Raw genomic sequence first — 56889 nt, forward strand, 5'->3', positions numbered from 1 at the left:
GGCGGCGGACCGCGGTGTCGAGGTGGGCGAGCAGTTCGGCTCGCTGCTCGGCGGCGGTGAGCCCGGCCTTCGACGGCCAGTCCCGGCCCGCGACGGTGGCCAGCCACATGCCCCGCAGCTCGGGGTGGCGGCGTCGGCCGTGGCCCGCGGCGACCGCGTCCCCCGCCGTCAGTCCGGCCACTGCGAGAGCGGCTCCGACCGTGAACGCGCGGCGTGAGATACGTCCCATGGATCCCCCCGATTTCCCGTGTCACTGTGAGCCCTGGATGAACAGGCGTTAACCCGGACTCCATACCTCTCATGTCTACGGGGTAACGTGCAGATCCGGAAGCCCCTGGAAGGGTTTCCAGACCCCTGATCCGGTGGCCCCGAACCCACGGGCGGCCGAGCAGACGAACACCGAAAGGCACGAGGTGACGGACGCCTTGACTGACATCACACGCGTCGGAGTGGTGGGCTGTGGCCAGATGGGCGCCGGCATCGCGGAGGTGTGCGCCCGCAGCGGACTCGACGTGAAGGTCGCCGAGACCACCGGTGAGGCCCTGGAGATCGGCCGCACCCGGCTGCTCAACTCCCTCGCGAAGGCGGCGTCCCGCGGCAAGATCAGCGAGGAGGAGCTGGCGGCCACGCAGGCCCGCCTCACCTTCACCACGGACCTGGGCGAGTTCGCCGACCGTGACCTCACGATCGAGGCGGTCGTGGAGAACGAGCAGGTCAAGACGGAGATCTTCCAGATCCTCGACCAGGTCGTGACCCGCCCGGACGCGATCTTGGCCTCCAACACCTCGTCCATCCCGCTGGTGAAGCTGGCCGTGGCGACGTCGCGCCCCGACCACGTCATCGGTATCCACTTCTTCAACCCGGCCCCGGTGCAGAAGCTCGTCGAGCTGATCCCGGCCCTGACCACGTCCGAGGGCACGATCAGCCGCGCCCAGGCGCTGGTCGAGAAGATCCTCGGCAAGCACGCGATCCGCGCCCAGGACCGCTCGGGCTTCGTGGTCAACGCGCTGCTCGTGCCGTACCTGCTCTCCTCCATCCGGATGTTCGAGTCGGGCATCGCCAGCCGCGAGGACATCGACAACGGCATGGAGCTGGGCTGCGCCCACCCGATGGGCCCGCTCAAGCTCTCCGACCTGATCGGCCTGGACACGATCGCGTCGATCGCGGACTCGATGTACGCCGAGTACAAGGAGCCGCTGTACGCCGCTCCTCCGCTGCTCCAGCGGATGGTCGACGCGGGCCGCCTCGGCCGCAAGTCGGGGTCGGGCTTCTACACCTACGCCTGATCACACTCCGTACTCGCAAACGGGCCCGCTGTCCGAAGACACCGTCTTCGGAACACCGGGCCCGTTCTTTTCGCACGGGGTGCGCGCGACTGACTCGCATATGCCCATCGCACACGCTCCCGCCGCGTCCACCAGGCGAGTTGACTTCCGGTGCGCACAACAGGGATGTGCCGACTACGGAAAGGAGCCGACTCGTGACCACCGACCCGGAGCATCCCGTGGTCCCAGAAGAACTCGCAGAGTTACGCCGTGTCTTCGAGGTCGGACTGACCCGGATCGACGGTGAACTGGCCCTGCTCGCTCATCGCGACGACCAGACCGTCAAGGATCACGATGAACTGAACGCGCGGATCACCGCCTTGGAGCACACCCGCTGGCCCTTGCCCACGGTCGCCGCGCTGGCCGCGGTGGGAGCCGTCGCCGTCGCGGTCTGGCAGGCGCTCGGGCGCTGAGGCGCCCACGGCTCAGCGGGAGTTCAGCCGAGCCTGAGATGGTGCAGGAGCAAGAGCGCGGCCGCCATGTTGGCGGCCGGGACCTCTCCGCGGGCGAGCATGTCGGGGACGAGTTTGAGCGGGACCCATTCCCTGCGGTCCGACTCGAAATCGTCCTGGGGGTGGCCGATGTACGTTGCCTCGTCGGTCCAGTAGATGTGGTGCCGGGCGTCCGTCAGACCGTTGGACGGTTCGACGGTCATCAGGTGCCGCAGCGGTCCCGGCCGCCAGCCGGTCTCCTCCTCCAGTTCTCGGGCGGCCGCGTACGCGATGTCCTCGCCGTCCTCGACCACTCCCGCGGCGAGCTCCCAGCCCCAGCTGTCGGTGATGAAGCGGTGCCGCCACAGCAGGAGCACCTCGTCCGCGTCGTTGACCACCGTCGCGACCGCGACGGGGCGAAGCCGTATGAGGAAGTGGTCGAGGTGCCGGCCGTCCGGGAGTTCGACGTCTGCCAGGTTGACGCTGAACCACCGGTTTTCATACACAGTTTGTTCGTTCTGTTTCGTCCACTGCACGGTTCTGCCACCTTCCGTCGAGTTGATGGCAATATCGCAGCAGTGGGGTGAACGAGCGCCCACCGAAAAGGGCTCAGAGCGGTACGCGCAGTGCCCCGTCGATGAGTTCGGCGGCTTCGGCCGTACCGGCGCAGCCGCTGCGCACCAGGTGCTCGCGTACCGCCCGGAGTCTGTCGCGCAACCGCTGGGACTCCATCCCCCGCGCGGCCTCGGCCATCTGGACCGCGGTCTCGACGGCCTGGTCCGCGTTGCCCTGCCGGAGCTGGATCTGGCTGAGAACCGCGAGCCGGTGCACACGGCCGCGGTCGTGGGCCGGGGTGTGCACGGCCTCGGTGGCGTGCTCCTTGGCGCCGACGTAGTCGCCGAGGCTCAACAGGGCCTCCGCGACCTGGACGTTGACGAATCCGGGCTGCACGTACCCGGTCTCGTCCGGCTCGTGTCCGCGCCGGATCCGGTCGGCGGCGGACTCGGCACGCCGGATGCACTCCAGCGCGCTGGTGCCGTCACCGAGGTGTGCGTACGCCTTGGCCTGCATCGCGTACAGATCGGAGGCGAGTGCGGGCGTGATGTGCCGCCCTGCGGCGCGCAGCGCGGCCTCCGCGAAGGCGACGGCCTGCCGGTACTCGCGCATGTGCAGCGACTGGTTGACCAGCAGCGCTATGACGTACGCGCCGAGGCCCCGGTCCCCGCTGGCCTTCGCGAGTCTCAGTGCCTGGTGGAAGTAGCGCTGGGCGAGGCCGTGCGCGTCCGAGTCGTAGGCGCAGATCCCCGCGATGGCCACCAACCCGCCGGTGGCGCGGTGGAGTTGGCGTCCCGTCTCGTCGGTGTAGCTGCCGCGCAGCAGGGGCGCCGCCTCGCTGTTGAGGAAGCCGACGATCCGGATCCGGGTCGCGATGCCGCCCGCCTTGCGGTACATCTGCTCGTAGTGCGTGCGGGCCGAACGCATCATCTCCAGGTCGGCGAGGCTGACCTGGTGGCGTCCGCCGCGGGAGACGTCGGTGTCCTCCGGCGGGTTCTCCCACTCCCACACCGGCATCACGGCCGGGGTGCCGGTGACCGCGGGCGCGTCCAGGATGTGCCGGCGCTGCTGCTGGTCCGAACGCCACAGCGCGGTGGCCCGCTCCACGAACCCGGACAGCGTCCCGTTGTGCGGGACCGCCGGCTCCCCCGGGATGCCGAGGCCGATGTCGTCGAGCGTGACGTGCCGCTGGAGCCGGGCGGCGAGCACCTCGCAGATCAGGTCGGGCACCTGCCCTCGCGGACGCTGCCCCTTCAACCACCGCGCCACGGCGGTGTGTTCGTACCTCAGGGAGAGTCCGCGGGCCTTGCCCGCCTGGTTCACATGGGCGGCGAGACCCGCATGGGAGATCCCGGCCTCGTCGAGAATCGCGTCGAGCAGGGTGTTGGGCTGCATGGATGCCCTCCGTTGGCTCGGTGTCGCCAGGGTAGTCCAGGCCACTTCACACGGGGTGTGATCGGAATACCCAACTCCGGCCTCTATGCGCACTGTTGTGGCCGGTTTCGACCCGCTTGACTGAACTGCCTCGCAAGAGGCCGGCCGGGCCGCCGGCTCCCCCTCGTACAGTGCGGCGGCCCGCACCCGCGCCGTCCGCCCGCTCGCCTGCCCGACACTCCGCGGCGGGCGGACGGCGCGCCCCCGGGAGGCGGTGCGATGTCAGGGAACCTTGTGCACGGTGCGCCCCAAGGGCCCGCCGTGCTGGACCGGGACGCGTCTGCGGTCGTTGCGGAGCACGAGCATGGCCGCGTCGTCGCTGATCCGCCCGCCGATATGGCCGAGCAGCCGGCCGTACACGGCGTGGATGACAGCCGCCGGCACGACGGCCCTGCGCCGCACGGCGTCGGTGAGGGCGGCCTGGAACGGAAAGAACCGGCCATGCGCGTCCCGGGCGTCCTCGATGCCGTCGGTGTGCAGCAGGAGGCCCTCGCCCGGCAGGATCCGCCCGCACCGCACGGGCACGAGCTCCGGTGGCAGCGGGAACGGGCCGAGCGGCGGCATCGGATCACCGGTCATCGGCTCGACGCACCGCACGGCGCCCGGACGCAGCAGGTACGGCCACGGGTGACCGCAGTTGAGCGCGTGCACGACGCCGTCCTGCCGGATCTCCAGGAGCAGCACGGTCACGAACTCCTCGGCGAGCGGACTCTCGGGCTCCCCGCGCCCGGCGGCCGGGTGCTCGTCGCGCGAGCGCTGTCGCAGGTGCCGGGCGTGCGCCCGCTCCAGCCGTCGCAGCACACCGCCGAGGTCCGGCTCGTCGTGGGCGGCCTCGCGAAAACTGCCGAGCACGGCGCCGACGGTGGCCAGCGCGGCGAGCCCATGGCCGCGTACGTCCCCCATGACGACCCGGACGCCGTGATCGGTGGCCACGACGTCGTACAGATCGCCGCCGACGCTGGCACCCGGGTCGGCGGAGAGCTGTCCCGCGGCGAGCGCGAGGCCGTCGAGGCGCGGCGGAAGCGGCCGCAGGAGCACCGACTGCGCGGCGCCCGCGACCGCCCTGGCCTCCTTCAGCTCACGCATCAGCCCGTGCCGGACGTGGAGTATCAGCCCGGTGCCCACCACGAAGAAGACGGCACTGGTGACGATCCGCGCACCCAGGCCGTTCTGCTGCGCGAGCGGGCAGGCGAGCTTGTACGAGATGGCGACCGCGCCCCAGACGGTGGGCAGGCCCAGCATCAGCGCCCGGCGGAGGCGCAGGGGGTCGGTGCGGGCGGCTTCGAGGAGCCGCGAGCGGAGGGTGGGGAGGGTGATGGGGAAGACTCGGGTGGGCGCCCTGGTCTTGGAACGAATCATGCCGACGGCCCCCTAGGCCCTGTTCAGCGGGCGCACCGGTCGGCCCGGCGGCCGCCTTGATTCTTGCGACAGGGTGGCCCGGTCGGACCAGATCGCCGAGATTCCTCACCCGAACGAGTGAGGGGCGCACCCGGTGTCCCGGGTGCGCCCCTCAACTGCGTCCTACCTGCGCCGTTATGCGCCGCGCAGGACCGCGCCCGTGCGCTCGGCGGCCAGGGCCACCGCGGCGTCGCGGGCCGCGGACGCCTCGTCGACGGTCAGCGTGCGGTCGGCGGCGCGGAAGCGCAGCGCGTACGCGAGCGACTTCTTGCCGTCGCCGAGCTGCTCGGCGTTCTCGTAGACGTCGAACAGGCGGAGGGACTCCAGGAGTTCACCGGCGCCCTCGCGCAGCACCTTCTCGACCTCGGCGGCCGGGACGGTCCGGTCGACGACGAGTGCGACGTCCTGCGTGGCGACGGGGAACGTGGAGATCCGCGGCGCCTGCACCGCGCCCGTGGACGCCTGCTCGACGAGGTCGAGCTCGATCTCCATGGCGCAGGTGCGCTCGGGCAGGTGCATCGCCTTGACGACGCGCGGGTGCAGCTCACCGGCGTGGCCGACCAGCTGCTCGCCCACGTACAGGGCGGCGCAGCGGCCCGGGTGCCACGGCTCGTGCTGGTCGGCGCGGACGGTCAGCTCGACACCGGCCTCCGCGGCGACGGCGCGGGCCGCCTCGATGGCGTCCGCCCAGGTCGCCGGGGTGCCCTTGCCCCACCAGCCGGCCTGCTCGCGGGCGCCCGCGAGGACGACGGCGACGCGGCGCGGCTGGCGCGGCAGCGCGGTGGTGAGCTCGGCGATCTCCTCGTCGGTGGGCCTGCGGTCCACCGGGAGGCGCACGGCCTTGTGCTCGTTCCCGGTCGGCCGGAAGACGAGGCCCGTCTCGAAGAGCGCCAGGTCGTGGCTGCCGCGTCCGTCGTTGCGGCGCAGCGCGCCGAGCAGGCCCGGCAGCAGCGTCGTACGGAGCGAGGGCTCCTCGTCGGAGAGCGGGTTGACCAGGTCGACGGTGACGCGGCGCGGGTCGTCCTGCTCCAGGCCCAGCTGGTCGAGGACGGCCTGCCCGATGAACGGGTAGTTCAGGGCCTCGACGTAACCGGCACCGGCGAGGGCGCGGCCCACACGGCGGTGCAGCCGCTGGCGATCGGTCAGGCCACGGCCGGCCGGGGGCTTCGGCAGCGTGGAGGGCAGGTTCTCGTAGCCCTCAAGACGGATGACCTCTTCGGCCAGGTCGTTCGGGTCGGTCATGTCGGGCCGCCAGGACGGCACGGTGACGACCAGCTCGTCCTGGCCGTAGACGTCACAGCCGACTTCCTGGAGACGGCGCACGACGGTCTCACGGCCGTACGCGACGCCCGCGACCTTGTCCGGGTGGTCGGCCGGGATGGTGATGGTGCGCGGGGCACCCGGCGCGATGACCTCGGTGACGCCCTCGTCCGCGGTACCGCCGGCGAGCAGCACCAGCAGGTCGGCGACGCGCTGGGCGGCGGCCGACGTGGCCTGCGGGTCGACACCGCGCTCGTAGCGCTTGGACGCCTCGGAGGACAGCTTGTGGCGGCGGGCGGTGCGGGCGATGGTGATCGCGTCGAAGTGCGCGGCCTCGATGACGACGTCGGTCGTGCCCGCGTCGGCCTCGTGGTCGGCGATCTCCGTGTTGGCACCGCCCATGACGCCGGCGAGGCCGATCGGCCCGTTGTCGTCGACGATGACCAGGTCCTCGGCGTCCAGCGTGCGCTTGACGCCGTCGAGGGTGGTGATCTCCTCGCCCTGCTGCGCCCGGCGCACGCCGATCGCGCCCTGGACGAGCGAACGGTCGTACGTGTGCAGGGGCTGGCCCAGCTCCAGCATCACGTAGTTGGCGACGTCGACCGCGAGCGAGATCGGACGCATGCCGGCCTTCTGCAGGCGGCGCTGCAGCCAGATCGGCGAGCGGGCCTCGGGGCTCAGACCGGTGACGGTGCGCGCGGTGAAGCGGTCGCAGCCGATCGGGTCGGAGACCTTGACCGGGAACCCGTTCGCGTTCGGCGCCGGGACGTCGAGGAGCGCCGGGTCGCGCAGCGGAAGGCCGTACGCGATGGCGGTCTCGCGGGCGATGCCGCGCATCGACAGGCAGTAGCCGCGGTCGGGCGTGACGGCGATGTCGAGCACCTCGTCCACGAGCTCCAGGAGCTCGATGGCGTCGGTGCCGGCCTCGTGCTCCGGCGGCAGCACGATGATGCCGTGCGTGCCGTCGTCGCCCATGCCGAGCTCGTCGGTGGAGCAGATCATGCCGTGCGAGGTCTTGCCGTACGTCTTGCGCGCGGCGATCGCGAAGCCGCCGGGCAGCTCGGCGCCGGGCAGCACGACGACGACCTTGTCGCCGACCTGGAAGTTCCGGGCGCCACAGACGATCTCCTGCGGCTCACCCGTGCCGTTGGCCTGGCCGACGTCGACCGTGCAGAAGCGGATCGGCTTCTTGAAGCCTTCGAGCTCCTCGATGGTCAGCACCTGGCCGACGACGAGGGGGCCCTTGAGGTCGGCGCCGAGCTGCTCGACGGTCTCGACCTCAAGGCCGACGCCGACGAGCTTGGCCTGCACGTCGCGGCCGGTCTCAGTGGCGGGGAGGTCGACGTACTCCCGCAGCCAGGAAAGCGGGACCCGCATCAGATCTCCATCCCGAACGGCCGGGTGAACCGGACGTCACCCTCGACCATGTCTCGCATGTCTTCGACGTTGTGGCGGAACATCAGCATCCGCTCGATGCCGAACCCGAAGGCGAATCCGCTGTACTTCTCGGGGTCGACGCCGCAGGCCGTCAGGACCCGCGGGTTGACCATGCCGCAGCCGCCCAGCTCGATCCAGCCCTCGCTGCCGCAGGTGCGGCACGGACGGTCCGGGTTGCCGACGGACTCGCCGCGGCAGACGTAGCAGACCATGTCCATCTCGGCGGACGGCTCGGTGAACGGGAAGTAGTTCGGCCGCAGGCGCGTCTTCATGTCGTCGCCGAAGAGCGCCTTGACCATGTGGTCGAGGGTGCCCTTCAGGTCGGCCATGGTCAGGCCCTCGTCGACGGCCAGCAGCTCGATCTGGTGGAAGACCGGGGTGTGCGTGGCGTCGAGCTCGTCGGTGCGGAAGACGCGGCCGGGGCAGACGATGTAGACGGGCGGCTCACGGTCGAGCAGCGCGCGGGCCTGCACCGGGGACGTGTGCGTGCGCAGCACGACGCCGGACTCGTCGCCGACCGTCTTCTCGCGGCCCTCGGGCCCGGCGACGAAGAACGTGTCCTGCATCTGCCGCGCCGGGTGGTCCGGCGTGAAGTTCAGGGCGTCGAAGTTGAACCACTCGGCCTCGACCTCGGGGCCCTCGGCGATCTCGTATCCCATGGACACGAAGACGTCGGCGACGCGCTCCATCATCGTCGTCAGCGGGTGGCGGGCACCGGCGGGCGTGCGGTCGTAGGGCAGCGTGACGTCCACGGCCTCCTCGACCAGGACGCGCGCGTCGCGCTCGGCCTCCAGCTCGACCTGGCGGGCGGCGAGGCCCCGGCCCACGGCGGCGCGGGCCTGGCCGACGAGCTTGCCGGCCGCGGCCTTGGCCTGCGGGGGCAGCGCGCCGATCTCGCGGTTGGCGAGCGACAGCGGCGAGGTGCCGCCGGTGTGCGCGACCTTCGCCTCCTGAAGCGCGTCGAGCGAGTCCGCGGCGGCGAAGGCGGCGAGCGCCTCGTCCCGGACGCGCTCGATCTCTTCCGGTTTCAGTGCCTCGACCTCGACAGGGTCGTACGACTTGTTCGGTGCCGACATCTCTTCCCGTGCTTCCGATTGGCTGGCTGATGGGTCCCGCAGACGCGTTCGACGGCTGTCTCGTGGCAGGGACGCAAACGTGCCAAAGGACGAGTCTAACGGGGGTGAGGTGTGCGAATGCGCCCGTGGGGGCCCTGCGCTCAGCTGGTGAGATACGCGGGTGCCCCGACGGGCAGCATAAATCGGAACTCGGCGCCGCCACCGGGCGCCCGGCCGACGGTGATGCTCCCGCCGTGGGCCTCGACGATGCCCTTGACGATGTAGAGGCCGAGGCCGGTGCCACCGCGCTTGCTGCCCCGCCAGAAGCGGGTGAAGACGCGGTTCATGGACTCCTCCGGGATGCCGGGGCCTTCGTCGCTCACGGTGACCGACGTGCCGGACGGTTCTGTGGGTGCGGCGGGTTCGATGGCAATCGTGACGGATCCTTCGCCGTGCCGCACGGCGTTTTCCAGCAGATTGCTGAGTACCTGGTCGACCTTGTCGGGGTCGGCCCACAGATCGGGCAGCGGCTGCTCGACGCGGAGCAGAAAACGGTCGGCGGCCTGCCCCGAAGCCACATGGGCCTGGATGTGGCGGGAGACGGCGGCGGCGATGTCGACGGGCTGGCGGCGCACTTCGAGGCGACCGGAATCGATCCGCGAGATGTCGAGCAGCTCGGCGATCAGCCGGGTCACGCGGTTGGCGTCGGCGTCGACGGTCTCCAGCATCAGCCGCTTCTGCTCGTCCGTGAACCGCTCCCACTTGGCGAGCAGTGTCGCGGTGAACCCCTTGACCGAGGTCAGCGGCGAGCGCAGTTCGTGCGCGACCGTCGCGATCAGCTCGGCGTGACTGCGCTCGGTGCGGCGCCTGGCCTCGGTGTCCCGGATCGAGACGACGACCCGGCGCACCGGTCCGGTCGGCCTGCCGCGCACATAGCGCGCGGTGACCAGGACCTCCCGCCCGCCCGGCAGCAGCAGATTGCGCTCGGGCTGGCCGACGCGGGTGGCGAGCCCCCCGTACGGATCCGTCAGCTGCCACCAGCGACGGCCTTCGAGATCCTCCAAGGGCAGGGCGCGCTCCAGCGGTGAGCCGAGGGCGCGCTCGCGCGGGACGGCGGTGATCCGCTCGGCGGCGGCGTTGAAGCAGACGACGTGCCCGCTCTCGTCGGCGACGACGAGTCCGTCGGGCAGATCGTCGGGCTGGACGCCGAGGCCGCCGAGATCGCCGAGATCGTCGAGGCCGCACCGGGGTGAGCCAGGGCCTGCGTGCCCCTGCGCTCCGCGTGTGCTGCTCGTGCCGACGACGCTCATCTCCCCGTGTCCCACCTCTTGGCCTGTGGCTCCGAGGAGGTCACCCTACTAGCTGTCCGTGACGGAACGGCACCCTCCGGGGGCGCGCTGTGCACGAGCGGAGGCGTACAGGCACACCGCGGCCGCCGTCGCGAGGTTGAGGCTCTCGGCCTTGCCGTGGATGGGGACGCGCACGACGGCGTCCGCGAGCGCGCGGGTCTCCTCGGGCAGGCCCCACGCCTCGTTGCCGAAGATCCAGGCGGTCGGGGTGCCCATGGTGCCCTTGTCGAGCTCGTCGTCGAGGTCGTCGTCGCCCGCGCCGTCGGCGGCGAGGAGGCGCACGCCCGCGTCCTTGAGCCCGGCGACGGCCTGCTCGACGGGGACGCCCACGGCGACCGGCAGATGGAAGAGGGAGCCGACCGACGCCCGTACGGCCTTCGGGTTGTACAGGTCCACCGAGGCGTCAGTGAGGATCACGGCCTCGGCGCCCGCGGCGTCGGCGCAGCGCAGCACGGTCCCGGCGTTCCCGGGGTCCCGTACGTGGGCGAGGACGGCGACGAGCTTGGGCCGCGCCGCGAGAACGTCCTCGAACGGCACGTCCAGGAACCGGCAGACCCCGACGACGCCCTGCGGGGTCACGGTCGTCGAGATGTCGGCGATGACGGCCTCGTCGGCGAGGTGCACGCGGGCGCCGGCGGTGCGGGCCTCCCCCACGATGTCGGCGTACCGCTCCGCGGCCTCGACGGTCGCGAACATCTCCACGAGTCCCCCGTGCGCGGCGGCCTCCCGCACGGCCTGCGGCCCCTCGGCGAGAAACAGCCGCTCCTTGCCCCGGAAGTTCCGCTTGCCGAGCCGCCGGGCGGCGGAGACACGAGGGGACTTGGGAGAGATCAGCTCGGGGGCAGCAACCATGAAACTCACCTGGGAAGACGTGCCCCCTCAGGGGCGCGGGGAACTGCGCGACCAGCCACAACCGGCCCGCGCACGGCACACAACAAACGATGGCAGACGCAACGCCCAACGCACTCGGACCCGCAAGCGGCAAGCTTGCGGGTCCGACATCACATCCGGCTCAGCGGAGCGATCAGGCGGCAGCCTTCGGCGCGTTGACGTCAGCCGGAAGCGCCTTCTGCGCAACCTCGACCAGCGCGGCGAACGCGTTGGAGTCGTTGACGGCCAGCTCCGCGAGGATCTTGCGGTCCACCTCGATGTTGGCGGCCTTCAGACCCTGGATGAGGCGGTTGTACGTCATGCCGTTCTGGCGGGCAGCGGCGTTGATGCGCTGGATCCACAGCTGACGGAAGTCGCCCTTGCGCTTCTTGCGGTCGTTGTAGTTGTAGACCAGGGAGTGGGTGACCTGCTCCTTGGCCTTGCGGTACAGACGCGAACGCTGACCGCGGTAGCCGCTGGCCTGCTCGAGGATCGCCCGACGCTTCTTGTGCGCGTTTACCGCGCGCTTGACGCGTGCCACTTGTTAACTCCTTGTAGCGGGGCCGGGGTTGATGTCACCCGACCCAAGTTCGAATAGTCCCGGTCTAGCTGCGTACGGCGCCGTGGCGCCGCCGCCTCACTTGCCGAGAAGCTTCTTGATCTTCGCGGCGTCGCCCGGGGCCATCTCGGCGTTGCCGGTGAGGCGACGCGTCACACGGGACGACTTGTGCTCGAGCAGGTGGCGCTTGCCGGCACGCTCACGGAGCACCTTGCCGGAGCCGGTGATCTTGAAGCGCTTGCTGGCACCGCTGTGCGACTTGTTCTTCGGCATAGCGCCGTTCTCTCCTCGTCAGTGGCGTTCCCGGCCGGTCCGTGCCAGAGGCGCGAACCGGCCGCGAGGGAACGTCAGTTGTGTCAGTTGGTATCCGTGGCACACAGGCTGTGTGCCACCGGATCATGCCTCGGCAGGAGCCTCGGCGGGGGTCTCGACCTCGGCCTCGACCTCGGCGTCCGCCTCGGCCTCGGCCGCGTTCTGCGACTTGCCGGGGTTGGCCTTCGCGTCGGCCTTGCGGGCGGCCTGCGCCTCGCGGGCCTCGGCCATGGCCTCGGTCTTCTTCTTGTGCGGACCCAGAACCATGATCATGTTCCGGCCGTCCTGCTTCGGGTTCGACTCGACGAAACCGAGGTCCTCGACGTCGTTCGCAAGGCGCTGCAGCAGTCGGTAGCCGAGCTCCGGCCGGGACTGCTCGCGACCACGGAACATGATCGTGATCTTGACCTTGTCGCCCTGCTTGAGGAACCGGACGACGTGACCCTTCTTGGTGTCATAGTCGTGCGGGTCGATCTTCGGCCGGAGCTTCATCTCCTTGATGACCGTGTGCGCCTGGTTCTTGCGCGCCTCACGGGCCTTCATGGCCGACTCGTACTTGAACTTCCCGTAGTCCATGAGCTTGCAGACGGGAGGACGGGCGTTCGCCGCCACCTCGACCAGGTCGAGGTCGTACTCCTGAGCGAGCTCAAGGGCCTTGGCAAGCGGAACAATCCCGACCTGCTCGCCGCTGGGACCGACAAGTCGCACTTCGGGAACGCGAATCCGGTCGTTGATGCGGGGCTCGGCGCTGATGGATCCTCCTCGGTAGCACCACACGACGGCCTGGCGGACCGCCGCGTTACGTCTGTTACGTAAGTACCAACCGCGCCGACACACAAAAAATGCCCCGGACGGTACACATGAGGGGGCTCCTGGAACTACCGGAGCACCGCCACGGTGTAGCCGCGGGGCGCACTATCGGACGGTTCCGTCGTCCGTACGGAACGACGGGGACCGTCTGACCGGTGACCCGCCGCCCTGCTGGGCGGCCAGGTGGGAGATCGGAGCCTCCACTTGTGGGCCGGAGCACGCAGGTGTCCGGCCGGTCGTTACACAAGGTTAGCAGCACTTGGGGGATGCGCCCAACCGAGTGGGCTGTCGGCGGTCGGGCTTATCGTGGGGCGCATGAGTGACGCCACCACCGCAACCGACACCACCGACTCTCCCGACTACGACGCGCTCACCCGCGACATCGCCGAGGTGCCCGCCGTCGAGGTCATCGTGACGGTCGCGGTCAACCTGATGAGCGCCGCCGCGGTGAAGCTCGGCCTCACCGAGGAGGGCGACGCCCACAAGGACCTCGACGAGGCCCGGAAGCTGATCCACGCGCTGGCCGGCCTGCTGGACGGCAGCGCCACGGAGATCAGCTCCTTCCACGCGGCGCCGCTGCGCGACGGTCTGAAGTCGCTGCAGCTCGCCTTCCGCGAGGCCTCGATCGTGCCGGACGAGCCGGGCCAGGGCCCCGGTGAGAAGTACACCGGGCCCATCTACGGCTGATCCCGCTCGACCACGCATCAACCACGTACGTACAAGGGCTCGCCCGGCAGGGTGGCCTCGGCCGGCAGCAGTGCCAGGTCGAGGCCGCGCGCCAGGCGGGCCCTCAGTGTTTCGTCGGCCGCGATGCGCCGGGCCACGGCCCCCGCGGCCGCCTGCACGTCGGCGCCCCCATCCACCACCAGCGCGAGCGTGCCGTCCGCCTGGCCCGGACCGAGGTACGCGCGGGCCACCGCCGGTTCCGCCGCGACGGCTGCGCGGACCGCTTCCCTCACCGCCGGGTCCCGGAGCGGGTCCGCGCTCGTGCGGCCCTCGGCGAGGGCGTACAGGGCGGGGCCCGTGAGCTCGTACGGGACCGGGCCCGCGAGGTCGAGGACGACCGTGTCGGCCTTCTCGTGGGCGGCGGCCTGGAGCGCCTGGTGCAGCGGGACGGCGACCGGGCGGGCCTCCGGGTCCCACAAGGCCAGTGACGCGGTGGACGTGAAGGCCGGGAGCGCGATGCGGGAGCCAGCCCTCAGGGTCGGCACGGCCATGTCGGAGGTCTTCTCGCGGCGCAGGCCGCCCGCCCGTCTCCCACCACCACCCTTGTGTCGAGCTTCGCCCTCCTCCTCGTCGGCCTCCTCGACCTCGCCGAGCACGGCGACCACCGGGACCAGCAGCCGGGCGCCCTTCAGCGCCTCCAGGACCGGGCCGTGGGCCGTGCGGTCGGCCGACCAGGCGGCCAGGGCCTCGGCGAGACGCGGGTCCGCGGAGCCGTCGTCGTCGGAGAAGCCGGAGTCGGGAATGTTCTTGTTCGCCACGATCACCGACCCTACCGAGCGTGCGGCCACACGTTCTCAGCGGACCCTGAGCTGCGACTCATGGTCGTCACAGGAGTGCGCCCGAGCATCGGGGGCATGTCCTCCGGTTCCCGTCGTCGACGCACGCGTGAAGCCCGTCGGCGGCCTCTCTTGTACGCGGCCGTCGCCTCCACGGTGCTGGTCGCCGGCACCGCGGCCACTACGGTCTACGTCAAGGCGCAGGCGCACGACGCGACTGCCCTGGTGTCGCAGGTGTCCACCTCGGGAGGCTCGTCCGTGTCGTCGTCCGCGTCAGCGTCGCCCTCGCCGTCCCCCACCGTCGACCGGGACGCCCTCCTCGCCGAGGCCCTGTCCGGCCAGGGCGGGCACTTCTCCGTCGCCGTGCTCGACGTCGAGAACGGCACGAGCGCGGCCTACGCGTCGGGCTCGGCCGGTGCCACGTACGACACCGCCAGCATCGTGAAGGTCGACATCCTGGCCACGCTGCTGCTGCAGGCGCAGGACGACGGCCGCTCGCTCACCGCGCAGGAGAAGACCTACGCCACCGCGATGATCGAGAACAGCGACAACGCGTCGACGACCGCGCTGTGGGACATCATCGGCAGGGCCGACGGGCTCGACGCCGCGAACGAGCGGCTCGGGCTGACCGGCACCACCGGCGGCGGCGGGCCGCTGTGGGGGCTCACGCAGACCACCGCCACCGATCAACTCGCCCTGCTGCAGCAGGTGTTCGCGGCCGATGACGACGCCGATGCCGTCCTGGACGCCGACGCGCGGACGTACGTCCAGGGGCTGATGGGGAACGTCGAGGCCGATCAGCAGTGGGGCATATCCGCGGCCGGTGACGACGGGCTCGCGATCAAGAACGGGTGGCTGCGGCGGAGCACCACCGGGCTGTGGGACATCAACAGCGTCGGGCGGGTGACCGTCGAAGGGAAGCAGTACCTGGTGGCCGTGGTCTCCGACGGGAGCGCCACCCAGCAGGACGGGATCGATCTCGTGGAGGCCGTGGCGAAGGCCGCCGTGCCGGTGCTCAGCGCCGACGCGTGAGGCGGTGGCCGCGCCACAGGTAGACCGCGGCGCCGAGCAGCGCGACGCCGAAGCCGCCCGCCACCAGGCCCACCCAGGTCGCCTGGCCCGTGGAGTCCGGGTCGTCGGGTCCCGGGCCGAAGTACTTCTCGCCGTACGCGGTCGAGGTCAGGCCCTGCGGCTTCAGCTTCTTCGCCGCGGTGATCGCCGCCGCCGGGTCGATCATGCCGAATCCGCGTGAGTCGTCGCGGCCGCCCGAGGGCGGGTCCTGCGCGGTGTCCTCGACGAGCTTCTTGATCTGGGCCGGGCTCAGGCCCGGGTGCGCGGCGCGGATCAGCGCGACCGCGCCGGAGACGAACGCGGAGGCCGCGCTGGTGCCCCACGCCGAGTAGTACCTGCGGTCCGGGTCGGCGGTGACGATGCCGCGGCCCGGGGCGGCGACGGTGGCGTACCAGCGGCGGGTGGAGAACGAGGCGCGGGTGCCCGTCGAGTCGACGGCGGTGGCGGTGATGACGCCCGGGTAGGCCGCCGGGTAGGAGATGTGGTCGCCCTTCTCGCCGCCGTTGCCCGCCGAGGCGACGACCGAGACGCCCTTCTTCAGCGCGTACTGGATGGCGTCGTCCTCGCTCGCCTCCGCGTGGGCGGTGGACGAGTCGTCGCCGAGCGAGAGGTTGATGACGTCGGCGCCGTGGTCGGCGGCCCAGCGGATGCCGTCGGAGAGGGCGTCGCCGCGGGTCTCGCGGGCCTTGGTGCGGGCCGGGTCGCCGTCCTCCAGGATCACGCGGACGGGCAGGATCGTGGCTTCGGGGGCCACGCCCATCACGCCGTCGCCGCCGTCCTTGCCGTGGCCGTGGCCGGCGATGACGCTGGCGATGGCGGTGCCGTGGCGGGCCCACGGGCGGTCGCCGCGCTCGGCGCCGAAGCCGATGAAGTCCTTGCCGGTGGTGACATTGCCCTTGAGGTCGGGGTGCTGGTCGTCGACGCCGGTGTCCAGGACGGCGACGGTGATGCCCTTGCCCTTGGTGGTGCGCCACGCCTCCTGGGTGTGCAGGGCGGTGAGGCCCCACTGCTGGGCGCGGACCGCGTCGGCGTGCGCCGCGGTGGACGGGAGCACGGCGAGGGCCGCGGCCGTGGCGAGGACGGCGATGCGCTGCCGGTGGTTCATGACGGCTGCTCCGAGGACTGCTTCTGGACCGCTTTGCGCAGGCCGCGTTCGATCCGGTCGGCGATGCCCTGGGCCTCGTGGCCGAGGCCGGCCTGGGCGGGGGCCGTGGTGGCGCCCGACTTCATGGCGTCGGCGGCGGGCTGCGGGTCGGAGACGCCGCGGCCGTCGGCGAAGCCGGAGACGGCGTAGACCACGACCGGGGCGTCGGTGAGGACGTTGATGCTCCACGACGCGCGCTGGGCGTCGCCGAAGCCGGCGGCGGCGGTGCCCTTGGCGGCGTACGGGCGCGGCATGAGGTCGGTGCGCCGGTCCAGGCCCTGGTCGGTGAAGCGGGTGCGCAGCGCCTTGGTCGCCTCCAGGTCGGCCTTGGTGAACAGCAGGCCGACGGTGGTGACGTTGCTCTGGGTGGCGTCCGCGTACGTGGCGCGCAGCAGGCGCAGACAGCCGACGGAGCGCAGCGCCTTGTGCAGCAGCGGGTCGAAGGCGTCGGCGCAGCCGGAGTCGGGGGCGACGGCGATCCGGGTCCAGGTGCGGTCGGCGCCGCCGGGGCCCGCGCCCTCGCCCTTCAGGGTGCGCGGGAAGAGCCGGTCGACGGGGATGCCGTGCCAGAGCTCGCCCGCCTCGTTGTAGGCGCTCTGCGCGGAGACGGTGCCGCTGCCGTCGTCGCCGGTGAGCAGCGAGCCGGTGGCGGCGCCGCCGATCAGGCCGAGGCCCAGCACGAGGCAGGCCGCGGCGGCCGCGGCGCGCGGGGCGAGCCGGGCGCCGACGGGGCGCAGCCGGGTCGTGCTGTCGTCGTAGTGCTCGGGCCGTGCGAACCGCACGAAGGGCCGCCCCGCGGTGCCGGGGACGGGCGTGAGGTCGACGGTGCCGACCGGCCTGCGCGGCGGCGGTGTCGAAGGCGCGGCCGGAACGGGACGCAGCCGGGTGGTGGTCTCCGTGGGGCGGGGCGCCGGGACCTCGGAGGGCAGCGGGCCGGGGTGCGCGGGAGCAGCGCCGCGGGCTGCGGCTGCGTTGCTGCCGGCCGTGCCCGTGGCAGCGCGCGCCCCGGACGGCGACGCGTCGGGCACCCGCGTCGACGCGACCGGCGCCGGAGGCTGCGGCGTGGTCAGGGCGGGCGGCCGGGTGGGCGCGGGGGCCGGGGTGTCGCGGGCGGCCGGCGTGGACGGTGCCGCGGCCGGCGGCGGTGGCGTGGGCTGACGCCCGGGCTCCGGCGGGACGCGGATCGCGCCCGTCGCCGGGGCCGCGTCCGGGAAGCGCGCCGAGGCGGCCGGCGGCGGCGGTGTCGTCGGCAACGGCGGTGCGGTCTCCGGGAGTTCGGCCTCGGGCTGCTGCGCCGCCGGGGGCGGGCCTGCGGGACGCGGGGGCACCGAGGGGCGCGGGGGGACACGTCGGGCGTCCGTGCTCATGCCTCCCCGTTTCCTCAGCCTGCGTGCGCGTCACTCTAACGGGCGTGGCGAGGTCCGGCGGGTTCCGGTCCACGGGCTCGGCCGATCTGCCCGTATCGTCCCCCTACCCTGCGGTAATCGTGTCTGGCAGGCTTCGGCCATGACACCGCGTGCAGCCGATCGCGCCCGTTTCGACCGGGCCACCGCTCACCTCGACGCCCCTCTGGCCGTCGTCGACCTGGACGCCTTCGACGCCAATGCCGACGATCTCGTCCGGCGCGCCGCCGGGAAGCCGATCCGGGTGGCCAGCAAGTCCGTACGCTGCCGGGCCCTGCTGGAGCGGGTGCTGGCCCGCCCCGGGTTCGCGGGGATCATGTCGTTCACGCTGGCCGAGTCGGTCTGGCTGGCACGCTCGGGGTTCGAGGACGTCCTGCTGGCGTATCCGTCGGCGGACCGCGCCGGGTTCGCGGAGCTGGCGCACGACCCGAAGCTGGCCGCCGCGGTGACGGTGATGGTCGACGACCCGGCCCAGCTGCGGCTGATCGACGACGCCAGGGACGGCGGCCGGGAGGAGATCCGGGTCTGCCTGGAGCTGGACACGTCGCTGCGGATGCTCGGCGGGCGGGTGCGGATCGGCGCCCTGCGCTCCCCGCTGCGCACGCCCGGCCAACTCGCCGATCTGGCCCGGGTGGTGGCGCAGCGGCCCGGGTTCCGGCTGGTGGGCATCATGGCGTACGAGGGTCATGTGGCCGGGGTCGGGGACGCGGTGGCGGGGCGGCCCGTGCGGTCGCGGGCGATCCGGCTGATGCAGGCGACGGCGCGCCGGGAGCTCGCGGCGCGGCGCGGCGAGGTGGTGCGGGCCGTGCGCGCGGTGGCCCCCGACCTGGAGTTCGTGAACGGCGGCGGCACGGGCAGTGTGCAGCACACGGCCGCGGAGGCGGCGGTCACCGAGATCGCGGCCGGTTCGGGGCTCTATGTGCCGCGGCTCTTCGACAACTACACGTCGTTCAGCGGGCGTCCGGCGGCCCTGTTCGCGCAGCCGGTCGTGCGCAGGCCGGGGGTGGGGGTCGTCACGGTGCTCGGCGGCGGCTACCCGGCGTCCGGCGCCGCGGGTCCCGACCGGCTGCCGGTGCCGTATCTGCCGGAGGGGCTGCGCTACGACGCGCAGGAGGGCCCCGGCGAGGTGCAGACCCCGCTGCTCGGCGCGGCCGCCGACGATCTGCTGATCGGCGACAAGGTGTGGTTCCGGCACGCGAAGGCGGGTGAGCTGTGCGAGCGGTTCGAGGTGCTGCACCTGGTGTCGGGCGACGCGGTGACGGCGACGGTGCCGACGTACCGGGGCGAGGGCTACACCTTCCTGTGACCCCTCGCCGAGGGTCAGTCGGTGGGGCCGATGCTGCTGCCCACTCCCCCACCGCCCTCGCCCGCCGAGCGGATCCCCTTGACGATCGTGTCGAGGTCGGTGAGCGGGGGCGCCTTGTCGCCCGCGTCGAGCGTGCCGGTGACGGCGACCAGCGACTCTGACCCGGCGCTGGAGGGGAACACCACGGACTGGATGTAGCCGCCGGGCCCGACGGTCGTACGGACCTTCCAGCGCACGAGGTAGCCGACGCGTCCGGCGACCGCCAACTGCCGTGCGGCGACGACCCGGTGCCCGGTGATCCCGCCGAACGGCCGGCGGCCCACGGCGTCGGTGTCGTAGACGCGGTCGGCGGCGTCGGAGGCGTCCTGCGCGGCGAGCGCCTTGAGGTCCGGTCCGTCGGCGTTGGTGACGGTGTGCGTGGCGACGGTGCCGCGGCGGCAGATCCCGTCGTCGTAGGGGCAGGTGTAGGTGCCCTTCGTGGTGAGGAGGACGTCGTCGTCGGCGACGTTCTGCGCCTTCTGCCAGCCGTCGACGACCGGCAGCGTGATCCCGTTGAGCTGGTCGGTGACGTGGTCGGCGTCCTCGGTCGGTGAGGGGGCGGGCGCGGTGGTCGACGGCGCCGAGGACTGCGCCGGTTCGGACGGTGCGGTCCGCGGCCGACCGGCCCTGTCGTCGCCGGAGCCGCCGTTCAGGACGAGTACGGCGCCGGTGACGAGGGCCGCGACCAGCGCGGTGCCCGCCACGACCAGGGCCACCGTCCGGCCGCGCCCGCCGCCGAAGTCGCCCGGGGCGGCGGGCGCCGCGCCGGGCTGTCTGCGGTGATCGGTCCAGGAGACCCCGTCCCACCAGCGTTCGGTGGACGGGGCCTTCGGGTCCGGGTACCAGCCGGGCGGAGGTGCCGAGGGACTGCTCATCCCGGCACTGTAGGCCGGGCCGCGGACGTCAGGACACCGGGTCAGAAGATGGTGTCGGCCTGGTCGGGCACGACCGAACCGTCGTCGCGCAGAAGCGGTCCGAATCCGCCTTCCGGCTTGTTGTGGGCGGCCGTCGAGCAGGGATACGTACCGGTCTTGCGCGGCAGCGGCTCGATGAACATCGGGTTGGCGACCCAGCGTCCGTCGGCGTTGTCGTAGGCCCGGCACATGATCTCGTTCTTGTTCCGGTTGAGGACGAGGTGGGCGCCGGTCGCGTCGCCGACGAACGTGACGTCGGTGTCGGCGTCACCGCCGCCGAGCGCGATGCGCTTGTCCCGGCGCTGCTTGTCCCAGGCCGCCTTCCCCTTGATGTGGAAGATGTCCTGGTTGATCCAGCAGCGTTTGCCGTCGATGTACGGGATGGCCTCGCCCTGGGTGCGGCCGGTGCCGCCGCAGCCTTCGTTGTACGTGGTGATGCGGCCCTCGGCGTCGAGGACCGAACGGATGGCGATGGTGTGCCTGCGGTCGATGCCGACGCCTCCTGAACCGGCAGCCCACACCTCCGTCACCGGCTCGGACCCGGCGGACACGATGTAGACGTCGAAGCCGGCCTTCTGCAACGTACGGATGAGGTCGCGCTGTTGCTCGTAGTAGCGGACGTAGCCGGGGATGGTGTGCGTGCCGAGCGTCTGGGTGGCGCCGACGGGTGCGGCGAGGGCCTCCTTGCGGGCGGCGGCCGCGTACGACTCGAGCTCGGGGACCGTGTGCCCGGCGAACAGCTGCGGGACCCAGGCGTACTGGGGCACGGTCCGGCGGTGGTTCCATTCGCCGGCGAAGGCGGCGGCGCCGCTCATGGTCCTGCCGGACTCGCGGATGTTGAAGATCTCGTCCGTGCAGTCGGTGTCGGTGGAGGTGGGCAGCGAGGAGCCGACGGGGACGGCGGTGCCGCAGGCGGCGGTGAGCGCCTTGTCGGCGTCGTCCGTCATCCACTTGCTGGTCTTCTTCCAGCTCGCGGGGCGCAGGATCTTGTCGTGCTTGAGGGCCCAGGCGATGGTGGCGTCGGTGACGTCGTTCTTGGAGACGGTGTTGTCCCAGTCGAACGCGGCGACGGGGCGGGCCCCGTGGTGACCGTGACAGGTCCCGCGTTCGTCGATCATTTTCTGGAGCCTGGCCCGGTTGTCCCCGTACCACGGCAGCTTCTCGGAGAGCTGCGGGCAGGACGCGCGGTCGGCGGTGGTCGCGGACGTGGCGGCGGCCGCAGGAGAGACGAGAGCCGTGGCCACCAAAGCGGTGACCACGGCCGAAGTCCACGCGGCAACATCTCTGTTACGCATGTTCCGGGACCGTACACCTACATGGCGCGTCCCCTACAGAGGCGTGACGTAGGCGCCCGAGATCCCGCCGTCGACGAGGAAGTCGGTGGCGTTGACGAACGCGGCGTCGTCGCTGGCCAGGAAGGCGACGGCGGCGGCGATCTCGTCGGCCTCGGCGAACCGGCCGACCGGAATGTGGACCAGGCGGCGGGCGGCGCGCTCCGGGTCCTTCGCGAACAGCTCCCGCAGGAGTGGGGTGTTGACCGGCCCCGGGCACAGCGCGTTGACACGGATGCCCTCGCGCGCGAACTGCACGCCCAGCTCGCGGGACATGGCGAGGACGCCGCCCTTGGACGCGGTGTACGAGATCTGCGAGGTCGCGGCGCCCATCCGGGCCACGAACGACGCGGTGTTGATGATGGAGCCCTTGCCTTGGCGCCGCATGTACGGCAGCGCGGCCTTGCAGCACAGGTACACGGAGGTGAGGTTGACCTCCTGGACGCGCTTCCACGCCTCGAGGCCGGTGTCGAGGATGGAGTCGTCGTCGGGCGGCGAGATGCCCGCGTTGTTGAAGGCGATGTCGACCGAGCCGTAGGTGTCGAAGGCCGTCCTGAAGAGGGCCTCGACCTGGTCGGCGTCCGTCACGTCGACCTGCACGAAGGTGCCGCCGACCTCCTCGGCCGCCTTCTTGCCCGCGGTCTCGTCGATGTCGCCGCAGACCACGTGCGCGCCTTCGGAGGCGAGCCGCCGTGCGGTGGCGAGGCCGATGCCGCTGCCGGCGCCGGTGATGACGGCGGTGCGGCCGACGAGGCGCCGGCAGATGATGTCTTCGGTCATGGGTCTTTCAAGCCTCCGTGCTGATGAAGACGTTCTTGGTTTCGGTGAAGGCGGTCAGGGCGTCGGGGCCCAGTTCGCGGCCGAGGCCGGACTGCTGATAGCCGCCGAACGGGGTCCAATAGCGCACGCTGGAGTGCGAGTTGACGGACAGGTTGCCCGCGCGGACGGCCTGCGAGACGCGCAGCGCGCGGCCCACGTCGCGGGTCCAGATGGAGCCGGAGAGTCCGTAGTCGGTGGCGTTGGCGAGGCGTACGGCCTCGGTCTCGTCCTCGAAGGGCAGCACGACGGCGACCGGCCCGAAGACCTCCTCGACGGCGGCGGGCGCGCCGGGTGGCAGGTCGGTCAGGACGGTGGGCGGGAACCAGAAGCCGGGCCCGTCGGGGGCGCTGCCCGTGAGGGCGGCCGCGTCCTGAGGAACGTACGAACGCACCCGTTCCAGCTGGGTCTTGGAGATGAGCGGGCCCATCTGGGTCTCCTCGTCGGACGGGTCGCCGACGACGACGGACGCGACGGCGGGCGCGAGGAGTTCCAGGTACCGGTCGTAGACCGAGCGCTGGACGAGGATGCGGGTGCGGGCGCAGCAGTCCTGGCCCGAGTTGTCGAGGAAGGACATCGGGGTGGCCAGGGCGGCGGCCTCGACGTCCGCGTCGGCGAAGACGATGTTGGGGCTCTTGCCGCCGAGTTCGAGGGTCACCCGCTTCACGCGGTCCGCGCACTTGGCCATGATCTGCTTGCCGACGCGGGTGGAGCCGGTGAAGACGATCTTGGCGACGTCCGGGTGCTCGACGAGCGCGTCACCGGCGACCGGGCCCTCGCCGGGCAGGACCTGGAAGAGGTGCTCGGGAAGGCCCGCCTCCAGCGCGAGTTCGGCGAGCCGGAGCACGGTGAGCGGGGTGGTCTCGGCGGGCTTGAGGAGCACCGCGTTGCCCGCCGCGAGGGCCGGGGCGGTGGCCCAGGCGGCGATCGGCATCGGGAAGTTCCAGGGCGCGATGACGCCGACGACGCCGAGCGGTTCCAGGAGCGTGACGTCGAGGCCGCCGGGGACCGGGATCTGCCGGCCGGTCAGCCGCTCGACGCCGCCTGCGGCGTAGTCGAGGAGGTCGCGGACGTTGCCCGCCTCCCAGCGGGCGTTGCCGATGACGTGGCCTGCCTCGCGCACCTCCAACTCGGCGAGTTCTTCGCGGTGTTCGTCGACCGTGACGGCGAAGCGGCGCAGCAGGCGGGCCCGGTCGGCGGGGGCCGCGGCGGCCCAGCCGCGCTGGGCGGCGACCGCGCGGGCCACGGCCGCGTCGACGTCCTCGCGGGTGGCGGCGGCCACGGTGGCGACGATGTCCTCGGTCGCCGGATTCAGTACCTGGAGCAACGGGTGGTCCTCACATGCGTTCGAAGGAGCGGCGCAGCTCCCAGTCGGTCACGGCGGCGTCGTAGGCGTCGAGTTCGACCCGCGCCATGTTGCGGTAGTGGGCGACGACCTCGTCCCCGAAGGCGGCCTTGGCGACGGGGCTGTTCTCCCAGAGCTCGGCGGCCTCGCGCAGGGTGGTGGGGACGTGCTCGTACTCGGCCGTGTACGCGTTGCCCGCGCAGGGCTCGGGGAGTTCGAGCTCGTGCTCCACGCCGTACAGGCCGGCGGCGACGAGTCCGGCGACGGCCAGGTGCGGGTTGACGTCGCCGCCGGGCAGCCGGTTCTCGAAGCGCAGGGAGCGGCCGTGGCCGACGACGCGCAGGGCGCAGGTGCGGTTGTCGTGGCCCCAGGCGACGGCGGTCGGGGCGAAGGAGCCCGGCTGGAACCGCTTGTAGGAGTTGATGTTCGGCGCGTACAGCAGGGAGAAGTCGCGCAGGGCGGCGAGCTGTCCGGCGAGGAAGTGCCGCATGAGGTCGGTCATGCCGTGCGGCCCGGCCATCGCGTTGTTGCCGTCCGCGTCGGTGAGCGAGAGGTGGATGTGGCAGGAGTTGCCCTCGCGCTCGTTGTACTTCGCCATGAAGGTGAGCGAGCAGCCCTCCTGGGAGGCGATCTCCTTGGCGCCGGTCTTGTAGACGGCGTGCTGGTCGCAGGTGACGAGGGCCTCGTCGTAGCGGAAGGCGATCTCGTGCTGCCCGGGGTTGCACTCGCCCTTGGCGGACTCGACGGTGAGGCCGGCCGCCGCCATCTCGTTGCGGATGCGGCGCAGCAGCGGCTCGATGCGGCCGGTGCCGAGGACCGAGTAGTCGATGTTGTACTGGTTGGCCGGGGTCAGGCCCCGGTAGTTCGCGTCCCACGCCTGCTCGTAGGTGTCCTTGAAGACGATGAACTCCAGCTCCGTGCCGACCTGGGCGGTCAGGCCGAGGCCGGCGAGGCGCTCCAGCTGGCGGCGCAGTATCTGGCGGGGCGCGGCGACGACGGGCGTGCCGTCCTCCCAGGCGAGGTCGGCGACGAGCAGCGCGGTGCCCGCGTTCCAGGGCACGCGGCGCAGGGTGGACAGGTCGGGGTGCATGGCGAAGTCGCCGTAGCCGCGGTCCCAGGACGACATCGCGTATCCGTCGACGGTGTTCATGTCCGCGTCGACGGCCAGGAGGTAGTTGCAGCCCTCGGTGCCGTGCTCCAGGACCTCGTCGAGGAAGAAGCGGGCGGCGAACCGCTTGCCCTGCAACCGCCCCTGCATGTCCGGGAAGGCCAGGACGACAGTGTCGATCTCTCCGCTCGCGACGAGGGCGTGCAGCTCCTCGACGGAGAGCGGGGGTGTGCGGTCTGCCACGGGAAGGTCCTCCTCGGGTACGCCACAGGGTCATGCGAGGTGATGCGTCATAAGGTATGGGTGAGAACCATTGCTTGGGAAGGGGATCGGACCTCATGTCGCACCCGGATGCCGACGGCCACCTGCACGGGGCACAGCTCGCGACGGTGCTGCGCCCCGTGCGCGCGGGCAACGGCTTCGAGGAGGCCCTGGAGCAGATCCTCCAGGTGGTCCGGCTCGGCCTGGTGCCGGGCGGCGAACGGCTGCCGTCCGAGCGGGAGTTGGCGGAGCGGCTGCGGATCAGCCGGGTCACGCTGCGCGAGGTGCTGAAGGTGCTCCAGGACCAGGGGCTCGTCGCGGCGCGGCGCGGCCGGTACGGCGGGACGTTCGTGCTGCCGCGCCCCGGGGCCGGCGGCGAGGACGAGCTGCGGCGCCGCGTCGAGGGCGTCGACATCGAGGACGTGCTGCGCTTCCGCGAGGTCCTGGAGACCGGCGCGGCCGGCCTGTGCGCCTCCCACGGCCTCGACGGCGTACGGGCCGGGCGGCTGCGCACCGCGCTCGCCGCCACGCACGACGCGCCGCTGGCCGACTACCGCCGCCAGGACACGCTCCTCCACCTCACCCTCGCCGAGCTGTGCGGTTCGCCGTCGCTGGCCGCCCAGTACGCGGCGGTGCGCGCGAGCGTGAACGAGCTGCTCGACTGTATCCCGCTGCTGGTGCGGAACCTGGAGCACTCGCAGCGTCAGCACACCGCTCTGGTGGAGGCCGTGCTCGACGGGGACGCGGACGGCGCGCGCGAGGTGATGCGGGAGCACTGCGGGGGTACGGCAGCCTTGTTGCGGGGCTTCCTGACCTGACCTGCCCGGCCCCGGCCCGGCCCTGTCCCGACCCTGCCCCAGACCTGCCCCGGCCCGATCATTTAAAGGTATGGATACGATCCATTGGCTTCGGCTGCCCGCATGCTGAACGCCGGAGTGGCCGGGCCCGTGATCTCGTACGCTCTGATCTTCCTTTCCCGTCCTTCCGACCTGGCGTCGTCCGTGGGGAGCACAGCAGCATGGTGAGCAGGCCGCTGATCGGCATCAGCACCTATCTGGAGAAGAAGGCAGGCTGGGGCGTGTGGGAGATGCCCGCGGCGCTCCTCCCGGCCGGTTACCCGCAGCTGGTGCAGTCCTCGGGCGGCCTCGCCGCGATGGTGCCGCCGGACGACGCCCGGCACGCGCCGTCGGTGGTGGCACGGCTCGACGGGCTGATCATCGCGGGCGGCCCCGACGTGGCGCCCGAGCGGTACAAGGCCGAGCGCGACCCGCGCACCGGGCCGTCCGCCGAGGAGCGCGACACCTGGGAACTCGCCCTGATCCGGGCGGCGCTGACCTCGGGCACCCCGCTGCTCGGCATCTGCCGCGGGATGCAGCTGCTGAACGTGGCGCTCGGCGGCACCCTCACCCAGCACATCGACGGGCACGTCGTTCAGACCGGCGTCTTCGGCCGGCACACGGTGACGCCGGTGCCGGGCACGCGGTACGGGGACCTCGTCCCGGAGCCCGCGGACGTGCCGACCTACCACCATCAGGCGGTGGACCGGCTCGGCAAGGGCCTGGTCGCGTCGGCGCACGCGGCGGACGGCACCGTCGAGGCCGTCGAACTCCCCGGGATGTCCTGGGTGATCGGGGTGCAGTGGCACCCCGAGATGGGTGAGGACGCGCGCGTCACGGAAGGTCTGGTACGAGCGGCCGCGACGCCCCACGGCTTCTGAGCCGCCGCTTCAGCCAGGCCAGGGCCGCCTCGCCCTGCGCGCGCTGGAAGGAGCGCAGGGTCGGCAGGCCCGGCGGGTCGGGGAGCGCGGCGTGGAAGAGGAAGTACCCGGTGAGCGCGGCGAGTGTCCGGGTGACTCCCTCGGGGTCGGCGTCCCGGCCCAACGGGTGCCCGGTGAACAGGACTTCGGGGTCCGGGCCGCCCTGCGCCGCGACGCACGGCAGCATCAGCAGCAGGTCGAGCCAGGGCGCCGCGCGCAGCACGTGGGGCCAGTCGACGAAGACGACGCGGCCCTCGGGGGTGAGCAGCATGTTGTCGGCGCGCAGGTCGCCGTGGGCAAGGGTGTCGCCGGAGGCGAACTCGGCCCAGGTGGAGGCGAGTTCGACGAGGGCGGGGACGTTGCGGGCGGTCCATGGGTCCAGGTGCGCCGCCTCCACCAGGTCCTGGTCGAGGAGTTGCCGCCAGCCGTCGAAGGTCCCGGCGAGCGCCTCGACGGCGGGCGGGGCGTCGAACGGGGCCGGGGTGAGGGTCCGGGCCAGCTCCCCCACGGCGTCGAGTACGCGGTTCAACTCGTCCCGGCGCCACGGCACTTCGGGCTGTCTGCCGGGGACCCGCTCGAAGGCGAGGGCGACCCAGGTGCCGTCGTCGTAGGTGGCGAGCAGGCGCGGAGCCGGGACGTCCGGCGGCAGCGCTGCGGCGTGCCGGGCCTCGGCGCGGTGGAGGCCGGGGCTGTGCGGGTTGGTCTCGGCACTGACCGCCTTGACGAAGGCGTGGCGGCCGTCGGCGAGGGTGACGCTCGCCGCCACGCCCGGGGAGAAGCCGCCGGGGCGGGTCTCGGCTCGGGTCACCTCGGCGCCCAGCTTGTCGGTCAGGGCGTTCTTGACGTGGGCCGGGAGCTCGGCCCAGGGGGTTCTTCTGCCGGTGGCGGGCGGGGCCTGGGTCATGGGGGCGAGCTTGGCCGGTGCGCGGGTTCGGGCGCCAGTCGTTTTCTCGTGCCGGGTGGGTGGGGGTGCGCGTCCTCGAGGGTCGCCCCCTCCTCCCCTTCCCGTCCCGATCCCCGGGGGCTGCGCCCCCGGCCCCCCGTGTCTCGTTCTCGGCTGACGGCCGGTGGTCCGTTCTCGCGCCGTTCCCCGCGCCCCTCACGGGGACCGCGTCAGGCCGAGCAGGTCTCTGGCCGGACCCGTGGGTCGATGGCCCGTGGGCCAGACCGCTTTGAGGGAGCGGGTCAGCGGGGGGGGCGTCCAGGGGGCTCGACCAAGCCGCGGGCCGTCCTCGGCTGACAGCCGGTGGTCCGTTCTCGCGCCGTTCCCCGCGCCCCTCACGGGGACCGCGTCAGGCCGAGCAGGTCTCTGGCCGGGCCCGTGGGGCGGTGGCCCGTGGGCCAGACCGCTTTGAGGGAGCGGGTCAGCGGGGGTGCGTCCAGAGGGATCTCGACCAGGCGGCGGGCCGTCAGTTCCTCCCGCACGGCCAGCTCGCTCAGGACCGAGGGGCCCGCGCCGCTCACCACCGCCGCCTTCACCGCCGTCGTCGAGGAGAGCTCGATCAGGGGGCGGGCCAGGCCGCCGAGGGCCGCGTCGAGGACCTGGCGGGTGCCCGAGCCCTCCTCGCGCAGGATGAGCGGAGTGGTGGCCAGCTCGTCCGTCGCCAGTGGCTTGCGCCGGCGTGACCAGGGATGGGTCGGGGCCGTCACCACGATCAGCCGGTCGTGCGCGACGACCGTCGCGTCCAGCCCCTTGGGGACGGAGACCCCCTCGACGAAGCCGAGGTCCGCCTCCCCGCTCAGCAGCCGTTCCGCGACCACCGCCGAGTTGCCGGCGAGCAGCGAGACCGCCGTGTCGGGGCGCGCGGCCCGCAGCGTGAGCAGCCAGCGCGGCAGCAGGTACTCGGCGATCGTCATGCTCGCCGCCACCGTGAGCCGGGAGTCGCGGCGGTCCCGCAGCGCCTGCGCGCCCGCGTCGAACTCCTCCGCCGCCTCCACGATCCGCCGCGCCCAGTCCGTCACGAGCGCCCCCGTGTCCGTGAGCCGGGAGCCGCGCGGGGAGCGGTCGACCAGGGCGAGGCCCAGCTGGCGTTCCATGGAGCGGATCCGGCTGCTGGCCGCGGGCTGGGTGATGCCCAGCTCCCGCGCGGCCGCGCCGAGGCTGCCCAGGCGGGCCACGGCGAGGAGCAGTTCGAGGGCGCCGAGATCGGGCACGCGATGGGCGAGCACTCCCGGCGGGGTGTCCCGCGGCCCGCCGCCCGTGTCGCCGTCCCGCCGCCCCTGCCCCTGCCCCTGCCGCTCCGTACTCATAAAGCCAGTTTATGTGCCCATAGCGGCAACGTCCCTGGTGGGGGCCGTACGCAGGGAGCATGGTGAAGGCATGGTCACCGCCGCCCACCCGCACTCCGTCCCCGCGACCGCCGTCCGCGTCGCCGCCGTCCGCCATCTCGGGCCCAACTGGTACGCGTCCGTCATGGGCACCGCGATCGTCGCCAACGCCGGTGCGACGCTGCCCGTGCAGTTCACCGGCCTGCGCACGGCGTGCACGGTGGTGTGGGCGCTGTCGTCCGTGATGCTGGTGGCGCTGCTGGCGGCGCGGGCGCTGCACTGGGTGCACCACCGCGACCAGGCCAGGGCCCACCTCCTCGACCCGGCCGTGGCCCCGTTCTACGGCTGCCTGTCGATGGCGATGCTCGCGGTCGGCGCCGGGACGCTGCTCGTCGGGCAGGACTGGATCGGGCTCGACGCCGCGCTCGCCGTCGACACCGTGCTGTTCGTGGTGGGTACGGTCATCGGGCTCGCCGCCGCCGTCGCGATCCCGTACCTGATGGTCGTACGGCACCGGATCGAGCCGGGGCAGGCCTCGCCCGTGTGGCTGCTGCCCGTGGTGGCGCCCATGGTGTCCGCCGCGGTCGGCCCGCTGCTCGTGCCGCATCTGCCGGCCGGGCAGGCTCAGGAGTCGTTCCTGCTCGCCTGTTACGCGATGTTCGGGCTGAGCCTGCTCGCCACGCTCGTGATGCTTCCCGTGATCTTCGCCCGGCTGGTCACCGCGGGGCCGCTGCCGCTGGTGCTGACCCCGACCCTCTTCCTGGTCCTCGGCCCGCTGGGGCAGTCGACGACGGCCGCCAACAAGTTCGCCGACGTCGCGGGCGGCGTGCTGCCCGACTCGTACGCGCACGGCTTCACGGCGTTCGCGGTGCTCTACGGGGTGCCGGTGATGGGCTTCGCCCTGCTGTGGCTGGCCCTCGCGGTCGCCCTGGTGGTGCGGGCCCGGCGCAAGGGAATGGGGTTCGCGATGACGTGGTGGGCGTTCACCTTCCCCGTCGGCACCTGTGTCACCGGCGCCGAGGGCCTCGGCAAGCACACCGGTCTCGCCGTCTTCGACGGGCTCGCGGTCCTGCTGTACGCGGTGCTGGTGACGGCCTGGGCGGTGGCGTCCGTGCAGACCGCGCGCGGCCTGTTCGACGGGCGGCTGCTCGCCCCGCCGGCCCGGTGACGTCCCGGTGACCGCTCGCCCCCTCCAACCCGGTGACGTCCCGGCGGCCGCTCACCCCCGCCGGCCCGGTGACGTCCCGGCGCTCAGCGCTTGAGAGTCCGGTAGCGCTTGAGCAGCGCCGTGATCCGGGCCGGGTCCGCCGCCCCGTTGAGCTCCGTCAGGAGGTCGTCGGGGCACAGCTCGTAGTGGTCGCCCCACCAGCGCCGCCCGTGGTTGTCCCAGACGCGGTAGCCGCCGGGCACTCCCCGTGCGGCGAAGCGCCGCCTACTCACGCCTACTCAATCCGCCCCTCCAGCGCACGCCGCAGCACGGCGGGCGCCTCCCGCAGCGACGGTCCGTACCAGGTGAGATGGCGCCCGCTGACCAGGACCGACCGGGCCCGGAACGCCTCCGGGCCGTCGTCGGCCGTGAAACGGTACGGCTCGTCGGGCAGCACCACCAAGTCCTTTTCCGCCGCGTCCAGTTCGTCGTGCGGGACACGCGGATAGCGGTCGGCGTGCCCGGCGTAGAGGTTGTCGACGCCGAGCCGGGCCAACAGGTCACCGGCGAACGTGGCGCGGCCGAGGACCATCCAGGGGCGCCGCCAGATCGGGATCACGGCCTGCAACCGCCGCGGCGGCGGGGCGAGCCCGTCCCAGGCCGCCTCCGCCTCGTCCAGCCAGCGCGGTCGCGAGCGTGCCCCGCAGGCCCGCAGGACCCGGTCCAACTCACGTATGGCCTGCGGAAGTTCGCGCACCTCGGTGACGAGCACCTCGACGCCGGCGGCGCTCAGGGCGGCGAGGTCGGACTCCCGGTTCTCCTCCTCGTTGGCCACGACCAGATCGGGGCGGAGCGCGACGACCGCGGGGACGTCGGGGTTCTTGGTGCCGCCGATCCGGGGCACGGCCGCCGCGTCCAGGCCCGCCGGATGCGTGCACCAGTCGGTCGCACCGGCCAGGACGCCCGGCAGCGTGACCGCGATCGCCTCGGTGAGCGACGGGACGAGGGAGACGACCCGCACGCTACTTGGGGCCGGGCTCGTCGACCGCGTCGATGTGCTCCGCGACCGCCACCACGAGCACCCGTGCGTCCGGCACGGTCGCCCGCCACCGGTGCCGTACGCCACCGGTCAGATACAGGGTGTCGCCGCGCACCAGACGGTAGGCACGCCCCTCGGCCTCCACCTCGACGGCGCCCTCGGTGACATGCATCAGCACGTCGTTGCGCAGCTGGAACTCGCGGCCTGGGTCGTGGTCGCCCACGAACTCCTGGGCGTGCATCTGGTGGTGGCCGCGTACGAGGGACCGTACGACGAAGGCGTCCCCGGCGGCCGGGTCCTCCTCCACCGTGGTGTCGTCGGCGCGCACCAGGTCCACGGTGCGGGCCGGGTCGGCGGCGGCGAGCAGTTCGACGGCGGTGGTGCCGAGGGCGTCGGCGACCTTCTCCAGGGAGCGGCGGCTGGGCCGCGCCCGCTCGTTCTCGACCTGGCTGAGGAAGGGCACCGACAGGCCGCTGCGCTCGGCGACGGCGGACAGCGTAAGTTCGAGCGACCGGCGCCGACGCCGGACGGCCGCGCCCACGCGAAGTGACTCCTTGTGTTCGTCCATGTCGTCCGCTCCCTCCCACCCACCGTGTGCTCTGTTCGCTTGACTGCACCCTACGCATGTTCGGCAAACCGTTTCATGCGAGCGGGACAAGCTGTGGAGCGGGATCGGGCCGTGTGCTACAGGTCCCGCCAGTAGACGAGCTGCCCGGCCTCTCCCGGCGCCGCCCCCTCCGCCGGGATGAACAGGCTTACCAGGAGCGCACGACGACCGCCAGGGTCCGTGATCAGGGTGGCCGAAGGATTGGCGAAGGACGTGGAGCCTCCGCTCGTGCGCAACGGGACCCGGTCGGCTCGGCCGGACGCGGGATCGTAGGCGTACGTCGACCAACTGCCGAAGTCGTCGCGCCACCGCTGCCCCTCGATGAGCACCATGGGCCGCCCGGCGAGCGCGAGCCGGTCGCGGTCCCCGATGTTGCCGCTGTTGCCGAAGCCCGCTATCGCCCGGTCGAGGCGGTGGTCGGGGGCGGCGTGCCAGGTGGTGAAGCCCTTCAGGGTGGCGGTGAGTTGGCGGTCGGTGTCGCAGTCGGCGCGGTAGTGGCCGGTCAGCTCGACGGTGTCGCCGTGCACGGCGGTGATCGCGGGGGTGCCCTCGGCGCACGAGGAGAGCGTGCGGGGCGCGTCGAAGCGTTCCGAGGCGTCCCCCGCGAGCAGTGCGTCCGGATCGGCATAGCCGCGTACGGCGATGTGGTTGTCCGGGTCCTTCTCGTACGCCAGGACGTAGCCGCCGCGGTCGTCGGCGGCGAGCGCCGGCTGGCTGGTTCCGGCACCGAAGTCGTGGCGGCGGTGCCAGTGCAGCAGGTCGCCGGAGGTGGCGACGGCGGCATGGAAACGGCCGTCGGCGAGCATCGTGTGGTACACGGCCAGATACGTTCCGTCGGCGGCCTGGACGATCTGGGCGGCGTCCATGGTGCGGCCGGTGCCGTCGGTGAGGCCGTAGCGGTGACCGTCCGCCACCTCGACATTCGCCGCAAGTTCCACAAATCGGGCGGTGGCCTCCGAGGCGGGCTGCGCGCTGGCGACGGGCAGCTGCGTCAGGAGCAGTACGGCGGCGAGCGCGGCGGCGGCGAAGGCGGCGAGCCGGGCGGCGGTCACGGTGCTGTCGAGCGTACGAACGCGCGCGGTGCGCCCGGAATGCCGGGAGGGGTGGGTTCCGTCACAGCCGCACAACAGCGGCGGCGACGGAACCCACCCCTCGGGGGTCAGGCCGGGACCGGCATCACTTCACGGGAGCGAGCTTGTCCTCCAGGCCCGGCTGGGAGTCCAGCCACGTGCGGGCGGACGCCTTTTCGTTGCCCGCGCCGCCCTTCTGGATCGCGACCTCCAGGGAGGCCAGCTGCTCCTCGCTGAGCTTGAAGTTCTTCAGCCACCCGTTGAACTCGGGGAAGTCCTTGCCGAAGTCCTTCTTGCCGATGATGTGGATCTGCTCGCCCTTGCCCCAGGCGCCCTTCGGGTCCTTGAGCTTCTTCAGGTCGTACTTGCCGTACGCCCAGTGCGGCGACCAGAGCGTCACCACGACCGGCTCCTTCTTCTTGATGGAGCGGTCCAGCTCGGCCAGCATCGACGAGGTGCTGGAGGAGACGACCTTGTACTCGCCCTCCAGGCCGTACGCCTTCAGGACCTTCTTGTTGAGGGTCCCCATCATCCCGGCGCTCGCCTCGATGCCGATGATCTTGCCGTTGAACTTCTTGCCCTGGCCCTTGAGGTCCGCGAGCGAGTCGATGCCCTTCACGTACGAGGGCACGGTCAGCTCCAGCGAGGTCGGGCCGTACCAGGCGCCGATGTCGGAGAGCTGCCCCTTGTATCTGTCGACGTACTGCTTGTGCGTCTGTGGCAGCCAGCCGTCCAGCTGGACGTCCATCTGTCCCTGCGCGAGCGAGGTGTAGAGCGGGCCCGGGTCGAGCTGCTTCACGTTCGGCTTGTAGCCGCGGTCCTCAAGGATGTTCTGCCACAGGTACGTGGAGGCGATGGCCTCGTCCCACGGGAAGTAGCCCATGTTGACGGTCTTGCCGGCGTCCTTGCCCTGCTTCTGGGCGCCGCCGCCGGAAACCGGGGCGAGCTGGTCGACCAGGCCCTTGTTCTTCTTCAGCCAGGTGCGCACGCCGTCCTGCTCGTGGCCCTCACCGGCGGCCTTGATGTCGTTCTCCAGGCTCGTGAGCTGCTTCTCGGTGAGCTTGAAGTCCTTCAGCCACTGGGCGACCGTCGGGTCCTTCTTCGCGAAGCCCTTGTGGGCGACGGTGTGGATCTGTTCGCCCTTGCCCCAGGCGCCCTTCGGGTCCTTGAGCTTCTTCAGGTCGTACTTGCCGTACGCCCAGTGCGGCGACCACAGGGTCACCACGACGGGCTCCTTCTTCTTGATGGAGCGCTCCAGCTGGGCGAGCATCGTCGAGGTCGACGAGGAGACGACCTTGTACTCGCCGTCGAGGCCGTACGCCTTGAGGACCTTCTTGTTGAGGGTCCCCATCATCCCGGCGCTGGCCTCGATGCCGATGATCTTGCCGTTGAACTTCTTGCCCTGGCCCTTGAGGTCCGCGAGCGAGTCGATGCCCTTCACGTACGAGGGCACGGTCAGCTCCAGCGAGGTCGGGCCGTACCAGGAGCCCATGTCGTCGAGCTTGCTCTTGTACTTGTCCCAGTACGCCTTGTGCGTCGTCGGCAGCCAGGAGTCGGTCTGGAAGTCGATGTCGCCGCGCGCCACACCGGAGTACAGCGGGCCCGGGTCGAGCTGCTTGACGTCGGTGGTGTAGCCGCGCTCCTCCAGGAGCTCCTTCCACAGGTACGTGGTGGCGGTGCCCTCGTCCCAGGGGATGTAGCCGATGTTGATCTTTTTGCCCTGGCCGACGTTCGTGCTCTGCTTGGCCGTGGCCGAGCCGTCGTCACCGGCCAGGTTCATGCCGCCGGCGACCAGCGCCAGGGCCACGACACCGATGACGGCGACGACGCCGCCCGGCTTGTAGTGCGCGAAGGAGAGCTTCTGCCGGGTCGCCGCGATCCGGGCGGCGGCGCGGCGGCCGAGCGGCGAGACCCGCTCGTTGAGGGCGCCCGTCATCCGGTCCAGGTACATGGCCAGGATGACGACGGCGACACCGCTCTCGGCGGCGAGGCCGACCTTGAGCTGGGTGATCGCGGAGTAGACCTGCTCGCCGAGGCCGCCGGCGCCGGCCATGCCGCCGATGACGACCATCGACAGGGCCAGCATGATGACCTGGTTGACACCGGCCATGATCGTCGGCAGGGCCAGCGGCAGCTGCACCCGGGTCAGGGTGTTGCGCGGGCTGGTGCCGAACGCCTCGGCGGCCTCGATCAGTTCACCGTCGACCTGCCGGATGCCCAGCTCGGTCATGCGCACGCCGGGCGGCATCGCGAAGATGACCGTGGCGAGCAGGCCCGGGGTGGTGCCGACGCCGAAGAACATGACGCCGGGGATCAGGTAGATGAAGGCCGGCATCGTCTGCATGACGTCGAGCACCGGGCGGATCGCCCCGCTGACGCGGCTGCTGCGCGCGGCCCAGATGCCCATGGGCACGGCGATGACGATCGTGATGACCGCGGCGACGAGCACGAGGGACAGGGTGTCCATCGCCTCGCTCCACAGCCCGAGCGAGTCGATCAGGGCCATGCCGACGAAGGCGAGAACGCCCGGGAGCAGACCGCGCAGCCAGCACGCGATCACGGCGAGGATGCCCGCCATCAGCAGCGGCTCGCCGCCGCCGAGCACGGCGTCGACGCCGTCGTACATGCCCCCCAGAACGGACTGGATGACGTCGAAGAGCCAGGTCAGATGCGACTGCAGCCAGTCGACCGCGTCCTCGACCCAGTCACCGAAATGAAGCCTAGGCACCGGCGTTCACCTTCTCCACCGGTCCGTCGCCCTCACCGCGCGGCGACACGATCTTGTCCGTCGGGGTGGCGTCGTCGCTCGCCCCGGCCTCCTCCGTCTTCATGGGCTCGCCGAGCACGGCGAGCAGCCGGGCCCGCGGGACGACGCCTATCAGCTCGCCGTCCCCGTCGACCACGGACACGGCCACGCCACTGGTCGAGCAGGGCGTGAACAGGTCGATGATCGGGGTGTCCGCGGTGACCGTCGCCGGGGCCTCGGAGGCGTCGTAGCCCTCCTCGGGAGTGGCCATGATCGCGCCCGCGGTCAGCACGCGGGAGCGGTCGACGTCCTGGGTGAAGGACGCGACGTAGTCGTTGGCCGGCGTGACGAGGATGTCCTCGGCGGAGCCGATCTGGACGATGCGGCCGTCGCGCATGACGGCGATGCGGTCGCCCAGGCGCATGGCCTCGTTCAGGTCGTGGGTGATGAAGACGATGGTCTTCTTCAGGGTCTTCTGCAGTTCGAGCAGCTGGTCCTGCATGTCGCGCCGGATCAGCGGGTCGAGCGCGCTGAACGACTCGTCCATCAGGAGCAGGTCGGCGTCGGTGGCGAGCGCGCGGGCCAGGCCCACGCGCTGCTGCATACCGCCGGAGAGCTCATCGGGGAAGGACTTCTCCCACCCCTTCAGACCGGCGAGTTCGAGCGCCTCGTGGGCGCGCTTCTCACGCTCGGCGCGCGCCACGCCCTGCACCTCAAGGCCGTAGGCCGCGTTCTCCAGGACGGAGCGGTGCGGGAAGAGCGCGAAGTGCTGGAAGACCATGCTGATCTTCCTGGAGCGCACGGCGCGCAGGTCGCGCGCGGACAACTGCGTCAGGTCCTGGCCGTCGAAGCGGACGTGTCCCGCCGTGGGCTCCAGGAGTCCGTTGAGCATGCGCAGCAGCGTGGACTTGCCTGATCCGGACAGACCCATGACGACAAAGATCTGGCCCGGTTCGACAGTGAAGGACGCGTCGATGACGGCGGCTGTGGTGCCGTCGGCGCGCAGCTCCTCACGGTCGGCTCCGCGGCGGAGTTTCTCCACCGCTTCAGCGGGTCGTCTGCCGAACACCTTGTACAGGTCTTCGGCTTCAAGCCTGGACACATACACCTCTCGGGTCGAAACAGGACGGCCCGCCTCCCCCGCCGGCGGGCCGTGGAGCGGTGCGGGGTCCGCCCGCCAGACCGGTCTCTCCTCAACCGTTCACTAGTTGAAAGTGGGACCGGGTCCGCTCCGGGTCGGCGCCTGCCCGGCCTTATGCGAATCAAACACAGGAGTGGTCCAGGTCACAGAGGGTGACTGTCAGTGGTGTGCGGCATCATGCGGAAGGTGACCCAAGAACCCCAGCGCCTGATGCTGCTCGACACCGCGTCCCTGTACTTCCGCGCCTACTTCGGGGTGCCGGACTCCGTGAAGGCCCCGGACGGCACGCCGGTCAACGCGGTACGGGGGCTGCTCGAATTCATCACCCGCCTCGTCCACGACCACCACCCCACCCATCTGGTGGCGTGCATGGACGCGGACTGGCGCCCGCAGTGGCGCGTGGACCTGATCCCCTCGTACAAGGCTCACCGGGTCGCCGAGGAGACGGCGGCCGGGACGCCGGACGAGGAGGAGATCCCCGACACCCTCTCGCCGCAGGTCCCGGTCATCGAGGCGGTGCTCGACGCGGTGGGCATCGCGCGCGTGGGCGTCGCGGAGTACGAGGCGGACGACGTGATCGGCACGTTCACCGGGCGGGCGACGGGACCGGTGGACATCGTCACCGGCGACCGCGACCTGTTCCAGCTCGTCGACGACAAGCTGGAGCGGCGCGTGCTCTACCCGATCAAGGGCGTCGGCACGCTGCAGATCACGGACGAGGACCTGCTGCGCGAGAAGTACGGGGTGGACGGCTCCGGCTACGCGGACATGGCGCTGCTGCGCGGCGACCCCAGCGACGGCCTGCCGGGCGTGCCCGGCATCGGCGAGAAGACGGCCGCGAAGCTGCTCGCGCAGTTCGGGGACCTGGCCGGGATCATGGCCGCCGTCGACGACCCGACGTCCAAGCTGACGCCGACCCAGCGCAAGCGGCTCGACGAGTCGCGCCCGTACCTGGCGGTGGCGCCGAAGGTGGTGCGGGTCGCGCACGACGTCCCGCTGCCGGACGTGGACGCCGCGCTGCCCCGTACGCCGCACGACCCGGCGGCGGTCGAGGAGTTGGGGGCCCGCTGGGGCTTGGGAGGTTCTTTGCACCGCCTCCTCGGCACACTCTCGGAATGAGGTGTTAGCTTAGGTATACCTAAGTAATTGTGATCAGCAGTGGATCGAGGAGGCCGTACATGGCTGAGCGTCCCGGCGCACGCCCGCCCCGCAAGGCACGTTCCGCGCAGGTCGTGCGCACGGAGCGGCTGACGCCCCATATGCAGCGGGTGGTGCTCGGCGGGGACGGCCTCGCGGACTTCCCTGCCGAACTGGAGTACACCGACCACTACGTGAAGCTCCTGTTCGCACCCGCCGGGGTCACGTACGAGGAGCCCTTCGACTTGGGCCGCATCCGCGAGGAACTGCCGCGCGAGCAGTGGCCCGTGACGCGTACGTACACCGTGCGCGCCTGGGACCCGGCCGCGCGCGAGCTGACCCTCGACTTCGTGATCCACGGGGACGAGGGCCTCGCGGGCCCGTGGTCGGCGGCCGTGCGGCCCGGTGAGACGGTCCGTTTCATGGGGCCGGGCGGCGCCTACCGCCCCGACCTCACCGCCGACTGGCAGCTGTTCGCCGGTGACGAGAGCGCCCTGCCCGCCATCGCGGCCGCCCTGGAGACCCTGCCGGAAGGCACGAAGGCGCACGCCTTCATCGAGGTCGAGGGCCCCGAGGAGGAGCAGAAGGTCGACACCCCGGTCGGGATCACGTGGCTGCACCGGGCGGGCCGCCCCGTCGGGCAGGCGCTGATCGCGGCCGTGACCGGGCTCGACTTCCCCGAGGGCCGGCCGCATGCCTTCGTGCACGGCGAGGCCGGCTTCGTGAAGGAGCTGCGCCGTCATCTGCGGGTCGACCGCGCGATCCCGCGCGAGGACCTGTCGATCTCCGGGTACTGGCGGCTCGGGCACAACGAGGACGGCTGGCAGGCCTCGAAGCGCGACTGGAACGCGCAGGTGGAGGCCGAGCAGGAGGCTCCGGCGAGCGCCTGACGACACGGCGGCACCTGTGCGGGGCGCCTTTCGGGGCGCCCCGCACGTGCGTCGCCGCACACCGTCGCGGCCACACGCTCTTCCGGTACGAGCGCGGCGCGCGGATCGACGGCCACACGGCCACGACCGCCAGAGCTGGCAGTCCCCCGCCGCGCGTCAGCACGTCCGACCGGTCCGGGTGCGGCGACATCGCCGAACGCCCGGCCACCATCGCCCAGTTGAGCGGATCGAAGTCGGCGATGTGCCGCATCCAGCCGGGCATAGAGGTTGCCGAAGAGGAACAGCCGGACCACCGGCTGGATCAGGGTGATCAGCAGATACGCGGGCCGGCGCACGAACACCATGAGCTGACGCTGCGTCATGTACCAGGTCCGGGTGAGGGTCGCCCTGCTCATCGGGCACCTCCCCCCACCGGCACGGGCTGTTCCTCGGCCGTTTCCCCCCGGCCGTCCGAGTGAGGAGTTGGGCGCCGTCGTGACACGACCGCGTCACGCCGACGAAACGGGGCGCCCCTAATTTCTGTCGCCCGACAGGAATTCCGGCAGGAATGACGGCCCCCTCCAGGCAGGCAGGTGCTGCGCCCGTGACCACGACCGCCCCGCCCGACCAGATCCCGCCCGACCGCACCGCGCCCGGCGGCACCTCCCCCGACGACACCTCCCTCAGCCAGTTCGGCTACCGGCAGGAGCTGCACCGCAGCCTCGGCCGGTACGCGTCGTTCGCCGCGGGCTTCTCCTTCATCTCGGTCCTGACGACCGTCTTCCAGTTCTTCGCCGTGGGGTACGCGTTCGGCGGCCCGGTCTTCTTCTGGACCTGGCCCGCCGTGCTCGTCGGGCAGTTGCTCGTCGCCGCGTGCTTCGCCGAACTCGCCGCCCGCTACCCGATCTCGGGCGCGATCTACCAGTGGTCGTCGCGCCTGTCGACACCGTCGTTCGGCTGGTTCGCCGGCTGGATCATGGTGACCGGTCAGATCGTGGTGGTCGCGGCCGCGGCGCTCGCCCTGCAGATGGTGCTGCCGCCGCTGTGGTCCGGCTTCCAGTTCATGGGCGGCGACGCCACACCCACCTCGCCCACCGGCGCGGCCAACGCGGCGGTCCTCGGGGTGGTGCTGCTGGCCCTGACGACACTGGTGAACGTCGTCGACAACCGCGTGATGTCGTGGATCAACCGGGTCGGCGTCACGGCCGAGATCGCCGGCGCGCTGCTCATCGTGGTGCTGCTCCTCACCCACTCCGAGCGCTCGCCCGGCATCACCTTCCACACGGGCGCGGCCGGGCAGTCCGGGCTGCTCGCCGCCGTGCTGACGGGGTCGCTCACGGCCGCGTACGTCCTCATCGGCTTCGACAGCGCGGGCGAGATGAGCGAGGAGACCCGCCATCCGCGCCGCACCGCGCCCCGTACGATCCTCACCGCGCTCGGCGCCGCGGGCCTCATCGGCGGGCTGCTCGTGCTCGGCGGCATCCTCGCCGCGCCGAGCCTGACCGACGGCCGGCTCGCCACCGAAGGGCTGAGCTACGTCCTGACCAGCAGCCTCGGCGACGGGGTCGGCCGGGTGCTGCTCGCCGACGTGGCGGTGGCCATCGCGGTGGCGACCCTCGCCATCCAGACGGCGGCCTGCCGGATGCTCTTCTCGATGGCCCGCGACGGCGTGCTGCCCGGTTCCCGCGCACTGTCCCGGGTCAGCCCGCGCACCGGCATGCCGACCGGCCCGGCCCTGGTCGTCGGCGGCCTCGCGGCGGCGCTGCTCCTGCTGAACTTCGCCTCGCCGGACGCGTTCCTGGCCATCGGCACGACCTGCATCGTGATGCTGTACCTGGCCTACGCGATGGTGACCGGGCCGATGCTGGTGCGCCGGCTGCGCGGCCAGTACCGGGGCGCCACCACCGACGGCACCGACGAGTCGGGCCGCCCGCTCTTCTCGCTGGGACGCTGGGGCCTGCCCGTGAACGTCCTCGCCCTGCTCTACGGCCTGTTCATGACCGTCAACCTGGCGTGGCCGCGCGCCGCGGTGTACGACCCCGCGGGCGGCACCTGGTACCTCCAGTGGTTCACGGTGCTGTTCGTGCTGCTCACCGTGGCGGCCGGAGCCGCGTTCCGATGGCACCGGCGGTCCCGTGCCGGCGCCCGCCCGGAGCCGGCCGGCTCACCCGCCTGAGACCCGGGGCGGACCCGTCAGGCGCCCGCCCCGGGAGCGGGATCGCTGCGCACCCGGGCGTGCCGGTGCATGTCGTGCCAGCCGTCCCGGTGCAGCAGCGCGCTCCGTGCGGTGCCCTCCGCCGCGAAGCCGCACTTGAGCGCCACCCGGCACGAACTGCCGTTGCTCACCGCGTGGTTGAGCTCGATGCGATGGAAGCCGATCTCGTCGAAGGCCCACCGGGTCAGCGCCTCGACCGCACGGGGCGCGACCCCTCGTCCACGGGCCGCGGGCAGCGTCCAGTAGGCCACCTGCGTGAGGCCGCCGGCGAGCAGCGTCTCGCGCAGGGAGATCCGGCCGAGCACGTCGTCCGTCGCGGCGTCCGCCACGGCCCAGTGGGCGTCGACCTCTCCCGCCCAGGCGGCACGCCAGCCGCGGATCAGCTCCCGGGCCTCGTCCGGCGACGCGGTCCTGCGCGAGTGCCACTGCTGGATCGTCGGGTCGCGGAACGCGGTGTGCACGGCGGGGGCGTCCGGCTCGGCCCAGGGCCGCAGGGTCAGTCCCGCCCCCGCGGGCAGTGTCGGCTGCGGGCGCCCGGACAGCGTTCCCGCGGGCAGCACCGGCGTGACCAAGGAAGGCATGGCCTCATCCTGCCAGGGCCGCGGCGCCCGCACCCCCGTACTCTGTGCCCTGATGACACGCCGAAAGCCCCGCACCCCACCCGCCCCGCTCCCCCAGCGCGACGGCGTCGACCCGGTGCGGGTGCGACTGCCGCTCGACGGTGCCGGGCGGTGGGACAGCGTCCGTGACCACCTGGTGGAGCGGCTCGCCGCCGGGGACGGGGTGATCGACGCGATGATCGCCGAGGGCCGGATCGTGCGGGCGGACGGCAGCGCGGTCACCGCCACCACCCCGTACGAGCCTGGCGGCCATGTCTGGTTCCACCGCGAGCTCGCGCCCGAGATCCCGGTGCCGTTCCCCCTCGACGTCGTCCACCGCGACGAGCACATCGTGGTCGTCGACAAGCCGCACTTCCTGGCGACGACACCGCGCGGCAGCCATGTCCGCGAGACCGCGCTCGCCCGGCTGCGCCGGGACCTGGGGATCCCGGAGCTCGGACCCGCGCACCGGCTCGACCGGCTGACGGCGGGGCTCGTCCTGTTCGTCGTACGGCCGCAGGAGCGCGGCCGCTACCAGACGCTGTTCCGGGACCGGCTGGTGACCAAGGAGTACGAGGCGGTCGCCGCGTACGATCCGCGGGTGCCGCTGCCCGTGACCCTGCGCAGCCGGATCGAGAAGGAGCGCGGGGTGCTCACCGCCCAGGAGGTCCCCGGCGGCGAGCCGAACGCCGAGAGCGAGGTCCGGCTCACCGGCCACAAGGACGGGTTGGGGCTCTACCGGCTGGCTCCGCACACCGGGCGCACGCACCAGTTGCGCGTCCACATGAACAGCCTCGGCCTGCCGATCCTCGGCGACCCGCTGTATCCGGTGGTCACCGGCCCCGTGGCGCCCGACGACTTCCGCCGGCCGCTGCAACTCCTCGCGCGCTCACTGGAGTTCAGGGACCCGGTGACCGGGCGCGAGCACCGGTTCGTCAGCGCTCGCGCCCTGGAGGCGTGGGCCTCGTACGAGACCTGGGCCCACGCCGGCGCCGGTCAGTAACCGCGCCACCACCGCAGGAACCGCTGCCAGGCGCCGGGCCCGCGCTGCGGTTCCGGCGGCGCGGGGGCCGCAGGCGCGGGGGCGGGCGCGGGCGCCGCGGCGGGCGCGGGCGCGGCGGCCTGCGGGGCCGACGACGAGACCTCCCAGTCGGGGGCGCGCGGCGGGGTGATGCTGGGTTTGCCGGTGACCTCCTGCTGGGCCCGCGGCGTGAACTCCACCGGCAGCGCGACCAGGTGCCGCGACAGGATCGACGAGCGCCACGTCAACTGGCCCTCGTCCACGGAGAGTTCGGCGTCGGGCAGCCTCATCAGGAAGGCGTCGACGCCGATCTCGGCGATGGCGCGGCCGATGTCCTGCCCCGGGCACTCGTGCGGCCCCCCGCTGAACGCGAGGTGGGAGCGGTTGCCCATCATGTGGGCGCCCGGCTCGGGGCGCACCACCGGGCAGACGTTGCCCGGCTGGATGCCCAGGATCAGGCCGTCGCCCGCGCGGATGTGCTGCCCGCCCAGCTCGGTGTCGACCTTGGCGAAGTAGCCGATCATGGCGCTGAACGGCGGCTCGTCCCACAGGGACTGCTCGACCGCCTCGGGCACCGTCATCTGCCCGCCGTTGAGCTGGGCCCGGAAGCGCGGGTCGGTGAGGACGACGCGCAGCACGTTCGCGATGAGGTTGGCCGTCGACTCGTACGCGGCGAGGAGCACGAGCCGCAGGTGGTGCGCGACCTCCTCGTCGGTCAGCGCGGCCGGGTCGGTGATCAGGCCGCTGGTGAAGTCGTCCTCGATCGGGTGGGCCCGGCGCCGGGCCGTGACGTCGAACAGGACGCCCATGATGTATTCGTTGCTGGCGATCGCGGTCTCGGTGCCCTTGAGCATGTCGCGGGCCGCCTGCACGATCCGCTCGCTGTACGCATCGGGCGCGCCGATGATCTCCAGCATCACCATCATCGGCAGATGCTCGGCGAACTCGCTGACGACGTCGCAGGTGCCGCGCTCGCAGAAGCGGTTGATGATCTCCTGGGTGGCCTTGTTGATGGCGCGGCGCAGGCTGCGCGCCTCGATGGTCTCCATGGCCGTGGTGACGGCGCCGCGCAGCCGGGCGTGCTCGGCGCCCTCGACGAAGGACGCCATGGGCTGCCAGTTGATGACCGGGGCGAGCGGGTGGGTGGGCTTGAACGTGCCGTCCTTCATCGGCGTCCAGTTGCGGGCGTCCCGGGTGAAGTGGGACGTGCTGCGGACCATCTGGAGGTTCTCGGCGTGCCCGAGCACCGCCCACACGGGGACGTCCTCGTGGATCAGCGCCGGGGCGACCGGGCCGTGCTCGGCGCGCAGCTTCTCGTACAGGCCCGGGATGTCGGCGTCGGCCTCGGGACCGTAGAGCCGGCGCAGTCCGCCGGCACCGAGGGCGTGCGCGGGACAGCCGGGCGGCGGGACGTCGCCGTAGGTGCCGGGTTCGTCGTACCCGGCGGGTGACTGGGAGGGGCCAGAGGGACTGGCGGGGCTGGAGGGAGGGGGCGTCACGGGATCGCTCCGGTCGATTGGTGAACGTGGCGGTGTCGGGCGGGAGTTCGGGCTCAGGCGTGGTGCAGCGCCATCTCGTGCAGATAGCGCATGAGAGTCAGCAGCACGTCCCGGCTGGAGGCCCGGCGGCGGGCGTCGCACTCGATGATCGGTACGTGCGCGTCCAGGTCGAGGGCGCTGCGCAGTTCGTCGCTGGGGTAGCGCGGCCCGTCGGGGAAGGCGTTGTTGGCGATCACGAACGGCACGCCGCGCTCCTCCAGGCGGCCGATCACGTCGAAGCTGACCTCCAGGCGGCGGGTGTCGATCAGTACGACGGCCCCGAGCGCGCCCTCGAACAGGCCGTTCCACAGGAACCAGAACCGCTCCTGGCCCGGCGTCCCGAACAGGTACAGCACGAGTTCGTCGGTGATGCGGATGCGGCCGAAGTCCATGGCGACGGTGGTGGCCGTCTTGGTCTCCGAGCCGTAGTTGTCGTCGACGCCGATGCCCGCCTGCGTCATGGTCTCTTCGGTGGTGAGCGGGCGGATCTCGCTGACCGAGCCGACCATCGTGGTCTTGCCGACCCCGAACCCGCCGACGATGACGATCTTGACGGCCGAGGAGACCGTCTCGGGCATCCGGTCCTCGGCCCGCGGTCCGGGGATGTGCACGCCGCCGAGGGCGACCTCGGTGGCGGCCGCGTTCTCAGAGCTTCTGTAGTCCATGCATCACCGCTTCGAGGAGGGAACGGTCCGCGGTCGCGTTCCGGATGACCGGTGCGCGCGACTGGACCTGTTCGGCCGCGAGGAGTTCGCCGAGCAGCACGGTGACCACGCTGAACGGCAGATTGAGGTAGGCCGAGATCTCGGCCGTGGACAGGGGCGTCCGGCACATCCGTAAGACGGCCGCCTGCTCCGGCGACGACGACGGTTTCGGTTCGGTGCGCGCCACGATCAGGGTGACCAGGTCGAGCGGGGCGCGCTCGGTGCCGTCGGTGCCGCCGGTGATGACGTAGAGCCGCTCGGGATCCTTGGGGTCCTTGGCGCGCCGCTCACGCTGCGGTGGCGGTTCTCGGAACGGGGGCTGGGGTGGTGGAGTCATACGGTCTGCCCGTTGCGCCGCGGAGGACTGGTCAGATGGGCGCCGATCCGGATGACCAGATCACGCATCTGATGGCTGATCATTCCGGCGTCGACGTACTGGTCGGCGAGGACGGCGAGGTACGCGCCCTTGCCCGCGGCCATCAGATAGAAGAAGCCGCCGTCGACCTCGATGATGACCATGTTCATCTTGCCGCTGGACTGGGGGATCTCGGTGGCCACGGCCGAGGCGAGCGACTGGAGTCCGGCGCAGGCGGCGGCGATGCGGTCGGCGGCGTCGGGGTCGCCGCCGTACCGGGCGATGCGCAGTCCGTCGGCGGAGAGGACCACCACCTGGTGGATGTTCGCCACACTCTCGGCGAGTTCCTTGAGCATCCAGTCGAAGTTGGCGCGTTGCTGGATCACTGACGGTCTCCCTCGTCGACCTGCTGGTTGTACGCGTCGTCGTGCGGCTTCTCCGTGCCGTCACCGGATTCCGGGTCCGGCTTCAGCCCGTTCATGAACGCCTCCACCCACAGGCCGGGTTCGGGCTGCGCGGGCTTGTCGTGCTCCGGCTCCACGGCCGGGGTGGGGACGGTGGCCGGCGCCTGGGCCTCGGGCGGCGGCACGGAGAGGTCCGGGTTGCGCGGCGTCACGATGATCTGGTCCTCGATGATCTTCGTGTCGTACTTCCTGCGGCGCTGCGGGAGTCCGTTGGCCCGCCATTCGGTGACCACCGGAACGTCGTCCTCCATCGCGACGAGCGGAGCGGAGGGGCGCGGGCCCGTGGTGGGACGGCGCGTCTTCTTCAGCCGCGGCTCTTCCTGGATCGGTACGCCGTTGTGGTCGACGCGGGGCACCGCGGTGGCGCCGATGCCGTGGGCCAGGCCGGGCGCGGGCGCGGTGCTCATCATGTCGCGCGGCACGATGAGGACGGCGCGCACGCCGCCGTACGCGGACTGGCGCAGCGAGATCTGCATGTCGTACATGGAGCAGAGCCGGCCGACGATGGACAGGCCGAGGCGCGGGTTCTCGCCGAGGTCGTTGAGGTCGATGCCGGCCTTGGCGCGGTCCAGCATCCGCTCGACCCTGGCGCGCTGCTCCTCGCTGAGGCTGACGCCGGCGTCCTCGATCTCGATGGCGACACCGGTCTGCACCTCGAACGCGGTGACGTGCACCTTGGTCGACGGCGGCGAGTACCGGGTGGCGTTGTCGAGGATCTCCGCGCAGGCGTGGATGACCGGTTCGACGGAGACGCCCTTGATGGCGACGTCGCAGATGGCCTGCAGTTCGATGCGCGGGTACTCCAGGATGCGCGACATGGCGCCGCGCAGCACGCTGTAGAGCTTGACCGGCTGAGGCCACTGGCGGCCCGGCCGGGCGCCGCCGAGGACGGTGACGGAGTCGGCGAGGCGGCCGATCAGCGCGGTGCCGTGGTCGATGCGCAGGAGGTCGTCGAAGACCTCGGGGTTGCGGCCGTGGTCCTCCTCCATCTCGCGGAGTTCCTGGGCCTGCTTGTGCACGATGGCCTGGACGCGGCGGGCGACGGAGACGAACGCGCGCTGCGCCGCGTCGTTCGCGGCCTCCTCGCGGTCGATCTCCTTGAGGCAGGCGAAGAGCAGTTCGCGCTCGCCCTGGGTGACGTCACGGAAGGCGGGCTCGGAATCGCAGACGCCCGTGACGGCGTCGCGGGGGTTGCTGCCGGTGCGCAGCCGGTACAGGGCGTGCGGCAGCACCTCCTTGGCGACCCGCATCGTGCGGTGCTCCTGGGCGGTGATACGGGTTTCCAACTCCGCCACGTGCTGGGCGTATTGGGCGCGCTGTCCCTTGACGATGCGGCCGCGCCGGACGGCCTCCGCCGCGACGGCCACCACGAGGAGCGTGCCGAGGGCGCCGCACAGGGCGACGGAGAGGCGGGCGGGCGCCGTCACCAGGGCGACGGCGGCGCCGGTGGCGGCGGCCATGACCATGGCGGGCAGCAACAGCACGCGTGTGTAGGGGACTTCTCGGCCACCGGGAGGCGATTGAACACTCACCATGTATGCCCTCTGAACGGTCGTGTCGGGGAAGTTTGCGACGGTTCGTCATGCTTTCGTGCCTGGATCGTTCCCTGGGTCATTTCCCTGGATCAATGCGAACCATCGGCGCACAGGGGAACAAGCGGCCGAATTCATCTCAACCCGGCGCGCTGCGGGCGAGCTTAGTCCCGTCGGATCATCGCCGGGTCATATTCAGCAAGGGCCTGAAATCGCCCCGCCGACAGGAATACACTCCGCCCATTTGCACGCTCAGCGCCCGTTCGCACACATGGAGTGAGGGCGTCCGCGCATCCGAACTCCCGCCCGGGCACCGGGTGACCGGCCCTGACCAGGCCCTGGTCAGAGTGGGTCGAGGGACGAATCAGACGCCGGCGATACGCAGCGCCGCGTCGGCGGTGGCCGCCGCGAAGACCGCCACGGACCGGTCCGGATCGGATCGGCGGACGAGGATGACACCTTCGATCAGTCCGAACAACAGGTCGGTCCGCAGTCCGAGTTCACCCTTGACGAGGGTGGATCCGACGGCGGTGTCGGCCAGCAACTGGCGGTACGCGTCCTTCAGTTCGTCGCGCACGGCATGAAATCCGGCGAAGCGCTCGGTCCGCACCTCGGGCAGCAGATAGAGCCCGCCGAGGTTGTACGGACCGCCGCACAGCAGCTCGACGTCGGAGCGGCACAGCTGCCAGAGCCGTTCCTCGGCGGACCTGCCGGTGTCGGCGAGCAGGGTGCGGGCCAGGGTGAGCGAGGGCGTGACGGTGGACTCCAGGAGCGCGGCGAGCAGCTCCTCCTTGCCGGAGACGTAGTGGTACATGGTCGCCTGCCGCATCCCGGCCCGCTCGGCGACGGCGCGCGTGGTGGTCGCCGCGTACCCCTTGGTCGTGAACAACTCGGCCGCGGCCGACAGGAGTTCGGCCCGCGGCGCGAGTCCGCTGTCCGGCCGCTGAGCGGCGCGCGGCCGGCCGACGCGGCGTGCTCCCGAAGTGCTCATGCGGCCGATCGTCGCACATCCGCACATCCATGCGGTGCGGTGAGCGTTCGGTAACCGGTCCGCAATGGCCGGGCAATCCGGCAGAAGCGGTGGCTGCCTAATTTCTGTCGGGCGACAGAAACACCGCGTACGTCCATCAGCACGCCGAGCCGGAAGGTCCCGCCATGGCGACAGCGACCACCTACGGAGCCCGCGACCACGCCCGCGCCCAGGAGGGCACCCGCACCGACGCGATGCCGGTCGTCCCGGCGGCCGACTGGCCCGAACCCCCGTGCGAGGCCGGGCACTTGGTGTGGGCGGAGACGGTCGCGGGCGGCAACTACACGCACCGCGTCCTGGCCCGCGGCACGGAACTGCGCCTCACCGACCCGACCGGCGACGCCTGCGCGCACGTCCTCCTGTTCGTCGACGGCCGCCCGTGGGAGCGGCTGAACGTCGCCGACACGGTGAAGGTGCAGTGGAACGCCTATCTGAGCGAGGGACAGCTCCTCCTGTCCGACCAGGGCCGGGTCCTCGCCTCGGTGGTGGCCGACACGACGGGCGGCCGGCACGACGCGCTGTGCGGCACCTCCACGCTCGTACGGAACGCCGAGCGCTACGGCGCGGGCGCGCCCGAGTCCCCGTCCCCGGCCGGACGTGAGCTGTTCAAGCTGGCCGCCGCGAAGAACGGCCTCACCCCGCGCGATCTGCCGCCGTCGCTCTCCTTCTTCCAGGGCGTGGAGATCCGGGAGGACGGCGCCGTCGCCTTCACCGGCTCCGCGGGCCCCGGCGGCAGCGTGACGCTCCGCGCCGAGCAGGACGTGACGGTCCTGATCGCCAACGTGCCGCATCCGTCGGACCCGCGCGCGACGTACGCGTGCGGCCCGTTGGAGGTCCTCGCCTGGCCGGCCGCGCCCACCGCCCCGGGCGATCCGCTGTGGGACACCACCCCGGAGGGCCGCCGCGCCTTCCTCAACACCGCCGACTTCCTCGCCTCCAGGGGGATCAAGTGACCGCCGCCTCCACCACCTCCGCCGCCTCCGTCTCCCACACGGTCGCCGCCCGCTCCGCCTGGTCGGCCCGGATCGGGCGCGGCGAGACCCTCACCATCACCGACCTGCGCGGCAACCAGGCCGTCGACTTCCTCGTGTACGACGCCGCGGACACGTCCGTGCGCTACAGCGCGCCCGACACGATCCACGCGCAGGGGAACATCTTCCTGACGACCGGCAGCGTGCTGCTCAGCAACGAGCACACCCCGCTGATGACGGTCGTCTCCGACGACGTGGGCCGCCACGACACGGTGGGCGGCGCCTGCTCCAAGGAGTCCAACACCCTGCGCTACGGCCACCACACCTGGTCGCAGCACGCATGCGTCGACAACTTCCTTGCCGAGGGGTCCCGTTGGGGTCTCGGCAAGCGCGATCTGGTGTCGAACATCAACTGGTACATGAACGTGCCGGTCGAGAAGGACGGCACCCTCGGCATCGTGGACGGCCTGTCCGCGCCGGGCCTGAGCCTCACCCTGCGCGCGGAGCGGGACGTGCTCGTCCTCGTCTCCAACTGCCCGCAGATCAACAACCCGTGCAACGGCTTCGAGCCGACGCCGGTCGAGATGACGATCGGGGCGCGGGCATGACGTTCGGCACGCTGCTCGTCGCGAACCGGGGCGAGATCGCCGCCCGCATCCTGCGCACCGCACGGGAGTTGGGCCTGCGCACGGTCGCGGTGTACTCCGACGCGGACCGCGACGCCCCGCACGTCCGCCTCGCCGACGAGGCGGTGCGGCTCGGTCCGGCGCCCGCCAAGGAGTCGTACCTGGACGCCGACCTGGTGCTGAAGGCGGCGAAGGACACCGGCGCCGGGGCGATCCACCCCGGCTACGGCTTCCTCTCCGAGGACGCGGCCTTCGCGCGCCGCTGCGAGGACGCGGGCATCGTCTTCGTCGGCCCGGCCCCCGACCAGCTGGACCTGTTCGGCGCGAAGCACACGGCTCGGGCCGCGGCCGAGGCGGCGGGGGTGCCGCTGGCCCCCGGCACCGGCCTGCTCGCGGACGTCGACGAGGCGCTCGCGGCGGCCGCGGACATCGGCTACCCGGTGATGCTCAAGGCGACCGGCGGCGGAGGCGGCATCGGCATGTCGGCCTGCCGCACCCCCGAGGAGCTGCGCGACGCGTGGGAGCGGGTGCAGCGGGTGGCCGCGGCGTCGTTCACGTCGGCCGGCGTGTTCCTGGAGCGCCTGGTCGAGCACGCCCGCCATGTGGAGGTGCAGGTCTTCGGCGACGGCGCGGGCCGGGTCGTCACCTTCGGCGACCGCGACTGCTCGCTCCAGCGCCGCAACCAGAAGGTGGTGGAGGAGGCCCCGGCCCCGAATCTGCCCGACCACGTGCGCACCCGGCTGGCCGACTCCGCACGGGACCTGTGCGCGAGCGTGGGCTACCGCTCGGCGGGCACGGTCGAGTTCGTCTACGACGCGGCGCGCGAGGAGGTGTACTTCCTGGAGGTCAACACCCGCCTCCAGGTGGAGCACCCGGTCACCGAGGAGATCTACGGGGTCGACCTCGTCGCCTGGATGCTGCGCCTGGCGCGGGGCGAGAGCGATGTCGTACGGGATCCGGGTCCGGCGCGCGGCCACGCGGTCGAGGCCCGCCTGTACGCGGAGGACCCCAGCCGTGAACACCGGCCCAGCGCGGGCCTGTTGACCCGGGTGGAGTTCCCGGCGGACGTCCGCGTCGACGGCTGGGTGGAGACGGGCACGGAGGTGACGACGGCGTACGACCCGATGCTGGCGAAGGTCATCGCGTCCGGCGCCGACCGTGCCGAGGCCCTCGCCGCCCTCGCCCGCGCGCTGGACGCCACCCGGGTGGACGGCATCGAGACGAACCTGGGCCTGGTCCGCGCGGCGCTCACCCAGCCCGACTTCGCGGCGGCGACCCACTCCACGGCATCGCTCGTGCAGGTCACCGACCCGACGCCGCGCATCGAGGTGCTGTCCGGCGGCACGCTCACCACGGTGCAGGACTGGCCGGGCCGGATCGGGCACTGGCAGGTCGGGGTGCCGCCGTGCGGCCCGATGGACGACCGCTCGTTCCGCCTCGGCAACCGGGCGCTCGGCAACGACGAGGGCGTGCCCGGTCTCGAATGCACGCTCCAGGGGCCGGAGTTGAGGTTCACGCACGCCACGACGGTGTGCGTGACGGGAGCGCCCGCGGCGGTCTCGGTGGACGGCGCGCCGGTCCCCCAGTGGGAGCCGGTCACGGTCCCGCCGGGCGGCACCCTCACGGTCGGCGCGCCGACGGAACAGGGCCTGCGCACGTACGTCCTGTTCGCGGGCGGCGGCCTCGACGTCCCCGCGTTCCTGGGCAGCGCGGCCACCTTCACGCTCGGCGGCTTCGGCGGCCACGGCGGGCGGGCGCTGCGCACGGGCGACGTCCTGCACGGCGGCGCGACCGCGCCCGGCGCGCCGGTCCCGCCCGCCGACCGCCCGCCCTTCACCAGCGCCTGGACGATCGGCGCCCTCGAAGGCCCGCACGCGGCACCGGAGTTCTTCACCGAGGAGGACATCCACGACTTCTACGCGGCCGACTGGAAGGTCCACTTCAACTCGGCCCGCACCGGCGTCCGCCTGGTCGGCCCCAAGCCGCGCTGGGCACGCACGGACGGCGGCGAGGCGGGCCTGCACCCCTCCAACATCCACGACACCCCGTACTCGGTGGGCGCCGTCGACTACACGGGAGACATGCCCGTGCTGCTCGGCCCGGACGGCCCGTCCCTGGGCGGCTTCGTCTGCCCGGCGACGGTCCGCACGGCCGAACGCTGGAAGCTGGGCCAGCTGCGCCCCGGCGACACGGTCCGCTTCGCCCCGATCACGACGACCGGCGCGCCCCGCGCCGACATCGTCGACGGCGGCGTCCTGGCCCGGGACGGCGACATCACGTACCGCCGCAGCGGCGACGACAACCTGCTCGTCGAGTTCGGCCCGATGCAGCTCGACCTGGCGCTGCGCATGCGGGTGCACGCCCTGATGGAGGCGGTGGCGCAGGCCGGCCTGCCGGGCGTACGGGACCTGACCCCGGGCATCCGCTCCCTCCAGATCCAGACGGACCCGGCGACGACACCCCAGTCCGAACTCCTGGCCCTGGTCCGGGTGTTGGCGACCACGCTCCCGCCGACCCACGAACTCACCGTGCCGTCCCGCACCGTCCACCTCCCCCTCTCCTGGGACGACCCGGCGACGCGCGAGGCGATCGAGCGGTACATGGCCGGGGTGCGCGACGACGCCCCGTGGTGCCCCTGGAACATCGAGTTCATCCGCCGCGTCAACGGCCTCGACTCGGTCGACGAGGTGTACGCGACGGTCTTCGACGCGGAGTACCTGGTCCTGGGCCTCGGCGACGTGTACCTGGGCGCCCCGGTGGCGACCCCGCTCGACCCGCGCCACCGCCTGGTCACGACGAAGTACAACCCGGCACGGACCTGGACCGCCGAGAACTCGGTCGGCATCGGCGGCGCGTATCTGTGCGTCTACGGGATGGAGGGCCCCGGCGGCTACCAGTTCGTGGGCCGTACGACGCAGGTGTGGTCGGGCTGGCAGCAGCGCGGCGCGTTCGAGCCCGGTGCCCCGTGGCTGCTGCGCTTCTTCGACCGGATCAAGTGGTACCCGGTCTCCCCCGAGGAACTCCTCGACCTGCGGGCGGACATCAAGTCGGGCCGCTTCGTGCCCCGCATCGAGGACGGCACGTTCTCCCTCGCCGACCACGAGGCGTTCTTGGCCCGCGAGGCGGAGTCGATCGCGGTGTTCCGGGAGCGCCAGAGCGCGGCGTTCACGGCGGAGCGGGACGCGTGGGAGGCGGCGGGCGAGTTCGAGCGCGCCGATGCGGCGGCGCAACCGGCACCACCGGCCGACGACCTGACGCTCCCGGAGGGCGCGGTCCTGATCGAGGCCGAATTCGCCGCTTCGGTCTGGCAGTTGAACGTGTCGGAAGGTGACACGGTCGAACCGGGTCAGCAACTCGTGGCGCTGGAGGCGATGAAGATGGAGTCACCGGTCCATGCGGCGACGGCCGGCCGCGTCCACCAGGTCCTCACCAAGGTGGGGGCCCAGGTGGAGCCGGGCACGCCCTTGCTGGTCGTCGCCCCTCGATGACGCCCGTTGCGTGTGCCCACCCTCTCCCTCTTCCTCTCCCCTCCCCCAGGAGCCCGCGATGCCATCGACCGTCACCAGAGTCCGCACCGCGTACGCCCGTATCGCCGAGACCGACCGCCCCGAGATCTGGATCGACCTGCGCCCCCAGGCGGACGCCGAGGCGGAGGCGGCCGCCCTGGACGCCCGGGTCGCGGCGGGCGAACACCTGCCGCTCGCCGGACACCTGCTGGCGGTGAAGGGCAACATCGACGTCGCGGGCCTGCCCACGACAGCGGGCTGCCCCGCCTACGCGTACACGCCGACCGCCGACGCCCCCGCGGTGGCCCGCCTGCGAGCGGCCGGCGCCCTCGTCCTCGGCACCACGAACCTCGACCAGTTCGCCACCGGCCTGGTCGGCACCCGCTCCCCGTACGGCGCGGTCCGCAACGCCCACGACCCGGCCCGCGTCAGCGGCGGTTCGAGCGCGGGATCGGCCGTCGCCGTGGCGCTCGGCATCGCCGACCTGGCACTCGGCACGGACACGGCGGGCTCCGGCCGCGTCCCCGCCGCCCTGAACGGCATCGTCGGCCTCAAGCCGACCTACGGCGTCGTCCCCACCGAGGGCGTGGTCCCGGCCTGCGCCTCCCTGGACTGCGTGACCGTCTTCGCCCGTACGCTCCCGGAGGCGGAACGCGCCCTGTCCTTCATGTCGGACCCGGCACCGGCGGCGCCGGCGCGCACCCCCGGCCCGTGGCGGGTGGCGATCCCGCACGCACACCACCTCGAGGACCTGCCCCCGGGCTGGGCGGCGGCGTTCGAGGAGGCGACGCGGGAACTGCGCCGGTCCGGGGCGGAGCTGCACCGGATCGACATCGCGCCGTTCGTCGACGCGGCGGCGATGCTCTACGAGGGCGCCTTCGTGGCGGAGCGCTACACGGCAGTGGGCTCTTTCATCGACAAAGCGACCGAGACGGACCCGGCCACCCTCGACCCGACCGTGGCGGGCATCATCAGGGGCGCCCGCGACATCCCGGCGCACGCCCTCTTCGCGGACCAGGCCCGCCTGGCACACCTGCGGACCACGGCCCTGGCCCGCCTCGCCGAGGTGGACGCGGACGCCCTGCTCCTGCCCACGACGACGGCCCACCCGACCCTCGCCGAGGTCGCGGCGGACCCGCTCGGCATCAATGCCCGCCTGGGCCGCTTCACCAACTCCACGAACCTGTTCGGCCTGTGCGCGGCGGCGGTCCCGGCCGGCACGGTGAACGGCCTCCCGTTCGGCGTGATGCTCATCGGCGCGGCCCACACGGACACCCGCCTCCCGCGCATCGCGCAGGCCCTGACCGACCCACCGACGCGCATCGCGGTCTTCGGCGCCCATCTGACGGGCATGCCGTTGAACGGTGAGCTCCTGGCCCTGGGCGCGGAGTTGGACCGCACGACGACAACGGCGGCGGTCTACCGCCTCCACGCCCTGGACACGGTCCCGCCGAAGCCGGGCCTGGTCCACGTGGGCGCGGAGTCCGGGGCCGAGATCGACACGGAGGTCTGGCGCATCCCGGCGGCCGGCCTGGGCCACCTCCTGACGGCGCTCCCCCGCCCCATGACACTCGGCCGCGTCACCCTGAAGGACGGCACGGAACTCCCGGGCTTCCTGTGCGAACCGGAGGCCCTGACGAAAGCGAAGGACATCACGCCTTACGCATCCTGGCGCCGCTACATGGAAGCCCCGTAAGGGGCGCGGGGAACGGCGCGAGCAACACACCACGCACCGATACCCGACAACGAGACGCGTAGAGGGGGTCTGGGGGCACAGCTTCCCCAGGGATCGGGACGGGAACGGGCGGCGGGGGTGACTCCACAAGCCGCCCGCCCCCACCCACCGAAACCCGCCCGCCCCTCACCCCACGGACGAGTAGGCCACAACCCCGCGCAGCACGGCGTCCACGGCCTTCCGCGCGTTGCGCGCCACCGTGGACCCCTCGGTGGGAGCCGCCGCGGCGATCTGCCCCAGCACATCGATCACCTGCTTGCACCACCGCACGAAGTCCCCGGCCGGCATCTCCGCCTCGCGCAGCACTTCGTCGAGCCCCTTCCCGGAGGCCCACTCGTACACGGCCCAGGCGAACCCGAGATCGGGCTCGCGCTGCCCGACCCCCTCGGCCTGATTGATCCGGAACTCCTCTTCAAGGGCGTCGAGCCGGCCCCAGATCCGCACCATCTCACCGAGCGCGGCCTTGGCCTTCCCGGACGGCACCTTGGGCGCGAGCGCATCGTCGCCGACCCGCGCCTCGAACACCAACGCCGAGACGCACGCCGCGAGTTCAGCCGGTTCCAGGCCCTCCCAGACCCCGTCCCGCAGGCACTCACTGGCGAGCAGGTCGAGCTCGCCGTACAACCGGGCGAGCCGCTTCCCGTGCTCGGTGACCTCGTCGCCGCGCAGATAGTCCATCTCGGTCAGCAGCTTCACGATGCGGTCGAAGGTCCGCGCGATCGTGTTCGTCCGCCCCTCGATGCGGCGCTCCAGCTGCGCGGTGTCCCGCCGCAGCCGGTGGTAGCGCTCGGCCCACCGCGCGTGGTCCTCCCGCTCGTCGCAGCCGTGGCAGGGGTGGGCCCGCAACTCGGCGCGCAGCCGTGCGATCTCGCGGTCGTCGGCGGCCGGTGCCCGGCCCTTCTTGTGCCGGTCGGGCACGATGTGCCCGGCCTTGGTCCGCAGGGCCGACGCGAGGTCCCGCCGCGACTGCGGCGAGCGCGGATTGAACGACTTGGGGATCCGCATCCGCTCCAGCGCCTCGACCGGCACCGGGAAGTCGATCGAGGCGAGCCGCTTGACCTGCCGCTCGGCGGTCAGTACCAGCGGCCGGGGGCCGTCGTGGTGCTCGAACCCCCGGTGCCCGTTGGACCGGCCCGCGGGCAGCCCGGGGTCGAGCACGAGCGCGAGGCCCGCGAACTTGCCGGTCGGCACGTGGATGACGTCGCCGGGCTTGAGCTTCTCCAGCGCGGCCGCCGCCTGCGCCCTGCGCTGCGCGACGCCCTGCTTGGCGAGCTCGGTCTCGCGGTCCTTGAGCTCGCGCCGCAGCCGCGCGTACTCCTCGAAGTCCCCGAGGTGGCAGGTCATGGACTCCTTGTAGCCCTCAAGACCCTCCTCGTTCTTCTGGACCTGCCGCGAGATCCCGACGACCGAGCGGTCGGCCTGGAACTGCGCGAAGGAGGTCTCCAGGAGTTCGCGCGAGCGGTGCCGCCCGAACTGCTCCACGAGATTGACCGCCATGTTGTACGACGGCTTGAAGCTGGACCGCAGCGGATACGTCCGCGTACCGGCGAGCCCGGCCAGGTGCTCGGGGCTGAAGCCGCGCTGCCACAGCACCACGGCATGGCCCTCGACGTCGATGCCGCGCCGCCCGGCACGCCCCGTCAGCTGGGTGTACTCGCCCGGGGTGATGTCGGCGTGCTGCTCGCCGTTCCACTTGACGAGCTTCTCCAACACCACGGACCGCGCGGGCATGTTGATCCCGAGAGCCAGTGTCTCCGTGGCGAAGACGGCCTTCACCA

General features: G+C 72.1%; 50 protein-coding genes and 1 pseudogene (2 of these 51 cut by a window edge). 16 read left to right on the plus strand and 35 right to left on the minus strand.

The window, feature by feature from the left end:
* Positions 1-229 (minus strand): annotated as a pseudogene (locus J3486_RS10700) (glycoside hydrolase family 10 protein) (it extends 1032 nt beyond the left edge of the window).
* A 196-nt stretch (positions 230-425) separates the two neighbouring features.
* Here J3486_RS10700 and J3486_RS10705 point away from each other — a divergent pair.
* Positions 426-1286, plus strand: coding sequence for a 3-hydroxybutyryl-CoA dehydrogenase (locus tag J3486_RS10705; protein WP_267878181.1), 861 nt, complete (start codon positions 426-428; stop codon positions 1284-1286).
* Between the two features lie 194 nt (positions 1287-1480).
* On the plus strand, positions 1481-1738 hold the full coding sequence (locus J3486_RS10710; RefSeq protein WP_207819972.1) for a hypothetical protein: 258 nt from the start codon (positions 1481-1483) through the stop codon (positions 1736-1738).
* 23 nt (positions 1739-1761) lie between these two features.
* Here J3486_RS10710 and J3486_RS10715 read toward each other — a convergent pair whose 3' ends face one another.
* The 10 genes from J3486_RS10715 to infC all read right to left on the minus strand — a co-directional run bounded on the left by J3486_RS10715 (position 1762) and on the right by infC (position 12762).
* Complete coding sequence (locus J3486_RS10715) at positions 1762-2292, minus strand: NUDIX hydrolase (RefSeq protein WP_207819973.1); 531 nt, start codon at positions 2290-2292, stop codon at positions 1762-1764.
* Between the two features lie 73 nt (positions 2293-2365).
* A complete protein-coding gene (locus J3486_RS10720) occupies positions 2366-3706 on the minus strand; it encodes a transcriptional regulator (protein ID WP_207819974.1) in 1341 nt (446 codons plus the stop codon).
* 261 nt (positions 3707-3967) lie between these two features.
* Positions 3968-4987 (minus strand): PP2C family protein-serine/threonine phosphatase, encoded by a 1020-nt coding sequence (locus J3486_RS10725; RefSeq protein ID WP_207820278.1) that lies wholly within the window; start codon positions 4985-4987, stop codon positions 3968-3970.
* Between the two features lie 291 nt (positions 4988-5278).
* Positions 5279-7780: a phenylalanine--tRNA ligase subunit beta gene (pheT, locus tag J3486_RS10730; RefSeq protein WP_207819975.1), complete on the minus strand. Its 2502-nt coding sequence runs from the start codon at positions 7778-7780 to the stop codon at positions 5279-5281.
* Positions 7780-8916: a phenylalanine--tRNA ligase subunit alpha gene (gene pheS, locus J3486_RS10735; protein ID WP_207819976.1), complete on the minus strand. Its 1137-nt coding sequence runs from the start codon at positions 8914-8916 to the stop codon at positions 7780-7782. Before pheS ends, pheT begins: the two co-directional genes overlap by 1 nt.
* A gap of 140 nt (positions 8917-9056) precedes the next feature.
* Positions 9057-10205: an ATP-binding protein gene (locus J3486_RS10740; RefSeq protein WP_207819977.1), complete on the minus strand. Its 1149-nt coding sequence runs from the start codon at positions 10203-10205 to the stop codon at positions 9057-9059.
* A 48-nt stretch (positions 10206-10253) separates the two neighbouring features.
* The gene (locus tag J3486_RS10745) at positions 10254-11096 is read right to left on the minus strand and encodes an RNA methyltransferase (protein WP_207819978.1); all 843 of its coding nucleotides are present in this window, start codon (positions 11094-11096) and stop codon (positions 10254-10256) included.
* Between the two features lie 172 nt (positions 11097-11268).
* Positions 11269-11655 carry a 50S ribosomal protein L20 gene (rplT, locus tag J3486_RS10750; protein WP_189976603.1) on the minus strand — a complete coding sequence of 129 codons (387 nt, stop codon included), beginning with the start codon at positions 11653-11655 and terminating at the stop codon, positions 11269-11271.
* 96 nt (positions 11656-11751) lie between these two features.
* A complete protein-coding gene (gene rpmI, locus J3486_RS10755) occupies positions 11752-11946 on the minus strand; it encodes a 50S ribosomal protein L35 (protein ID WP_003977225.1) in 195 nt (64 codons plus the stop codon).
* 123 nt (positions 11947-12069) lie between these two features.
* Positions 12070-12762, minus strand: a complete 693-nt coding sequence (infC, locus tag J3486_RS10760) for a translation initiation factor IF-3 (protein WP_207819979.1) — start codon at positions 12760-12762, stop codon at positions 12070-12072.
* Between the two features lie 348 nt (positions 12763-13110).
* Here infC and J3486_RS10765 point away from each other — a divergent pair, with 348 nt between their 5' ends.
* Positions 13111-13482 (plus strand): DUF1844 domain-containing protein, encoded by a 372-nt coding sequence (locus J3486_RS10765; RefSeq protein ID WP_207819980.1) that lies wholly within the window; start codon positions 13111-13113, stop codon positions 13480-13482.
* A 17-nt stretch (positions 13483-13499) separates the two neighbouring features.
* On the opposite strand, the gene J3486_RS10770 is transcribed toward J3486_RS10765, so the two are convergent.
* Complete coding sequence (locus J3486_RS10770) at positions 13500-14279, minus strand: SseB family protein (protein WP_207819981.1); 780 nt, start codon at positions 14277-14279, stop codon at positions 13500-13502.
* 96 nt (positions 14280-14375) lie between these two features.
* On the opposite strand from J3486_RS10770, the gene J3486_RS10775 reads away from it, so the two are divergent.
* Positions 14376-15329: a serine hydrolase gene (locus J3486_RS10775; RefSeq protein WP_207819982.1), complete on the plus strand. Its 954-nt coding sequence runs from the start codon at positions 14376-14378 to the stop codon at positions 15327-15329.
* Here the strand turns inward: J3486_RS10775 and mycP are convergent.
* The gene (gene mycP, locus J3486_RS10780) at positions 15313-16473 is read right to left on the minus strand and encodes a type VII secretion-associated serine protease mycosin (RefSeq protein WP_207819983.1); all 1161 of its coding nucleotides are present in this window, start codon (positions 16471-16473) and stop codon (positions 15313-15315) included. The two genes, J3486_RS10775 and mycP, sit on opposite strands and share 17 nt — an antisense overlap.
* Entirely contained in the window at positions 16470-17879 is a 1410-nt protein-coding gene (locus J3486_RS10785; RefSeq protein WP_229377822.1) for a hypothetical protein, read from the minus strand. Before J3486_RS10785 ends, mycP begins: the two co-directional genes overlap by 4 nt.
* A gap of 139 nt (positions 17880-18018) precedes the next feature.
* On the opposite strand from J3486_RS10785, the gene J3486_RS10790 reads away from it, so the two are divergent.
* A complete protein-coding gene (locus J3486_RS10790; protein WP_207819984.1) occupies positions 18019-19221 on the plus strand; it encodes an amino acid deaminase/aldolase in 1203 nt (400 codons plus the stop codon).
* Positions 19222-19235: 14 nt separating this feature from the next.
* Here J3486_RS10790 and J3486_RS10795 read toward each other — a convergent pair whose 3' ends face one another.
* The 5 genes from J3486_RS10795 to J3486_RS10815 are packed head-to-tail and all read right to left on the minus strand — an operon-like array spanning position 19236 to position 25017.
* Positions 19236-20135, minus strand: a complete 900-nt coding sequence (locus tag J3486_RS10795; protein ID WP_207819985.1) for a DUF2510 domain-containing protein — start codon at positions 20133-20135, stop codon at positions 19236-19238.
* A 41-nt stretch (positions 20136-20176) separates the two neighbouring features.
* Entirely contained in the window at positions 20177-21469 is a 1293-nt protein-coding gene (locus tag J3486_RS10800; protein WP_207819986.1) for a haloacid dehalogenase-like hydrolase, read from the minus strand.
* Positions 21470-21502: 33 nt separating this feature from the next.
* The gene (locus J3486_RS10805; protein ID WP_207819987.1) at positions 21503-22285 is read right to left on the minus strand and encodes a 3-oxoacyl-ACP reductase; all 783 of its coding nucleotides are present in this window, start codon (positions 22283-22285) and stop codon (positions 21503-21505) included.
* A gap of 7 nt (positions 22286-22292) precedes the next feature.
* On the minus strand, positions 22293-23648 hold the full coding sequence (locus J3486_RS10810; protein WP_207819988.1) for an aldehyde dehydrogenase: 1356 nt from the start codon (positions 23646-23648) through the stop codon (positions 22293-22295).
* A gap of 10 nt (positions 23649-23658) precedes the next feature.
* Positions 23659-25017: a glutamine synthetase family protein gene (locus tag J3486_RS10815; protein WP_207819989.1), complete on the minus strand. Its 1359-nt coding sequence runs from the start codon at positions 25015-25017 to the stop codon at positions 23659-23661.
* A gap of 95 nt (positions 25018-25112) precedes the next feature.
* On the opposite strand from J3486_RS10815, the gene J3486_RS10820 reads away from it, so the two are divergent.
* Both J3486_RS10820 and J3486_RS10825 read left to right on the plus strand, forming a co-directional pair.
* Positions 25113-25853 carry a FadR/GntR family transcriptional regulator gene (locus J3486_RS10820; protein WP_207819990.1) on the plus strand — a complete coding sequence of 247 codons (741 nt, stop codon included), beginning with the start codon at positions 25113-25115 and terminating at the stop codon, positions 25851-25853.
* A gap of 200 nt (positions 25854-26053) precedes the next feature.
* Positions 26054-26752, plus strand: a complete 699-nt coding sequence (locus J3486_RS10825) for a gamma-glutamyl-gamma-aminobutyrate hydrolase family protein (RefSeq protein WP_207819991.1) — start codon at positions 26054-26056, stop codon at positions 26750-26752.
* Here J3486_RS10825 and J3486_RS10830 read toward each other — a convergent pair.
* Entirely contained in the window at positions 26706-27695 is a 990-nt protein-coding gene (locus J3486_RS10830; protein ID WP_207819992.1) for an aminoglycoside phosphotransferase family protein, read from the minus strand. The two genes, J3486_RS10825 and J3486_RS10830, sit on opposite strands and share 47 nt — an antisense overlap.
* Positions 27696-28069: 374 nt before the next feature.
* Positions 28070-29041 (minus strand): LysR family transcriptional regulator, encoded by a 972-nt coding sequence (locus J3486_RS10835; protein ID WP_229377823.1) that lies wholly within the window; start codon positions 29039-29041, stop codon positions 28070-28072.
* A gap of 70 nt (positions 29042-29111) precedes the next feature.
* Here J3486_RS10835 and J3486_RS10840 point away from each other — a divergent pair, with 70 nt between their 5' ends.
* On the plus strand, positions 29112-30227 hold the full coding sequence (locus J3486_RS10840; protein WP_207819993.1) for a TDT family transporter: 1116 nt from the start codon (positions 29112-29114) through the stop codon (positions 30225-30227).
* Between the two features lie 83 nt (positions 30228-30310).
* On the opposite strand, the gene J3486_RS10845 is transcribed toward J3486_RS10840, so the two are convergent.
* From J3486_RS10845 to J3486_RS10870, 6 genes are all read right to left on the minus strand, one after another.
* A complete protein-coding gene (locus tag J3486_RS10845) occupies positions 30311-30499 on the minus strand; it encodes a hypothetical protein (protein WP_207819994.1) in 189 nt (62 codons plus the stop codon).
* 2 nt (positions 30500-30501) lie between these two features.
* Positions 30502-31227 carry a helical backbone metal receptor gene (locus tag J3486_RS10850; protein WP_207819995.1) on the minus strand — a complete coding sequence of 242 codons (726 nt, stop codon included), beginning with the start codon at positions 31225-31227 and terminating at the stop codon, positions 30502-30504.
* A gap of 1 nt (position 31228) precedes the next feature.
* Positions 31229-31813, minus strand: a complete 585-nt coding sequence (locus tag J3486_RS10855) for a helix-turn-helix domain-containing protein (protein ID WP_207819996.1) — start codon at positions 31811-31813, stop codon at positions 31229-31231.
* 116 nt (positions 31814-31929) lie between these two features.
* Positions 31930-32904 (minus strand): hypothetical protein, encoded by a 975-nt coding sequence (locus J3486_RS10860; RefSeq protein WP_207819997.1) that lies wholly within the window; start codon positions 32902-32904, stop codon positions 31930-31932.
* A gap of 124 nt (positions 32905-33028) precedes the next feature.
* Positions 33029-35650 (minus strand): ABC transporter permease/substrate binding protein, encoded by a 2622-nt coding sequence (locus J3486_RS10865; RefSeq protein ID WP_207819998.1) that lies wholly within the window; start codon positions 35648-35650, stop codon positions 33029-33031.
* On the minus strand, positions 35643-36770 hold the full coding sequence (locus J3486_RS10870) for a glycine betaine/L-proline ABC transporter ATP-binding protein (RefSeq protein WP_207819999.1): 1128 nt from the start codon (positions 36768-36770) through the stop codon (positions 35643-35645). Before J3486_RS10870 ends, J3486_RS10865 begins: the two co-directional genes overlap by 8 nt.
* 216 nt (positions 36771-36986) lie before the next feature.
* Between J3486_RS10870 and J3486_RS10875 the strand changes: the two genes are divergently transcribed.
* The 3 genes from J3486_RS10875 (at position 36987) to J3486_RS10885 (ending at position 40991) form a co-directional block, all read left to right on the plus strand.
* Positions 36987-37928, plus strand: coding sequence for a 5'-3' exonuclease (locus tag J3486_RS10875; protein ID WP_207820000.1), 942 nt, complete (start codon positions 36987-36989; stop codon positions 37926-37928).
* A gap of 59 nt (positions 37929-37987) precedes the next feature.
* A complete protein-coding gene (locus J3486_RS10880) occupies positions 37988-38836 on the plus strand; it encodes a siderophore-interacting protein (RefSeq protein WP_207820001.1) in 849 nt (282 codons plus the stop codon).
* A gap of 583 nt (positions 38837-39419) precedes the next feature.
* Positions 39420-40991, plus strand: a complete 1572-nt coding sequence (locus tag J3486_RS10885; protein WP_207820002.1) for an amino acid permease — start codon at positions 39420-39422, stop codon at positions 40989-40991.
* 17 nt (positions 40992-41008) lie between these two features.
* Here J3486_RS10885 and J3486_RS10890 read toward each other — a convergent pair whose 3' ends face one another.
* Entirely contained in the window at positions 41009-41611 is a 603-nt protein-coding gene (locus J3486_RS10890; RefSeq protein WP_207820003.1) for a GNAT family N-acetyltransferase, read from the minus strand.
* Between the two features lie 52 nt (positions 41612-41663).
* Here J3486_RS10890 and J3486_RS10895 point away from each other — a divergent pair, with 52 nt between their 5' ends.
* Positions 41664-42632 (plus strand): RluA family pseudouridine synthase, encoded by a 969-nt coding sequence (locus tag J3486_RS10895; protein WP_207820004.1) that lies wholly within the window; start codon positions 41664-41666, stop codon positions 42630-42632.
* On the opposite strand, the gene J3486_RS10900 is transcribed toward J3486_RS10895, so the two are convergent.
* The 6 genes from J3486_RS10900 to J3486_RS10925 form a co-directional block, all read right to left on the minus strand.
* The gene (locus J3486_RS10900) at positions 42626-44149 is read right to left on the minus strand and encodes a cytochrome P450 (protein WP_207820005.1); all 1524 of its coding nucleotides are present in this window, start codon (positions 44147-44149) and stop codon (positions 42626-42628) included. The two genes, J3486_RS10895 and J3486_RS10900, sit on opposite strands and share 7 nt — an antisense overlap.
* Before the next feature lie 53 nt (positions 44150-44202).
* Positions 44203-44853: an ATP/GTP-binding protein gene (locus J3486_RS10905; protein ID WP_229377825.1), complete on the minus strand. Its 651-nt coding sequence runs from the start codon at positions 44851-44853 to the stop codon at positions 44203-44205.
* Complete coding sequence (locus J3486_RS10910) at positions 44834-45229, minus strand: DUF742 domain-containing protein (protein WP_207820006.1); 396 nt, start codon at positions 45227-45229, stop codon at positions 44834-44836. The genes J3486_RS10905 and J3486_RS10910 overlap by 20 nt, the downstream gene beginning before the upstream one ends.
* Positions 45226-45633, minus strand: a complete 408-nt coding sequence (locus J3486_RS10915; RefSeq protein ID WP_207820007.1) for a roadblock/LC7 domain-containing protein — start codon at positions 45631-45633, stop codon at positions 45226-45228. Before J3486_RS10915 ends, J3486_RS10910 begins: the two co-directional genes overlap by 4 nt.
* The gene (locus J3486_RS10920; RefSeq protein WP_229377826.1) at positions 45630-47246 is read right to left on the minus strand and encodes a sensor histidine kinase KdpD; all 1617 of its coding nucleotides are present in this window, start codon (positions 47244-47246) and stop codon (positions 45630-45632) included. Before J3486_RS10920 ends, J3486_RS10915 begins: the two co-directional genes overlap by 4 nt.
* Before the next feature lie 361 nt (positions 47247-47607).
* Entirely contained in the window at positions 47608-48234 is a 627-nt protein-coding gene (locus tag J3486_RS10925) for a TetR/AcrR family transcriptional regulator (protein ID WP_207820009.1), read from the minus strand.
* Positions 48235-48398: 164 nt separating this feature from the next.
* Here J3486_RS10925 and J3486_RS10930 point away from each other — a divergent pair, with 164 nt between their 5' ends.
* The 4 genes from J3486_RS10930 to J3486_RS10945 are packed head-to-tail and all read left to right on the plus strand — an operon-like array spanning position 48399 to position 55072.
* On the plus strand, positions 48399-49226 hold the full coding sequence (locus J3486_RS10930) for an urea amidolyase associated protein UAAP1 (protein WP_207820010.1): 828 nt from the start codon (positions 48399-48401) through the stop codon (positions 49224-49226).
* Positions 49223-49852 carry an urea amidolyase associated protein UAAP2 gene (locus J3486_RS10935; RefSeq protein ID WP_207820011.1) on the plus strand — a complete coding sequence of 210 codons (630 nt, stop codon included), beginning with the start codon at positions 49223-49225 and terminating at the stop codon, positions 49850-49852. The genes J3486_RS10930 and J3486_RS10935 overlap by 4 nt, the downstream gene beginning before the upstream one ends.
* Positions 49849-53358, plus strand: a complete 3510-nt coding sequence (locus tag J3486_RS10940) for a 5-oxoprolinase/urea amidolyase family protein (protein WP_207820012.1) — start codon at positions 49849-49851, stop codon at positions 53356-53358. The genes J3486_RS10935 and J3486_RS10940 overlap by 4 nt, the downstream gene beginning before the upstream one ends.
* 58 nt (positions 53359-53416) lie before the next feature.
* Positions 53417-55072, plus strand: coding sequence for an allophanate hydrolase (locus tag J3486_RS10945; RefSeq protein ID WP_207820013.1), 1656 nt, complete (start codon positions 53417-53419; stop codon positions 55070-55072).
* A 165-nt stretch (positions 55073-55237) separates the two neighbouring features.
* On the opposite strand, the gene J3486_RS10950 is transcribed toward J3486_RS10945, so the two are convergent.
* A protein-coding gene (locus J3486_RS10950) for an RNA helicase (RefSeq protein ID WP_207820014.1) crosses the window boundary here: on the minus strand, positions 55238-56889 show its 3' portion. The gene runs 1156 nt beyond the window's last position; 1652 of the gene's 2808 nt are visible here — the last part of the coding sequence; its start codon lies off the right edge, out of view — the gene reads right to left on this strand; the stop codon is at positions 55238-55240.

Origin of the sequence: Streptomyces sp. VRA16 Mangrove soil (assembly GCF_017377775.1) — a bacterium.
GTDB lineage: Bacteria > Actinomycetota > Actinomycetes > Streptomycetales > Streptomycetaceae > Streptomyces.

Bases quoted from the DNA above. Each gene is read 5' to 3' on its own strand.
- J3486_RS10720 (WP_207819974.1), bottom strand. From the start codon at position 3,706: ATGCAGCCCAACACCCTGCTCGACGCGATTCTCGACGAGGCCGGGATC.
- J3486_RS10875 (WP_207820000.1), top strand. From the start codon at position 36,987: ATGCGGAAGGTGACCCAAGAACCCCAGCGCCTGATGCTGCTCGACACC.
- J3486_RS10835 (WP_229377823.1), bottom strand. From the start codon at position 29,041: ATGAGTACGGAGCGGCAGGGGCAGGGGCAGGGGCGGCGGGACGGCGAC.
- J3486_RS10925 (WP_207820009.1), bottom strand. From the start codon at position 48,234: ATGAGCACTTCGGGAGCACGCCGCGTCGGCCGGCCGCGCGCCGCTCAG.
- J3486_RS10830 (WP_207819992.1), bottom strand. From the start codon at position 27,695: ATGACCCAGGCCCCGCCCGCCACCGGCAGAAGAACCCCCTGGGCCGAG.
- pheT (WP_207819975.1), bottom strand. From the start codon at position 7,780: ATGCGGGTCCCGCTTTCCTGGCTGCGGGAGTACGTCGACCTCCCCGCC.
- J3486_RS10820 (WP_207819990.1), top strand. From the start codon at position 25,113: ATGTCGCACCCGGATGCCGACGGCCACCTGCACGGGGCACAGCTCGCG.
- J3486_RS10855 (WP_207819996.1), bottom strand. From the start codon at position 31,813: ATGGACGAACACAAGGAGTCACTTCGCGTGGGCGCGGCCGTCCGGCGT.
- J3486_RS10920 (WP_229377826.1), bottom strand. From the start codon at position 47,246: ATGGTGAGTGTTCAATCGCCTCCCGGTGGCCGAGAAGTCCCCTACACA.
- J3486_RS10805 (WP_207819987.1), bottom strand. From the start codon at position 22,285: ATGACCGAAGACATCATCTGCCGGCGCCTCGTCGGCCGCACCGCCGTC.
- J3486_RS10725 (WP_207820278.1), bottom strand. From the start codon at position 4,987: ATGCTGGGCCTGCCCACCGTCTGGGGCGCGGTCGCCATCTCGTACAAG.
- J3486_RS10740 (WP_207819977.1), bottom strand. From the start codon at position 10,205: ATGAGCGTCGTCGGCACGAGCAGCACACGCGGAGCGCAGGGGCACGCA.
- J3486_RS10765 (WP_207819980.1), top strand. From the start codon at position 13,111: ATGAGTGACGCCACCACCGCAACCGACACCACCGACTCTCCCGACTAC.
- J3486_RS10785 (WP_229377822.1), bottom strand. From the start codon at position 17,879: ATGAGCACGGACGCCCGACGTGTCCCCCCGCGCCCCTCGGTGCCCCCG.
- rpmI (WP_003977225.1), bottom strand. From the start codon at position 11,946: ATGCCGAAGAACAAGTCGCACAGCGGTGCCAGCAAGCGCTTCAAGATC.
- J3486_RS10940 (WP_207820012.1), top strand. From the start codon at position 49,849: ATGACGTTCGGCACGCTGCTCGTCGCGAACCGGGGCGAGATCGCCGCC.
- J3486_RS10910 (WP_207820006.1), bottom strand. From the start codon at position 45,229: ATGACTCCACCACCCCAGCCCCCGTTCCGAGAACCGCCACCGCAGCGT.
- J3486_RS10880 (WP_207820001.1), top strand. From the start codon at position 37,988: ATGGCTGAGCGTCCCGGCGCACGCCCGCCCCGCAAGGCACGTTCCGCG.
- J3486_RS10840 (WP_207819993.1), top strand. From the start codon at position 29,112: ATGGTCACCGCCGCCCACCCGCACTCCGTCCCCGCGACCGCCGTCCGC.
- J3486_RS10795 (WP_207819985.1), bottom strand. From the start codon at position 20,135: ATGAGCAGTCCCTCGGCACCTCCGCCCGGCTGGTACCCGGACCCGAAG.
- pheS (WP_207819976.1), bottom strand. From the start codon at position 8,916: ATGTCGGCACCGAACAAGTCGTACGACCCTGTCGAGGTCGAGGCACTG.
- J3486_RS10800 (WP_207819986.1), bottom strand. From the start codon at position 21,469: ATGCGTAACAGAGATGTTGCCGCGTGGACTTCGGCCGTGGTCACCGCT.
- J3486_RS10745 (WP_207819978.1), bottom strand. From the start codon at position 11,096: ATGGTTGCTGCCCCCGAGCTGATCTCTCCCAAGTCCCCTCGTGTCTCC.
- J3486_RS10825 (WP_207819991.1), top strand. From the start codon at position 26,054: ATGGTGAGCAGGCCGCTGATCGGCATCAGCACCTATCTGGAGAAGAAG.
- J3486_RS10890 (WP_207820003.1), bottom strand. From the start codon at position 41,611: ATGCCTTCCTTGGTCACGCCGGTGCTGCCCGCGGGAACGCTGTCCGGG.
- J3486_RS10895 (WP_207820004.1), top strand. From the start codon at position 41,664: ATGACACGCCGAAAGCCCCGCACCCCACCCGCCCCGCTCCCCCAGCGC.
- J3486_RS10775 (WP_207819982.1), top strand. From the start codon at position 14,376: ATGTCCTCCGGTTCCCGTCGTCGACGCACGCGTGAAGCCCGTCGGCGG.
- mycP (WP_207819983.1), bottom strand. From the start codon at position 16,473: ATGAACCACCGGCAGCGCATCGCCGTCCTCGCCACGGCCGCGGCCCTC.
- J3486_RS10790 (WP_207819984.1), top strand. From the start codon at position 18,019: ATGACACCGCGTGCAGCCGATCGCGCCCGTTTCGACCGGGCCACCGCT.
- J3486_RS10945 (WP_207820013.1), top strand. From the start codon at position 53,417: ATGCCATCGACCGTCACCAGAGTCCGCACCGCGTACGCCCGTATCGCC.
- J3486_RS10905 (WP_229377825.1), bottom strand. From the start codon at position 44,853: ATGGACTACAGAAGCTCTGAGAACGCGGCCGCCACCGAGGTCGCCCTC.
- J3486_RS10930 (WP_207820010.1), top strand. From the start codon at position 48,399: ATGGCGACAGCGACCACCTACGGAGCCCGCGACCACGCCCGCGCCCAG.